The following is a 40,524-nucleotide window of genomic DNA, read 5'->3' on the forward strand; positions in this document are numbered from 1 at the left end:
GCTTGCGCCCGCGAGACGGGGCCGAGCGCAGCGCAGCGAAGCAATGGCCCGTGTGGATGTCCGCTCCCGGGGTTCCCTTCTGGATGCGCCTGGGGCGCGCAGGGCGCGGGGTGGCATGTGTGCCGAAGGACACACATGCTTCGTGAACTGACTCACCGCAGTTGTTCGAGCGAAGCGCCGCAGGCGCGCAGCGAGTTCTGCGGTGCACCCCGTGACCGAGCACCCCAGGTTGCCCCGTAGCGAAGCGAAGGGGTCGCAGACAGTAGGGTCGCCCTTTCTTTGGTGACTTTCTTTCGGCGACGCGAAAGAAAGTTACTCGCACGCCGGGCGACTCCCGGCCTCCGCCCTGAATCCAAGCATGCCTCTCAAACCAGCGCGCGCCGGCTCATACAGGATCAGCTCGAACGCTCGTAGATAACCAGAAACTACAAAAACAATAGCTACCAGCGCTTAACGGATAAGCGCCAGAGCCAAAAAAGACTTCAAAAAATCAAACCCACCCCGCATCCACCTTGAACTCCTGCGCCGTACACATCGCCGCATCATCCGACGCCAAAAACAACACCATCCGCGCAATGTCATGCGGCCGCAGCTTGTCCGGCAAACACTGGTTGCGCGCCAGCTCCTTCTCGCCCTCGGCATCCAGCCACAGCTTGATCTGCCGCTCCGTCATCACCCACCCCGGCGACACCGTGTTGATGCGGATCCGGTCCTGCCCCAGCGTCTTGGCCAGCCCGCGCGTGAGGCCGTTCACCGACGACTTGGCAATGGCATAGCAGGGGTAGCCCGTGCCCTTGCCCTGCCAGCCCGTGGAGCCCAGGTTGATCACCGAGCCCGCGCCCAGCCTGCGCATGCCGGGCACCACGGCCTGGATGGCGAAGAAGGCGGGGCGCTCGTTGATGGCCATGCGCTCGTCGTAGTACTCGGGCGTTACGGATTCGAGCGTGTGCCGGTCATCGCTGGCCACGTTGTTCACCAGCACCGCAAAGTCGCTGCCCAGCTCGGCCGCCGCTTCGGCCACGCAGGCCTGCAGGGCGTTCACATCGCGCACATCACACACACGCCACCAGGGGCGGGGCAGGCCTGCGTCGGCAATGTGCTGGGCCAGGGCTTCGCTGGCATTGCGCGCCACGTCCACAAACGCCACGCGGGCACCTTGCTCGGCAAACGCCGCCACGATGGCAGCGCCAATGCCGCTGCCGCCGCCCGTCACAAACACGGCGCGGCCTTGCAGGCTGGGGAATTTCGCCAGGCCCTGGGGGGCGCCGGTGGCGTCGGTCGAGGAAGATGAGGGGGCAAAAAGCTGTGTCATATCAATATTGCAATCAATCAATGGCAAAAAAAATCATTTCAAGCATCAATTGGCGTTGATAAGATGCCGCTCGTCAAGTGCCTGGCGGCAGGCCGATGCAAAAAAACGACCGGAGACAACCAACGTGCGCCCTTCGCTGGATACCCCCATCCCACCGTCCAGCGGCGCGTCCGCCTCTGCTCCCACAACAACCGGCGCCGTGCGCTGCGTGGTCGCACTGGGCAACGCACTGGGTGAGGGGGTGATGTGGTCCGTGCGCGAGCAGGCCGTGTACTGGGTGGACATCCTGCAGCGCGAGCTGCACCGCTGGGACCCGGCCACCAGCGCCCACCAGCGCTGGACGTTTGACGAAGAGATTTCTGCCATTGCCGAACGCGCGCACGCCCCCGGCTTCATCGTCACCCTGCGCCGGGGTTTTGCACTGTTCGACCCCGCTGCTGACATCGCCCCGCGCTACCTGCACCAACCCGAGCCAGAGCGCACAGGCAACCGATTCAACGACGGCAAGTGCGACGCCCAGGGCCGCTTTTGGGGCGGCAGCATGGACTTTGCGTGCGAGGCGCCCACGGGCGCGCTCTACACCTACACCGCCAGCGGCGACTGCGTGCGGCACGACGATGGTTTTGCCGTGACCAATGGCCCCACCTGGGCCCCTACCGCGCAAGGCACGGCCATGTTTTTCAACGACACGGTGCAGGGCACCACCTACCGCTACCGCTGCGACCCAGCCACAGGCACCGTGAGCGACAAGACCTTGTGGAAGCGCTGGCCCGCAGCCGACGGCGTGCCCGACGGCATGACCACCGATGCGCAGGGCCGCCTGTGGGTGGCGCACTGGGGCGGCGGCTGCGTCACCTGCCACGACGCCGACACGGCGGGCGAGCTGGCCCGCATCCCGCTGCCCGTGAGCCAGGTCACCAACTGCGCCTTTGGCGGTGCGGACCTGTGCACGCTGTACATCACCTCGGCCCGCACCGGCCTCACGCCCGAGCAGCTCGCGGCCGAGCCGCTGGCCGGGGCACTGTTTGCCGTGGACATCAGCACGCCCGGCCTGCCCGCGCATCTTTTCGGCGGCTGATGCCGGCCCCGCGCGCAGCAGCGAGACCCATGGCTCCGCCTCCTTTTTTCTCCATCCCGCAGAAAGCACACCGCCCATGACCGAGGCCTCTTCATCCCACCCCATCGTCTGGCTGCACCACGCGGGGCAGCACCTGGGCCTGGTGCCCACACTGGGTGGCAGCGTGGCGGCCTGGCAGATCGACGACCCGCAAGAGGCTGATGCACGCATCGACCTGTGGCGGCCGTGGGATGGCGCCACGCCCGACCTGTACCAGCTCGCGTCCTTCGCCATGGTGCCCTGGTCCAACCGCATCAGTGGCGGCGGGTTTGAGCATGCAGGGCAGTTCCACCCCATGCGTCCCAACCGTGTGGGCGAGACGTACCCCATCCACGGCGACGGGTGGCTGCAGCCCTGGCAGATCACCCAGCCCGCGCCCGACACGCTGCAGATGCAGCTGCGCTCCGAGCGCTTTGACGGCAACCCCTACGAGTACGAATGTGTACAGACCTTCCGCCTGGTGGAGGGCGGCCTGGACCAGTCGGTGCAGGTGCGGCACCTGGGCGCGCAGCCGCTGCCCTACGGCCTGGGCTTGCACCCCTGGTTTCCGCGCACGCCCGGCACGCGCATCACGGCGCCGGTGCAGGGCGTGTGGCTGTGTGGCGACGATCCCTTGCCCACAGAGCACACGCAACAGTTTCCGCCCGGCTGGGACTTGAACACCGGCGCGCCCGCCAATGGCGGCCTGATCGACAACGCCTACACCGGCTGGGGTGGCACCGCGCAGATCGACTGGCCCGAGCGCGGGCTGCGCCTCACCGCGCACATGCCGGACTTTGACAAGGACGGCGGCGCGGCCCACCACTACTGCCTGGTGTACCGCCCGCCACAGGGCCCGGCGTTCTGCTTTGAGCCCATCACCCAGCCCATCGATGCTTTCCACCAACCGGGCCAGCCCGGCCTGCGCAGCTTGGCGCAGGGCGAGGTGCTGGCGATGAACGTGTCGTGGCGGTACGGGGCGTTGTGAGCGCCCTGGGGGCGCCCCGGAGTGGGTTTTTAGAGAAATCAGCCGGTAGCGCTAGTGAATCATGCGCTGGCAGCTATTAAATCGATAGTGGATCAGATCACCCGGAACCCGTGGGTGCCGTCGCGCCCCAGTTGTTCCACCAGCCCGAACTCCCAGTCCAGGTAGGCCTGCATCGCCTCGCGCGGGCTGTCGGTGCCTTCGTACGGGCGGCGGTAGCGGTCGATGCGTGGCGAGGCCAGGCGCGTCTCGCCATGCTCCAGCGGCAGGCCTTGGGCGATCCAGGCCAGCGTGCCACCCTCCAGCACCACCACCTCGGCGCCACCCGTCAGGCGGGCCAGGTCCTGCGCGGCATAGCGTGCCAGCAGGCTGCTGCCACAGGTCAACACATAACGCTGCGCTTTGGGAATGCTGGCCACGGCCTGCGCCAGTTGCGAGCGGATCACGAACCACGCGCCCGGGATGTGGCGCTGCACATAGTTGGCGCTGGTGGTCAGGTCCAGCACGGCGGTGTGGCCGGGGCGCTCTTTGCTTTCTTCGTTCAGCCAGGCCGCCAGTTGCGCGGGCGTGACCCAGGCAATGGGGCCTTCGGGCTCGGGCACGGTGTTGGCCACGGCGCCGGTCTCGCTGAAGTCGGCGGCGGGCGCCCCGTCCAGCACCCACACGTCCCAGCCCATCTGCGCCAGCCACGATGCGCTCATGTTCGCGCGCACCCCGTCGTCATCCACCAGCACGATGCGCGCGCCACGCACGGCGGCGGTGTGGTCGGTCTCCTGCACCAGCTGGCCGCCGGGCGTGTTGCGAAAGCCGGGCAGGTGGCCTGCGGCAAATTCTTCGGGCGTGCGCACATCCAGCAGGTAGGTGGTGCGCTGCGCCTCGGCCCCAAAGCGCGCCAGGTCGGCGCGGGTGGCGCGCTGCACGCCCGCGCGGTCGGCCACGCTGCGCGCCTGCTGGGGCGCGCGCTCGCGGTCGGCATGCACGGCGGGGTCAAAGCGGCGGGTGGCGCCGCGCTCCAGCATCTGGCCGGCCAGCAGCCAGCCGATGGTGCCGTTGCGCAAGGCCGCCACCGGGTTGGGGATGCCCGCGTTCACCAGCGACTGCGTGCCGATGATGCTGCGCGTGCGGCCCGCGCAGTTCACGATGATCTGCGTGGCCGGGTTGGGCGCCAGTGCCTGCGCGCGCAGCACCAGCTCCGCGCCGGGCACGCTCACGCCGGTGGGGATGTTCATGGTGTGGTACTCGTCATACCGGCGCGCATCCAGCACCACGACATCGGCCTGGGCGTTGATGAGCGCCTGCACCTCTTCGGCCGCCAGCGAGGGCGTGTGGCGCTCTGCCTCCACCAGCTCGCCAAACGATTTGCTGGGCACGTTCACGTCGATGAACAGCTCGCCGCCCGCATCGCGCCAGCCCTGCAGGCCACCGGCCAGCAGCGTCACCTGCGTGTAGCCCAGCTGCTGCAGCTTGCGCGCGGCGGGCTCGGCCAGGCCTTCGCCGTTGTCGTACACCACGATGAAGGTGTCGCGGCGCGGAATGCGCGTCCACGCATCCAGCTCGATCTTGCCGGCGGGCAGGTTGGCGGCGAACAGCGGGTGGCTCTGGGCAAACGGGTCTTCCTCGCGCACGTCGAGCAAGGCGATTTCCTGGCGGGCGAGCAGAGCCTCGCGAACCTGGTGGAACGAAGTCTGGGGCAGGGCGGGAGCGGTCATGGTCTTGGTGTTGGGTCGGATCGGCTTCAGGCAGCCGGTGCAGGGTTTTTGGACAGGTCCCAGAGGTTGGGCAGGGTACTGTTGCTGTAGCCCGAGATGAACGGCTTGCGCGTGCCGTCCTCCAGGTACACGCTGCGCTGCACCGCGCCAATGTTGGCGCCGTACACGTGGATGCTGATGGAGGTGTGGCCCTCCCACGCGTTGCTTACGCGGTGCACATCGCCTATGGCAGGGGCGTTGGGCGAGACGGCCTCCACCTGGCCCGGCTGCAGCCGCACGGGCGCGCCCTGCGGTGCCCAGCGGCCGTCGGGCGTGCGGGCATAGGCCTGCGAATCCTCAGCGCCGCGCAGCATGCCGATCAGGCCCCACACGGTGTGGTCATGAATGGGCGTGGCCTGGCCCGGGCCCCACACAAAACTCACGACCGAAAAGCGCCCCAGCGCATCGGCATGCAGCAGGTACTGCTGGTAGCGCTCGGGGTGGGGCTGGGCATAGGTGTCGGGCAGCCAGTCGTCGTGGGCCACCAGCGTGCGCAGCAGCGTGGCGCCCTGGGCCAGGGTGTCGGGCTCGGGCAGGCGCTGCTCCACCAGCGCGGCCAGCTGCTGCACAAAGTGGCGCAGGCGGGCGGTGTGGGGGGCGGAGGGGGACGTGGGTGGGGTCGATGGGTTGGGCAATGCACTCATGCCCGGTATTGCACCAGCGCCCGGGCTGCCCGTGTGTTGCGTGTTTTGCATATGCATCCCTGTTTTTCTTCGTTCTGTTGCGAGGCGTCTTTCAGTTCAATGCCAATCCATCGTAACGGCGGTGCGGACCGGCTCGCAGGCATCCACAGGAATTCACGGGCAATCGCAGCGCCGATCAGGATTTGACAACCAAAAGGGCACAACATGAGCAAGCTTCAAAACCAAGGTGGGGTGGGAGGGCGCTGGACGCGCCGGCAGCTGTTGCAGACAGCGGGCGCGGCCAGCGTGGTGGGGGCGTCGAGTGTGGTGGGCAGCCACGTGCTGGCCGCCGGCAAGCTGCGCGAAGTAAAGCTGGCGTGGAACGCCAACGCCATCTGCCTGTCGGCCGCGCCGGTCGCCATCGAGCGCGGAATTTTTGAAAAACATGGCCTCAAGGTCGAGCTGATCAACTTTGCGGGCTCCACCGACCAGTTGCTGGAAACCATCGCCACCTCCAAGGCCGACGCGGGCCTGGGCATGGTGCACCGCTGGATCAAGCCGCTGGAGTCGGGCTTTGACGTGAAGCTGGTGGGCAGCTCGCACGGCGGCTGCTCGCGCCTGGTGGGCTACGAGGCGGCGGGCGTGACCAGCCTGCAAAAGCTCAAGGGCAAGACCATTGCGGTGTCGGACCTCAACAGCCCCGGCAAGAACTTCTTTTCGGTGCTGCTGACCAAGGCCGGGCTGAACCCTGAAAAGGACGTGACCTGGCGCCAGTTCCCCGGCGACATGCTGGGCCTGGCGGTGGAAAAAGGCGAGGCCCAGGCCATTGCCGATGGCGACCCCAACCTGCTGCTGATCCAGCGCCGCACCAAGGGCCTGGTGGACCTGGCGTCCAACCTGTCGGGCGAATACGCAGCCAAGACCTGCTGCGTGCTGGGCGTGAGCGGCGCCATGGTGCGCAACGACAAGGGCACGGCAGCCGCGCTGACCCGCGCCATCATCGAGGCCTCGGACTTCGTGGCCGACAACCCCAACGAAACGGCGCGCATCTTCAGCCCGTATTCCAAGGTGCCGCAGGAGGACCTGCGCGCCGTGCTGGGCACGCTCACGCACCGCAGCCACCCGGTGGGCACGGCGCTGCGGCAGGAGATCGAGTTCTATGCCCGCGACTTCAAGCTGGTGGGCGTGCTCAAGCCCGGCACCGACCCTGCGCGCTTCGCGGCCCACGTCCACGCTGACGTGCTGGCCTGAGCCTCCTCCCATTCCGTGCAAGGACCCTCTCCATGAGCACTGTTGCCGACAACATCCTGGGCGCCCCGCCGGGCATCAGCCCCAAGCCCTCGCAGCCCCCGCTGCGTGCGCCCAGCCCATCATCCGGTGCGCCCCGTGCTGCGGGTGCGCAGCCTGCCACCGCGCCTGACTTCAAGGCGGCCAAAGCGGCCCAGGGGGTCTGGTGGGCGGGGCTGGCCGCCGCCGTGGCTTGGGCGGGGCTGGCCTTGCTCACGGGCCTGTGGCCCAACAAGCCAGCGGGTTTCAGCGAATGGGCGTTTACCGAAGAGTTCGCCTGGGGTGCGGGTGGGGTGTCGGCACTGCTGCTGGCGCTGACCGTGCTGGCCCGTCCGCTGGCTGCCGTGGTGCGCCGCGTGCGTGCGGCCGGACCGTGGCTGGTGGCCATTGCCGTCGGCCTGGGGGTGTGGGAGGTGTTCACCGCCAAGCTGGGCACGCTGCCGCCGCCCTTCTTTGCACCGCCCCAAAGCCTGGTGGAGGTGTACGCCACCGACTGGCCGCGCCTCCTGGAGAGCGCGGGCGCCTCCATCCGCCTGTTGGCGCTGGGCATTGCGATTGGAGCAGCGGCAGGTTTTGTCACGGGCGTGCTGATCGGCTGGTCGCGCCAGGCCAGTTACTGGATCCACCCGGTGCTGCGCATCCTGGGCCCGGTGCCCACCACCGCGCTGCTGCCGGTCAGCTTCTATTTCTTTCCGTCCAGCTGGTCCACGGCGATCTTTTTGATTGCGCTGGGCACGGCCTTCCCGGTGGCCATCCTCACCTGGTCGGGCGTGGCCGGGGTGCACAAGAACTTTTATGACGTGGCCCGCACCATGGGCGCGTCGCCCTGGTTTCTGGTGCTGCGCGTGGCCATCCCGGCGGCGCTGCCGCAGGTGTTTGTGGGCCTGTTCATGGGCCTGGGCGCGGCGTTCTCCACCCTGGTGGTGGCCGAGATGCTGGGCGTGAAAGCGGGCCTGGGCTGGTACCTCACCTGGGCGCAGGGCTGGGCGGCGTATCCCAACATGTATGCGGCGCTCATCGTGATGGCGCTGTTGTTCTCGGGCGTGATCACGCTGCTGTTTGTGCTGCGCGACAGGGTGCTGTCGTGGCAGAAGGGGGTGGTGAAATGGTGAGTTCCGCGACGGTTCCGGAAATCTCCACGGCGGCCAGTGTGACCGGCGCACGCATTGACGTGCGCAATGTCAGCCACTGGTTTGACCTGCCCGCAGGCCCGCTGCACGTGATCGACGAGCTGGACTTGTCCATAGCACCCGGCGAGTTCGTGGCCCTGCTGGGCCCCAGCGGCTGCGGCAAGAGCACGCTGCTGCGCCTGGTGGCGGGGCTGGAGCCCGCCACCACCGGCGAGCTGCTTCAGGATGGCGCCCCCATCACCCAGCCCGACCCGTCGCGCATCGTGGTGTTTCAGGACCCCACGCTGTTCCCCTGGCGCACGGTGTGGGACAACGTGGCCCTGGGCCTGCAGGCGCGCGGCATCCTCAAATCCCAGCGCCACCGCGTGGACGAAGCGCTGGCCCTGGTCGGGCTGCAGGACTTTGCCAAGGCCTTCCCGCACCAGCTGTCGGGCGGCATGGCGCAGCGCGTGGCGCTGGCGCGTGCGCTGGTCAACGACCCCACCTTGCTGGTGCTGGACGAGCCGCTGGGCAAGCTCGACTCGCTCACGCGCCTGTCCATGCAGACCGAGCTGGTGCAGCTGTGGCAGCGTGCGGGTTTCTCGGCCTTGCTCGTCACGCACGATGTGGAAGAAGCGCTGTTCATGGCGCAGCGTGTGGTGGTGTTCTCTGACCGGCCTGCGCGCGTCAAGCAGGTGCTGGTCAACGACCTGCCGTACCCGCGCCACCGGGGCGACCCACGCTTGGCGGCCCTGCGCCACGAGGCGCTGGCGTTGCTGGGGCTGGACGCCAGCTGGTAGCCGCCGCCTTGGCCTGGTTGTCGGTGCCGCCCGAGTGGCTGGCCGCTCTGCTCGAAGGCCTGCAGGCCACCCAGCAGGGCCTGCGCGCGCTGCTGCATGTGGTGGGCCTGACGCCCGATGTGCACGGCCAGCCCGCCTGGCCGTTTGCGCACCGTGTGGCCGCCGAGATGCTGGTGGTGGATGCCGGCCACGCGCGGCGCGTGCTGCTGTCGCTGCTGTGTGTGGGTGTGGCGCTGCTGGCGCTGGCGGTATCTGTGGCGTGGCGGCGCGGCCGCAAGCCGCTGTGGTGGCTGGCCGCTGCACTGGTGGTGTTTGCGCCCTGGCCCCATCGCCACCTGCTGCTGACGCCCGCCGTGGCCACCAGCCTGCACCAGTCACCCACGGGCTTCACTGCGCAGGGCATCGTGCGCGGCCAGGCGGTGTACCAGCAGCATTGCGTGCGCTGCCACGGCGCCAGTGCCAACGGCGAAGGGCCCGATGCAGCCCGGCTGGCCATGTGGCCGCCCAACCTGAACGGCGCGCTGCTGTGGAAGCGGCTGGATGGCGAACTCTTCTGGCGTGTGCGCCACGGCATGCAGGGCCGCAACGGCGCGCAGACCATGCCCGGCTTTGGCACCACGCAGCTCACCGACGCCCAGGTGTGGGAGGTGCTGGACTACCTGCAAGCCCATGCCGCGGGCCAGATGCTGCGCGAATCGGGCACCTGGGACCGCCCCGTGCGCCTGCCCGACGTGGCCGTGCTGTGCCGCCAGGGGCGCCAGCACACGGCGCGCAGCCTGGTGGGGCAGCGGCTGCGCGTGGTGCTGCCAGGCAGCGGCAGCCCCTTGCCCGCCGATGACCCACGCCTTGTCTCGCTGGTGGTGGCGCACCCCGGGCCCGGCGCGCCGCACACTCCCGATGCTGCTGCCGCCGATGCGGAATGCCTGACCACCGATACCGCAGCGCCGTTGGCATTGGCCCTGGTGCTGGGCATTCCCGCCAGCGACCTGCCCGGCCACCAGCTCATCGCAGACCGCGCGGGCTGGCTGCGCGCACGGGGCCAGCCGGGCAAGGCCGCATGGTCGGAGGACGATCTGGTCTGCCGCACTGCGCCAGCGGCCCAGCAGCTGCCTTCTGCCGATGTAGCTGCCAACGCTGCGGGCGATGGCCTGCAGGCGCTGATTCGCCGCATGGACGCAGAGCCCGTGCGGCTGGTGCGGGGCGGTTTCCCGCACTGACAGCGCCCGCCACCAGCGTGTTGCCACCGGGCTGCGAGCGAACGCCTGGGTCGCGTTCAGATTGCTCTCAAAAGGATAGCGGCCAGCGCTTTATCGACTAGCGCTTGAGGCCATTTTTCCTTAGATATGCAGCGCAGGGGGCTCCCGCCCGGTGCCACCCTGCGCTACGCCTGTCCGTGCGACGCCACACACAGCTTGTTGCCGTCCGGGTCCCGAAAATACGCGCCGTAGTAGTTGGCGTGGTACTCGGGCCGCAGCCCGGGGCGGCCCTCGCACTGGCCGCCCAGGCTCAGCGCCAGCGCATGGGCCGCGTCCACCTGGCTGCGCGTGGCGGCCATGAAGGCCACCATCAGCCCGTTGCCAGGGTGGGGCACCTCGCCGTTGAACGGGCGGGCAATCACAAAAAGCGGCCGGGGGCCGGGGGTGGACTCCCAGCCCGCCCAGGGCCGCTCGGCTTCGCAAAAGCGCTCCTGAATGCCCAGCGAGGCCAGCACCGGCCGGTAGAACGCCAGGGCGCGCTCGAAATCTGTGATGCCAACAAAAACGTGCGAGAGCATGGTGGGTTGGGTCCTTTCTGGATGCGAAGTGGGCTGGCCATTGTGAGGAGTGAGGAGCGAGGAGCCAGCGGTCAGAGGCCAGAGGCCAGGGCCAGACGTGCAGGTCGGCAACGCACTGGCCGACCATGCCGACGCTGGCGGCCAGGCGGCGGAGTCTGGATGACAACCCGCCACAGCATAGCGGCGCGCACGGCGGCGGTGCACCCCATCGCCGTGCACAGCGGGGCCTATGCGCCGCACAACTTTGCAAACGCGTTTTTCTTCGTTGGCGCGCGCCAGGGGCAGGCAGATCATGGCTGCAGTCCCGCACGCGTGACGTTGCCAACCATTCACCCCACCTTGTTTCACCCCATCGCCACAGGAGCCCGCTATGCCCGTCCAGTTCATCGGCATGATCCAGCCGCACGAAGTCTCTGAAACCATCGCCCGCAAGGGCCCGGCGGTGGACCCCGCCTATGTGCGCGTGTTTGCCCAGGCGCACGAGCACGCGGGGTTTGACCGCATCCTGGTGCCTGCCAGCTCGTCCAGCCCCGACACGCTGCTGACCGTCACGTACGCGGCATCGGTCACCGACAAGATCAAGTTCCTGCTGGCGCACCGCCCCGGCTTTGTTGCGCCCACGCTGGCCGCGCGCCAGCTGGCCACGCTGGACCACTACACCAACGGCCGCCTGGCCGTGCACTACATCAGCGGCGGCTCGGACGAAGACCAGCAGCGCGATGGCGACTTCCTGAACCACGACGAGCGCTATGCGCGCACCGACGAATACCTCACCGTTCTGCGCCGCGTGTGGGCCGAAGACAAACCCTTTGACCACGAAGGCACCTACTACCGCGCCAAGGGCGTGGTGTCGGAAGTCAAGCCCCTGCAAGGCCAGCGCGTGCCCATCTACTTTGGTGGCGCCTCTGCACCCGCGCTGCAGGTGGCCGGCAAACATGCCGACGTGTACGCGCTGTGGGGCGAGTCGCTGGCCCAGGCGGGCGACCTGGTGCGCCGTGTGCGCGCCGAGGCCACCTTGCAGGGCCGGCATGTGGACTTCAGCATCTCGTTCCGCCCCATCCTGGGCAAGACCGAGGACGAAGCCTGGGCCAAGGCCGAACGCATTCTGGAAGACACGCGCCGTTTGCGTGTGAGCCAAGGCTACTCGCGCGGCGTGGGCCCGCAGCAGAGCGAAGGCGCGCAGCGCCTGCTGGCCGACGCCGCCAAGGGCGACCGCGTGGACGAACGCCTGTGGACGGCCATTGCGCGCGAGCTGGGCGGCCGGTCCAACTCCACATCGCTGGTGGGTACGCCCGAGCAGGTGGCCGACGCACTGCTCAAGTACTACGACCTGGGCATCACCACCTTCCTGATCCGTGGCTTTGACCCGCTGGTGGACGCCATCGAGTACGGCCGCGAGCTGCTGCCCCTGGTGCGCGCCAAGGTGGCAGAGCGCGACGGGCAGCAGACACCGGTTGCGCCCGCCGCGCTGCGCAAGGCCGCCTGAGCGATTGGCTGCCTGGCGCCCCGGCCTGGATCGCGCCCTGGCCTGGATCACTTCCGGGCTGGGCGTTGCCGCTAACGCAGCGGCCTCGCCCGTGCGGTTACCCCGCCACGCGCGCCAGAACGTCGCGGGCTTGCTCGGCGGTCACCACGGGGCCGCCAGCAGGCGCCATCCAGGCCACAAACTGGTCGGGCCGCACCAGCACCAGCGGTGCGCCATAGCGTGCGGGCTCGGTGCCTTCGCCCCCGTCGCCACAGTCCACCAGCCGCAGCGGAAGGCCCAGGCCCGCCGCGGCCTCGCGAAAGGCCTGCACTGAGGTCGCATGCGCGCCGTCGCCACCCACCACCAGCAGCGAAAATCCTGCGCCCAGCTCTTCAAACACGTTGCGCCCGCTGGGCAGCGTGGCGGGCGCCAGGTGGTGGCCCGGCCGCGCCGTGAACTGGTGCGAGCCCTTGGCGCTGGTGGTGCGGCCCTCGCTGCCCCACACGATGCCCGAGCCCTCGTAGTGCGGCTCAAACGCATGCACCTCGCCCACTGCGCCCTGGGCGCGCGCTTGCCACGCGGCCTCAAACGCGGCCCGGTCGCGCGCCGGGTCGTAGGTGTCCAGGAACTCCTTGTCGGTCTCGATGGACCGCGCAATGAAGTCGTTGATGGTGGACGCAAACACCGGGCGCCGCTCGGCGTCGTACGAGTCCAGAAGGCGCTCGCCGCCCCAGCCTTGCAGCGTGGCGGCCAGCTTCCAGCCCAGGTTGCGCGCGTCTTCCAGGCCCGAGTTCACGCCATAGCCGCCGTAGGGCGGGTGGCTGTGGGCGGCATCACCCGCGATGAACACCCGGCCCTTGCGATAGCTGTCGGCCAGCATGAAGCGCAGGTCCCAAAAGCCGATGTGCTCAAACTCCACTTCAAACTCCGCGCCTACCGCCTCGTGCAGGTAGGCGGCAAAGTCAAAGTTGTCCTTGGTGGTGCCTGGCGGCACCGGGGCGTGAAAGAACCAGGTGCTGCCCAGGTCCACCCGGCCCAGAAACTTCCAGTAGCCCTTCAGCTCGGGCTGCAGCACGTTGTAGTAAGACTTGCCGGGGTAGCGCTCCAGCAGCTGGTGCAGGCCTTGCGACTTGAACACCAGCAGCACCATCATGCGGTCGTGGTCGGTGCGGGTGTGGGTGATGCCCGCCTGCTCGCGCACCACCGACCGCGCCCCGTCCGACCCCACCACATAGGCGCCGCGCAGCACGCGCTGGGCCTTGCCATCGCCGCGTTGCTGGATGGTGACGGACACGCCCGCATCATCTTGCGCCACGGTGCTGGTCTCCCAGCCGTAGAGGGTCTGCACCGACGGCAGTTGCGCCACGCGCTGGCGCAGCACCGCCTCGGTGGCGTACTGCGGCAGCCGCTCGTTGGCCGTGAAGTAGTAGGGCTTGACGAGGTCGCGCTGCAGCCAGTCGTAGCTGTAGGGCCCCAGCAGCGTACCGTGTGCGGTCAGGCCGCCAATGCCGTATTCCACCGGGATGGTGCGCGCCGCGCGCAGCTGCTTTTCGGCACCCCAGAAGTGAAAGTGCTCCATGGTGCGCTGCGTGAGGTTCTGCCCCTTGGGGATGGGCTGGGGCTGCACATAGCGCTCCACCACGATCACGCTCACGCCGCGCTGGCCCAGCTCAATGGCCAGGCCCATGCCGACGGGGCCGCCGCCCACGATGATCACTTCGGCGTCTTGCTGCGGCGCCACGGTTGCTTGCTGGTTCATGTTGTTGGTTTTGTTCGATTCGGTTCGGTACGGGTCGCGATGCGGGGTTGCGCAGTGCTGTGCTGCGCTGCGCGCTGCTGTGTGGTGCGGGGCGAGTCGTAGTTACTCGGCGGTGATGCCCTGGGCCTTGATGAGATCGGCCCAGCGCTTGGCGTCCGCCGTCACCAGCTTCTGGAAGGCGTCTGGCGAGCTGTGGGCGGGCGTCATGCCCTGGGTCTCGAACGACTTGGCCACGGCGGGCGAGGCCAGCACGTCGCGCAGCTCGGTGTTGAGCCGGTCCACCATGGCGCGGGGTGTGCCTGCGGGGGCAAACACGCCGTACCACATGTCCACGTTCAGGTCGCCCAGCTTCAGCGTGCCGAGTGACGGCACCTCGGGTAGCAGCGGGTGCGGCGTGTCAGAGCTGATGGCCAGCGCCTTCAGCTTGCCCGCCTTCACATGCTGCAAGGCCACGTGGATGGGCAAGAACATCGCGTCGATCTGCCCACCCAGCAGGTCCGTTACGGCCGGGGCGGTGCCCCGGTAGCTGATGTGGGTGAGCGAAATCTTGGCCCGGTTTTTCAGCAGCTCCATCGCCAAGTGATGCGGCGTGCCCGCACCGGGCGAGCCGTAGTTGAGCGAGCCGGGCTTGGCCCGGGCGCGGTCCATCAGGTCCTTGAGCGATTCGATCTTCGACCCGGCAGACGCCACCAGCAGCAGTTGCCCCCAGCTCGTCTGGCTCACCGGCACCAGGTCCGTCAGCGGGTTAAAGCCCTGCTTGGGGTACAGCGCCATGTTCATCACCAGCGTGTTCACGCTGACCAGCAGCGTGGTGCCGTCGGGCGCAGCGCGCACCACCTCTTGGGTGCCGATGATGCCGGACGCACCCGCCTTGTTCTCCACAAAAAACGGGCGCTTGAGCCGGTCAGATAGCGGCTGCGCAATCTGCCGCGCAATCAGGTCAATGCCCGTGCCGGGCGTGAACGGCACCACCAGCCGCACCGGTGCATCAGCACCCGTCTGCGCCCAGGCCCTGGGCGTGGCGGCTGCAGCCGTGGCGGCCAGCGCGCCCAGCACCAGGCTGCGGCGTTGGGGGGAGGGCGGGTGCGCGTTGGCACGCAATGAAGGCTGATCGAACATGGGGCTTGTCTCTTTAGTCGTTGAAAGGGCGTTGCGGGTCGATTACAACGACACTCTTGACATTGATCAAACGGAAAATTCTGATGAATTCTTCATCAAAACTGATGAATGTCAGCACCCGCCAGCTCCACGCTTTTCTGGAGGTGACGCGCCTGCAAAGCTTTGCCAAGGCGGCCGAGCAGGTGCACCTGTCGCCCTCGGGCATGAGCATGCTGGTCAAGGAGCTGGAGGACCAGGTGGGCGCCCGCTTGTTTGACCGCACCACCCGGTCGATCACGCTGACCGAGGCCGGGCGCCGCCTGCAGCCCGTGGCCGAGCGCGTGGTGGGCGAGCTGCGCGCCCTGGGCGCCGTGCTGGATGGCAACGAGGCCGCCGTGCGCTCGCGCCTGCTGGTGGCGGCCACGCCCATGATCTCGGCCAGCCTGCTGCCCGAGGTGATTCGCGGTTTTGCGCAAAGCCACCCCGGTGTGCAGGTGCAGCTCAGTGATGTCGAGGTGGGCACCGTGCGCCAGCGCGTGCTCGACGGCGAGGCCGATATCGGGTTTGGCTTCTTCGTCAAACCCGCCGTGGGGTTGTCGCGCCAGCCCTTGTGCAAGTTCCGCCTCATGCGCATCAGCCCGCCCGATGCGGCGCACACCAGCGGCCAGCTGTCCGACAGCCAGCCCTGGAGCCGCCTCAAAGACGTGCCCTTGGTCAGCCTGCCGTCGGGCAACCCCATCCAGGTGGTGATTGAAAAGCAGCTCTCCCGCCTGGGCCTGGCCCACCAGGAGCGCCCCCGCATGAACCTGATCGGCACCCTCATCGGCATGGTGCGCGCAGGCCGTGGCAGCGCCATCGTGCCCTCGTTCGCGCTGGAAGAATGCCTGCGCCAGGGCCTGGGCGTGGCCATGCTGCGCGAGCCCGTGGTGCACCTGGACCTGTACCTGGCCTACCGCCGGGGCACGCAGCAGCAACCGGCGGCGATGGCGTTTGCCGAGGCGTTGCGGGAGGCTGCGGTGCGGTTGCCTGCGTAGTCGGGCGAGCCCGGAGAGTCCATTCAGCCTGCTTTATCTATTCTTTTATCTATTCAATTTTCCATTCAAACGGCGTATCCTTAGGCCATGCCCTCCGCCGCCCAGACCTACGCCAACGCCATCCGCCCCCTCCTGCGCACCGGCCCCGCCAAGGGACAGGCGCTGGCCCAGGCGCTGCAGGTCAGCCAGCCCACCGTCTCCCGCGCACTCAGCGCGCTGGGTGACGAAGTGGTGCCTTTTGGCGCCGCCAGATCTATTCAATACACGTTGCGCGATCCCCAGCGCGCCGACCTAAAGGCGACCGTGTACCGCGTCACCCCCCAGGGCGCGCTGGAAACCCTGGGCACCCTGGTCCCGGTGTGCCCGCAGGGCTTTGTGATGGTCGAGGCGGGCGGGGCCCGGCTGCACAGCGACGGCCTGCCGTGGTGGATTTTTGACATGCGCCCGCAGGGCTACCTGGGGCGCGCCTACTGCCAGCGGCACGGCCAGCGCCTGGGCTTGCCCGAGCGGCTGGGCGACTGGAGCGACACCCACGCGCTGCGCGCCATCCTGGACCAGGGCGACGACATGCCCGGCAACCTGCTCATCGGCCCCACCGCGCGCGACCAGTTCGTCAACGCGCCCGACCCCGTGCCGATTGCAGCCGCGCAAAAGCTGCACACCTACGCCCAACTGGCCGACCTGGCCGCACGCGGCGAAGTGGCGGGCTCGTCAGCCGCCGGCGAGCAGCCCAAGTTCACCGCCTACGCAGAGCAAGCCGATGGCACCGCCGCGCACGTAATGGTCAAGTTCACTGCAGAACTCGACACCCCCGTCAGCGCCCGCTGGCGCGACCTATTGCTGGCCGAACACATTGCCCTGCAAGTGCTGCGCGACCACGGCGTGGCTGCCGCGCAGTCAGTGACCTGGACGCACGGCACCCAACGGTTTCTGGAGGTGCAGCGGTTTGACCGGCTGGGTGCGCGCGGGCGAAGGGCACTGCATTCCTTCGCGGCGCTGGACGCCGAGTTTGTCGGCAGCGGCGGCAACTGGCCGGTGATCGCCAGAGCGTTGCTGAAGGAGGGTGTCATCACCCCCCAAGCCGTTGACACGGCCTGCCTGCTGTGGGCGTTTGGCACCCTGATCGGCAACACCGACATGCACAGCGGCAATCTGTCGTGCTTGTCAGAAGGGCGCAGGCCTTACGAACTGGCGCCTGCGTATGACATGACGCCCATGGCGTTTGCACCCACGGCGGGGGGAGGTTTGCCGAACCGGGCGCTGGAACTGACGGTGGGGGAGCAGGTCAGTGCGGCGGCGTGGAAAGAGGCGCTTGCGATGGCGCAGGTGTTTGTTCGGCGGTTGGAGGGCGACCAAGGATTCAGTGCGGGTTTTGACGGGTGCAGAGCCGAGTTGCTGCGCCATGTGAGGGTGGCGGCTGCGCGTATTGGGCGGCTTGCGCTTTAGGGTAACAACAGGCGGGGCGCGCAGTTGAGGCCGACGCGATGCGCTTGTGAAGGCTGAACACTTCAGGGCTGGAGCATGCTTTTGAGGCAGATTGAATGCTAAATATTGCGATGAAGTTTGATACATATGTGGTACTTGCTATGAGGTTGAGAGCGAATGCTCTTCTCTGTTCCTCTGCGTGTAGCAGCGCAAGGGCCGAAAAATAGCGCACTTCGAACCCGTCATACGCTAACTTTGAGTGCAGACCAAACGATAGACTTGTCCCCCTATGACGCATGCCCTCTACCGAGACCACCCGATTCGCGCCCTGCTTGCTCAGATTCTCGATATGGAAGGGCGTGAAGAATTCGTCGACCCTTCGGTGGCAGAGAACGAGCCGATTGCGTTCGCGCGTGACAAGGTATTTGGACTGACGCGTCTTATTGCGTCTTTGCTCGACACAGTGCCAGCCACGCTGGCAAGCAGCGTAGCAATCTCAAATATGCAGGCACAGCTTCAGCAGCCGGTCAGCGAGTTGTCCAACTTTCTAGCTAACCGCAACTCTGGGCATATCGTCAATGCTGCGGCGCAGTTTGATCAGAACGTCATGCCTCTTCTTTGGGGTTTGCCCCAGCAGATCGACTCAGTGGGGGAAGAGTCGCTGTCGGCGATTGTGGCGAAGCAAGCCCAAGCGTCGGTTGAAACAGTCCGGCAATTGAACGCTCAACGCACGGAACTCGAAAGTAGGTTCGCTGCCATCCGTGCGCAAGCAGATTCGCTCACTAATCAGTTGCAGTCTCAAACAGATGCTGCGACACGCGAGCGTGCTGAGGCCATGGCAACGGTGGCGAATCTGCAGAAGGAGTTTGCAGACAGGGAGATTGAGCGCGGAAAGAACTTTGAAGCTGCAGCGGAGAGGCAGCGGCACGAAGGTAGGGCTGAAATCGAAAAGCTGAGCAATGAGGTCAAGAGGTTATCCGATGAGCACAAGGTGGTCTTTGACTCTCTAGTAGCTGATCTTGGAACACAAACCACTGACCTTCTGAAGCAGATCGATACCAAGCGGCAAGAGGCAGCTCGTATTGTTCAGGTGGTTGGCAATATTGGCGTGACCGGAAACTATCAGCAGATCGCCAATGCCGAAGCCAAAGATGCAAACTTCTGGCGCTGGGCGACGGTCATCTTTTTTGGAGCGGGAATTTCGTTGGCCGGTATGACCTTCTATAAGTTCTGGCATGAACCGCTGAGTACAGAGAGTCTCCTTTCCGTCGCTATCAGGTTGCTATACGCAATTGCAATTACGGCACCAGCTTGGTACACGGCCCGCGAATCAGCGCGGCATCGTTCAAATTCCGACCGCGCTCGCCAGACTGAACTAGAGCTCGCCTCGATTGGCCCGTTCATCGAGTTGATGCCTGAAGAGAAGAAGGTTGAGATACGTGAGGCGTTGACGAAAAGCTACTTTGGCCGACAGGTTGAACCCCATGAGGTCAGTTCGCCCTTGGATGTCGGTGGCATCAAAGATCTTGTGATCGAAACAATTAAGGCTGTTCGCAAGTAGTGTGCGAGCACGAGAAATGTGTTTCGGTCTCGAATGGAATGCGAGCTTCTAGTGATCAGGAACTGCGTCTTGACCTTTTTGGCCGATTTGGGCCCACACTTCGCCACCTCACCCCACAGCCCTCATTCCCACCAACCCCGGCATCGCCCCCCGCATCGCCTCCAAAAACAACCGCAGCCTTGCCGGATAAAACCGCGCATACGGGTACACCAAGTACACCGGCAGCGGCGCCGCGTGCCAGTTGGGCACCAAGTGCAGCAAGTGCCCCTGCCGCACATCGTTGTCCACGATCCATGCCGATGAAATGCACGCCCCCAGTCCGGCCAGGGCGGCGCTGCGCAGGGCGTACAGGCTGTCGGTGGCCAAACGGGGCGTGATGCCGAAGGTGTGGGCTTCGCCGCCGGGCTCTTGGGTCAGCGTGACCTCGCGGCGGTAGAAGGTGCTCAGGGCCAGCCAGGGCAGCGGCTGCAGGTCTTGTGCGTGCTGGGGCGTGGGGCGCCCGGCCATCAGCGCGGGGGCGGCCAGCACGATGCGAGGCACCTCGGCCAGGCGCACAGCGACCACGCTGGGGTCGTCCACCGCGCCGACCTGGATGGCGCAGTCGATGCCTTCGGCGATGAAGTTGGGGCGGCGGTCGTGCAGCATCCATTCCACGTCCACCTCGGGGTAGCGGCGCAGGTAGGCCATCAGCGGGGCGATGAACTGGTCTTGCCCAAAGGCGTGCGGCGCCAGCACACGCAGGGTGCCGCGCGGGGTGTCGGCCGTGCCGCGCAGGTCGTCTTCCATGGCGCGCCAGTCTTCCAGCAGGGCCTTGGCGTGGGCAAAGCAGCGGTCGCCGTCTTCCGTCAACTTCATCACATGGGTGGAACGCTGCAGCAGCTTGATGCCCAGGCTGCGCTCCAGCGCCTGCAGGCGGCGGCTCACGGTGGGCTGGCTGGTGCCCAGTTGCTCGGCGGCGGCAGACAGGCTGCCGGCCTCGACGATGCGGACAAAGGTCTGCATCAGCTCGATGCGGTCGGCGCCGGGTTGCAGGGCTGGCAGGGTGTTGGTCATACGCCAAGCGTATAACGAATCTGCAATTCAGCCTACTACCCAACGCGGCGGTGGGCTAGAACAATCGCACCATTCCTTTTTAACCAATGGTGTTGTGATGCCTTCCATTCAAAACGTGCATGCAAGCGGTGCAGCGGGGCTGGCCCCGGTGGCGCCGCCTGCGGAGGGGGCGGTGAGTGCGCCGCTCTTGTTGCTGCTGGCGACTACGGCGGGGCTCAGCGTGGCGTCGCTGTACTACAGCCAGCCCATGCTGGGCGTGCTGGGGCCCGATATGCAGGCCGACAGCCGCGTGGTGGGGCTGGTGCCCACGCTCACGCAGCTGGGGTATGCGCTGGGCATCTTGCTGCTGGCGCCGCTGGGTGACCGGTTTGACCGGCGCCGCATCATCGTCATCAAGTCCATCGCGTTGATGCTGGCCCTGCTGCTGAGCGGCCTGGCGCCCGGCATGGGCGCGCTGCTGGCGGCCAGCCTGGCCGTGGGCCTGGCGGCCACGGTGGCGCAAGACGTGGTGCCCGCCGCCGCCACGCTGGCCCCGGCCTCACAGCGCGGGCGCATGGTGGGCACGGTGATGACGGGGCTGCTGCTGGGCATCTTGCTGTCGCGCGTGGTCAGCGGCTTTGTGGCGCAGCAGTGGGGCTGGCGCACGGTGTATGTGGCGGCTGCAGTGGCCATTGCGCTGCTGACGGTGGCGGTGTGGCGCGGGCTGCCGCGCTTTGCGCCCACCACGCAGATGGGCTACGGCGCGCTGATCGGGTCGATGGTGGCGCTGTGGCGCCAGCACGCAGCGCTGCGCCGCGCAGCCTGGGCGCAGGGGCTGCTGGCCGTGGGCTTCAGCGCGTTTTGGTCCACGCTGGCGGTGATGCTACACAGCCAGTTCAACCTGGGCACGGCGGCGGCAGGTGCGTTTGGCCTGGCCGGGGCGGCGGGTGCGCTGGCTGCACCGCTGGCCGGGCGCCTGGCCGACAAGCGTGGGCCTGAGGTGGTGACGCGCTATGGCGCCGGGCTGGCCGCCGTGTCGTTTGCGGTGATGGCGCTGGCGCCACTGCTGCCTGCGCAGGCCCAGCTGGGCTTGATTGTGGTCAGTGCCATCGGCTTTGACTTTGGCGTGCAGGCCACACTGGTGGCGCACCAGACCATCGTCTACGGCATCGACCCTGCAGCGCGCAGCCGGCTCAATGCGCTGCTGTTCACCGGCATGTTCATCGGCATGTCGGCCGGGGCGGCGCTGGGCAGCCTGGCGCTGGCGCAGTGGGGCTGGTTGGGGGTGGTGGGCTTGGCCACTGCGGGGTCGCTGGCGGCGCTGGCGGTGCGCATGGGGCTGCGCTGGGGCTGATTTGGGGAGAAATATGGCTTTAGCGTTAGTAAATCATGTGCTGGCAGCTATACAAATGAGAGCGAAATCCGCGCAAGGCAAGGGTTACGCTTTTTGCAGCAAGCGGTCTATCCAAACCAGGCAAGCTAGACCCAAGGGGCCAGACAGCGCCACATAGCCCAGCGAGGCGACCAGTTTGGCCCACCGCGAGTAGCGTGGCAGGTTAGTGATGACATACAGCCCGGGGATGAAGATGAACAGAGCCAGTATGGCGGCCACTGCCGGGGGAGGGGCCCCAAGCCAGATCATCACCAAAGGCGGCACCCACAAAGGGGCCAGCAGCGACGCCCAGCGAAATGAAGCGCCTTCCAGAACATAGGGAGGCAGACCCCAGCCCGCTTCCCTGGGGCTGAGGTCATCTCGCGACGCGGAAGGACTGCCGCCTGCCCACCGGCCGCATCGGAGGCACCTGGATGTACCTGGCGGGACGCTGGCGCGGCAGTTGAAGCAGGTGGGAAATGACACGCGTCCGCTCAGGCCTTCTTCACCTCAATGTGGTACAGCCCCCAGGGGCACAGGCCAAAGCGTTCCTTCACTGGCTTGTCCTTGAAGGCGGGCAGCACGTCGGCGTCGTACACGGCCCACTGCGGGCCCAGGCCGCCCAGGGCCATGGGTTGGCCGTCGATGTGGGTGGCGACGATCATGCGGTAGGCCTGGGCATCGGCCATGCTGATGTTGACGTTGTAGCCGTCCACCGCACGCAGGCCCAGTTGCACGGGGCTGCCCGCTGCCACACCGGCGGCGGCTAGCACGGTGGTGAGCAGGGGGCCCTTGAGCGTGTGGGGCTTGCTGTCGTATTCGAGCGTGGGCTTGATGGTGACGGCGGGCATGCGCGCCAGGGCGGCGGCGTCCAGCGCGAAGGCCTTGTCAAACTGGATGCCGTGTTTACCCATCATCTGGTCGATGGTGGTGTCCAGCGCGCCGCGGTTGGACTGGGTGATGGCGCCGCTGATGGTGAGCAGCGTGGGGCCGCTGGGGGCCTTGGCCGGCGTGGCGGCGTGGCTGCTGCCCGCGGCAGTCCACAGGCCTGCCAGGCCCATGCCGGCGGCGACGAAGTTGCGCTTGTTCATGCTCATGGGAGGGTGCTCCTTGATGGAAATCAGGGGCGCATGGTAAGCGCAAGCGGTGCTCCCCGCCACGCGAAAAGTGGCACGGGGTGTGGCTGCGGCGGCGGGGGGTTGTGCGTGTCAGGCCGCCTTGTCGATCGCGAAGGGGCGCAACACGTTTTTGAAGCTGCGGTCCCACAGGGGCGCCACTTGCGCGGGGCCGTCGAGCACGCCCAGCTGCAAAAAGGTGTCGGCCACCGCCTGGTGGCCTTGCACCACGGCGTCGTCCACGGGGCGCAGGTCGTAGTCGGTGCTGCGGCTGTTCCACAGCTCGATCAGGTCGCCCACGGGCACGCGGGTTTCGGCGGACTGGGCCCGGGCGTAGTCCAGGTAGTTGCCGTTGGCCCACTGGTAAGCGCGGCGCAGGCGCAGCAGGTAGTCGCTGATGGCGGCGTGGCGCGCGGGGTCGTCCACCGCGCGCGGGTTGGCATAAATGGGAAAGTTGCCCGACAGGTAGCCCACACCGGTCTTGATCACGCGGGCGCCGTAGCGCAGCCGCGCCAGCTGGCCGTTGTAGCCGTAGATGGCCCAGGCATCAAGGTCGCCCCGGTCAAAGGCCGACAGCCCATCGGCCGGCGTGAGGTTGATGGCCGTGATGTCGGCAAACGACAAGCCCGCTTCGGCCAGCTGCTTGCTCAGGTAGTAGTGCGAGGTGGTGGCGCGCACATAGCCCACGCGTTTGCCTTTCAGGTCGGCAATGCGCTGGATGGGCGCATCCTTGCGGGCCAGGGTGACCTGGTTGTTCAGGTCTTCGCGCACCACGGCAATGAAGCGCACCTGCGCCTTTTGCCGGGCGGCAAACAAGGCAGGGATCTCGCTGCCCGAGCCCAGGTCCAGCGCGTCGCCGTTCAGGGCCTCGATGTGCAGCACGCCGTTGTTCAGCTCGCGCCATTCGATGCGGTAGGGAGTGTTGCCCTGGCCCGATGCGGCAATGAGCGCGCGCCACAGGCCCTTGTAGGTGCCAACGCGCAGCGTGACCTTGGACAGGTCGGGCGTGCCGGGCGATGCCGCCAGTGCGGGTACACCCGCTGTGGCCGCCCATGCGGCGGCGCCCAGACCGGTTTGGAGGAGATGGCGGCGGTTCAGTGAAGGAGGGGTATGGGGCATGGCAGGCTGGTGTGTGGATCGGTGTGTCAAGCCACAAGGTTCCAACAAGCCCGGCGGCAGCGCAAAGACCATTGCGTAGCATCGATATGCGGCAAACGCAGCACCCACCGTGGTGCATGCGAAAACCGCATGTGGTCACGCGGATTTCTTCGTTGGCGCGGGGCGGAGGCGCTCCTATGGTGGGCGGGTTCGTTTCTCTTTCGTCCACCTCACCGATCTGGAAAGCCGCCGCCCATGTCTGCCGTCCTCAAGCCCCTGCCCGCCACCGACCTCGCCCGCAACCCCACGCCGCAGCGCAAGGACTGGTTTGATGCGCCCAGCCCGCGCCCCACGGTGCAGGCCGAGCGCCGCTACCGGCAGGAGAACCTGGCCGTGGCCTTTCGGCTGTTTGCACAGCAGGGGTTTGACTACGGGCTGGCAGGCCACATCACTGCGCGCGACCCGGAGTGGACGGACCACTTCTGGGTGAACCCGCTGGGCGTGCATTTTTCGCAGATCAAGGTGTCCGACCTGCTGCTGGTGAACGCCGCAGGCGAGATCGTCATCGGCCAGGGCCCGCTGAACCGCGCGGCGTTTGCCATCCACGCGGCGTTGCACGAGACGCGGCCCGACATCATTGCTGCGGCCCACACCCATTCCACATACGGCAAGGCGTGGTCTGCGCTGGGCCGCAAGCTCGACCCGCTGACGCAGGACTCGTGCATCTTCTATGAAGACCACGCGCTGTTCGACGACTTCACGGGGGTGGTGCTGGAGACGGACGAGGGCTTTCGCATTGGCAAGGCGCTGGGGGCGCAGAAGGCGGTGATCCTGCAGAACCACGGCATCCTGACGGCGGGGCCGTCGGTGGAGGCGGCAGCGTGGTGGTACATCGCGCTGGAGAACGCCTGCCAGGCCCAGCTGCTGGCCGAGGCGGCGGGCACGCCCCGACCCATTCGCCATGAGATCGCGCAGCACACGCATGCACAGATCGGCGGGCCCGGCGGCGCGCAGTTTGCCTTCAGGAGCCTGTTCGACATCCTTGTGCGGCAGCAGCCCGAGGTGCTGCAATGAACGCGCCGCTGACCTGGGGGCAGGTGGCGCGCACGCTGGCGGTGGAGTTTGCCGAGCGCGCCGTGGCGCACGACCGGGACGGGAGTTTTCCGCACCAGAACTTTGCCGACCTGCAGCAGGCCGGCCTGCTGGCGCTGGCCGCGCCGCGCACGCTGGGCGGGCAGGGCGCGTCGGCCGCGCAATTGGGCGAGGTGATTGGCGCGGTGGGCCAGGGCTGCCCGGCCACGGCGCTGGTGCTGACCATGCAGTACATCCAGCAGCGCGGCATGGGGCGGCCCGGCTCCCCCTGGCCGCAGGCGCTGGCCCGGCAGCTGGTGCACGAGTCGCACAACGAGGTGTCGCTCATCAACGCGCTGCGCGTGGAGCCCGAGCTGGGCTCGCCCGCACGCGGCGGCCTGCCTGCCACAGTGGCACGGCACACATCCGAGGGCTGGCGCATCAGCGGGCACAAGGTGTATTCGACCGGCGCGCCCATCCTGCGCTGGTATGTGGTGTGGGCCCGCACCGATGAAGAGGTGCCGCGCGTGGGCTCGTTCCTGGTGCGGGCCGGTTCGCCCGGCATCCGCATCGACGCCACCTGGGACCACCTGGGCCTGCGCGCCAGTGGCAGCCACGATGTGATCCTGCAGGACGTGCTGACCCCCCACGATCACGCGCTCGATGTGCGCCTGCCGCAGGACTGGGCCCGTGGCGAGCCCGCCATGCTGGCCGAGATGACGGTGATGCTGGGCGCGCTGTACACTGGCGTGGCCCGCGCAGCGCGCGACTGGGTGGTGCGCTTTCTGCGCGAGCGCACGCCCGCCAACCTGGGTGCACCCCTGTCCAGCCTGCCGCGCGCCCAGGAGGCCGTGGGCCGCATCGAGGCCCTGCTGCTCACCAACGACCGGCTGATCGCCAGCGTGGCGCATGACCTGGACACCGGCACCCTGGTGCCAGCAGTGGACAGCGGCCTGGTCAAAACCGTGGCCACGCAGAACGCCATCGAGGTGGTGCAGGCGGCGCTGCAGCTGTCCAGCAACCACGGCCTGGCACGCAAAAACCCGCTGGAGCGTCACCTGCGCGATGTGTTGTGTGGCCGTGTGCACACCCCGCAGGAGGACAGCGCCCACATTGCCGCAGGCCGCCGCGCACTGGGCTTGGGCTGAGACGATGAGAACGGTTACGCCATGAATGCCGTGCTGGCCCCACGCCCCCTGGTGGTGTTGAACCAGACCGGTGCCGAGGCCGATGCCCTGGTGGCCGCTGCGGGCTTGCCCGTGGCCCTGGCCGACGATGCCGCTGTGCCTGCCTGGGAGCGCGCCGCTGATGCGGATGTGCTGTTCACCGGCCCGCGCAATGGATGGCGCAATGCGCCCGCGCAGCCTCCGGCGGGCTGGCCGGGGCGCCTGCAGTGGGTGCATGTGGCGTCGGCGGGCATCGACTTCTTTCCGCCGTGGTTGCTGCAGGTGCCGCTGGTGACATGTTCACGCGGTGTGGCGGCTGTGCCCATTGCCGAATATGTGATCACGGCGCTGCTGGCACACCAGCGCGACTGGGACACACTGCGCGTGCAAGGGGCCGACCCATGGCGTGAGACCTTTGCGCGGGTGGACCAGCACCTGCCCGGCACCCTGCAGGGCCGCAGGCTGGGCCTTGCGGGCTATGGCGCCATTGGCCGCGCGGTGGCCTTGCGTGCACAGGCGCTGGGCATGCAAGTGGTGGCGCTGCGGCGTGGGGGCGCGCCGGTGGATGGACGGGGTGAAGGGGATAAAGGCGTGCAGGCAGTGGGCTCCATCGAGCAGCTGCTAGCGGCGTCTGACCACCTGGTGCTGGCCCTGCCCATCACCGCGCAGACCTACCACCTCATCAACGCGGCCACGCTGGCCCATGCGCGGCCGGGACTGCACCTGGTGAACATTGCGCGCGGCGCCCTGGTGGACCAGCAGGCACTGCTGCATGCGCTGGATGCGGGCCGCCTGTCGGGCGCCACGCTGGATGTGACCGACCCCGAGCCTTTGCCCGACGGCCACCCTCTGTACCACCACCCGCGTGTGCGCATCACGCCGCATGTGTCGTGGGCCGCACAAGGGGCTGCGGAGGTGACGGCGCGCAAGTTTGTGGACAACCTGCAGCGCTTTGTGGCCGGGCTGCCGCTGCACGACGTGGTGGACAGGGAGCGCGGCTACTGAGCGCCGCAGGCCAGCGGGCCACCCCCACCCACACCCCGCGCGCGCATGCGAAAACCGCATATGGATGCTTGCAAGCCTTCGTTGGCGCCGCGTGGGGTGGGTGATGCAATGAATGCCGAATCAACCTTGCCTTCATTGACCACACCATGCTGCGCCGCCAATTCCATCATCTGCTGACCGCCTCGGTCGCTGCCAGTTCGTTCCTGTCGCCCGTCCTCACCCATGCCCAAACCTCGTCGCGCGTGCTGCTGCGTGCGGGCGACCAGAAGGGTGGGCTGCAGGCGCTGCTGGACGCAGCGGGTGAGCTCAAGAACCTGCCCTACGACATCAAGTGGAGCGAGTTCCCGGCGGCTGCGCCGCTGGCCGAGGCGCTCAACGCCAACGCGGTGGACTTTGGCCCCATTGGCGATGCGCCGCTGCTGTTCACGCTGGCGGCGGGCAGCCGGGTCAAGGCGTTTGCGGCCAGCCGCTCAGATGCCTACGGCACGGCCGTGCTGGTGGCGCCCCACTCGCCGCTCAAGACGGCGGCCGACCTCAAGGGCAAGAGCATTGCCACCAACCGTGGCTCCATCGGCCATCTGGTCACCCTCAAGGCGCTGGAGTCGGCGGGCCTCAAGGCCGACGATGTGCAGCTGCGCTTCATCCCGCCGCCAGACGCCAAGCTGGCGCTGACGCAGGGCTCGGTCGATGCTTGGGCCACCTGGGAGCCCTACACCGCGCTGGCCGAAACCAGCGGCCATGCGCGCGTGCTGGTCAGCGGCCGGGGCCTGTGGTCGGGCCTGAGCTTTCTGGCCGCCACCGATGCGGCCCTGGCAGAAAAGCGCGCGGCGCTGGCGGACTTCAAGGAGCGCGTGGCGCGTGCGCAGGTGTGGTCGTACCAGAACGCCAAGCCGTTTGGCCAGTCGCTGGCGCGCATCGTGGGCATTCCGGCCGATGCGGCGCAGCTGCAGTTTGAGCGCCGCGCCACCCGCTGGCAGGACATCGACGCCCAGGTGCTGGCCGACCAGCAGAAGACGGCCGACTTTTATCTGGCGGCAGGCCTCATCAAGCAGAGGCTGGATGTGCGGGGCACGTTCGACACCAGTTTCAATGTGGGCAAGGGCTGAGGACGGCTGCTCCCGACCGTTCGGCGTTCGCCGTTTGCAGTCAGTCCGTCCCGGTGGGCGTTGGGCGGGTTGATGCGCTGGATGTCGTTCGCCAACCATCAACGGAACGCGCTGGCGTGTCCAACGCGCCCGTCCCTGACCTTGAGCCACCGGGGTGCATGCCGCCCCGCGCCAGCAACCTCGCGCTGGCCGCACCACAATCGGGTCATATGACCTCTTCTTCGACGATGCTGCGGGTGATCAGCCTGGCAGCCTTTTGCAGCATGGCTTCCATGCGTGTCTGCGACCCGATGCTGGTGTCCCTGGCTCGCGAGTTTTCTGTCACCACGGGCGATGCGTCGGCCGTCATCGCGGCGTTTGCCGTGTCTTATGGCGTGCTGCAGTTGTTCTATGGCCCCCTGGGCGACCGGCTGGGCAAGGTGCGCGTGGTGATTGGCGCCACGTTTGCCTGTGCGCTCTTCAGCGGCGTGACGGCGCTGGCGCCCACGCTGCCGGTGCTGGTGGCAGCGCGGGCTGCCATGGGGGCGTCGGCGGCAGGCATCATCCCGCTGTCGATGGCATGGATTGGCGACAACGTGCCGTACGAGCAGCGGCAGGAGACCCTGGCGCAGCTGATGGTGGCCACGGTGTCGGGGATGATGGCCGGGCAGTGGTTTGGCGGCTTTGCGGTCGAGGCGCTGGGCTGGCGGGCTGCGTTTGTGGTGCTGTCGCTGCTGTTTTTGACCGCCGCCAGCCTGCTCTGGCGGCAAGCCCGCGCCATGGCGGCCAGCACGCCGACACCTATGCCTGGCGGTGCGGTGCCGCCCGCGTTTTCGCTGTCGGCTTACCTGGCCAACACGGCCGCGCTGCTGCGCATGCCCCGGGTGCGCTGGGTGCTGACCGTGGTGGCGGTGGAGGGCGCCCTGGCCTTTGGCACGCTGGCTTTTGTGCCCGCACGCATGGTGGACGGGTTTGGGCTGTCGGCCTCGGCGGCCGGCGGGGTGATGGTGCTGTATGGCGTGGGCGGGCTCATCTACAGCCTGCTGGCGCGCCGCTGGCTGGCGCTGCTGGGCGAGCGGGGCCTGGCGCTGATGGGCGCCTCGCTGATTGCTGCCGGGCTGTTGCTGCTGGCCTGGGGGCCGGTGGCGGCCTGGGGGGTGCTGGGCTGCTTCTTTGCCGGGGTGGGGTTTTACATGCTGCACAACACGCTGCAGGTGCAGGCCACGCAGATGGCGCCCGAGGCCCGGGGCACGGCGGTTACGCTGTTTGCGTGCCTGCTGTTCCTGGGGCAGTCGCTGGGCGTGCTGCTGGTGGCGGCCAGTGTGGACCGGGGCTGGATCGCGCCCGTGTTCTCGGTGGCGGCGCTGGGGGTGCTGGTGCTGGGCGCGCTGGTGTCGCGCAAGGTGAATGGCCGGGTGGCGGTGCCCGCGGGAGCGTAGTCTGGAGTCGGCCGCACCGTGTAAATAACTTTGATGTCTTATTACTTTATTTTTTGATAGTTTGATTCTTTATGGCGCAATAGTACATTCCCTGATCTTTGTGTCTTTTGGGGCCGAACCCGCGCCGCCCGGCGTGTGGCGGCCCTTTGTGTTTCATGATCGAACTACGGGGTATCACCCAAACCTACCAGGGCTCACAAGGCCCGGTCGAGGCGCTCAAGGGCATCGACCTCACCATCCAGCTGGGCGAAGTGTTCGGCATCATCGGCAAGAGCGGCGCGGGCAAAAGCTCGCTGGTGCGGGTGATCAACTTGCTCAACCGGCCCACCACGGGCCAGGTCATCGTGGGCGGGCAGGACCTGACCCAGCTGAACGACGCGCAGCTGCGCGAGGCGCGCCGCGAGATCGGCATGGTGTTCCAGCACTTCAACCTGCTGTCGTCGCGCACCGTGTTTGACAACGCCGCGCTGCCGCTGGAGCTGGCGGGCATGGACAAGGCCGCCATCCGCGAGCGTGTGAACCCGCTGCTGGAGCTGGTGGGCCTGTCGGCCCTGGCCGACCGCTATCCGGCGCAGATCAGCGGCGGGCAAAAGCAGCGTGTGGGCATTGCGCGTGCGCTGGCCAGCCGCCCCAAGGTGCTGCTGAGCGACGAAGCCACCTCGGCGCTGGACCCGGAAACCACCCGCTCCATCCTCGACCTGCTGCGCCAGGTCAACCGCGAGCTGGGCCTGACGGTGGTGCTGATCACCCACCAGATGCAGGTCATCAAGCAGGTGGCGGACCGCGTGGCCGTGATCGAGGCCGGCCGCATCGTGGAGCAGGGCCGGGTGCTGGACGTGTTCACCCGCCCGCAGCAGGCCATCACCAAGAGCCTGATCGACGAGATCCTGCCGCAAGAGCTGCCCGCCAGCGTGCTGGACCATGTGCGCAAGCTGGCGGGCCAGCTGAGCGCAGGACGAACCGGCCAGCTGCTGCGCCTGTCGTACGCCGGGGACAGCGCCTACCAGCCCATCCTGTCGCAGCTGATCCGCCAGTTTGGCGTGGACATGAGCATCCTGCACGGGCAGGTGGATGAGATCCAGGACGAGACCTTTGGCTCGCTGGCCGTGTACGCCAGTGGCGAGGCCGAGAGCGTGCGGGGCGCCGTGGCGCACCTGCGCGCGGGCGGGGTCGAGGTGGAAGAAGTGGCCGTGGCCGGTTAAGAGGGAGCACACATCATGTTCAACAACTTCACGCCAGCCATGCTGGATCTGTTTGCTTCGTCGCTGTGGGAGACGCTCATCATGGTCGGCATCTCCGGCCTGGTGGGCGGCTTGCTGGGGGTGCCGCTGGGCGTGTTCCTGCGCCTGACCGATGACGGCGGGGTGCTGGAGAACGGCCCCGTCAACAAGCTGGTGGGCTGGCTGGTCAACGCCGTGCGGTCCACGCCCTTCATCATCCTGCTGGTGGCCATCATCCCGTTCACGCGGCTCATCACCGGCTCGTCCATCGGCACGGCCGCAGCCGTGGTGCCACTGACCATTGCCGCTGCCCCGTTTGTGGCCCGCCTGGTCGAGGCCGCGCTGCGCGAGGTGGACCACGGCCTGGTCGAAGCCGCGCAGGCCATGGGCGCCACCACCAGCCAGATCGTGTGGAAGGTGCTGTTGCCCGAGGCTCTGCCCGGCATCGTGGCGGGCCTGACTATCACGTTCGTGAGCCTGACGGGCTACTCGGCCATGGCCGGTGCCATTGGCGGCGGCGGCCTGGGCGACCTGGGCATCCGCTATGGCTACCAGCGCTTTCTGCCCGAGATCATGCTGGCCGTGGTGCTGGTGCTGATTTTCTTTGTGCAAGCCGTGCAAAGCCTGGGCGACTGGGCGGTGCGCAAGCTCAGCCACCGTTGAGCGGTGAATGGTTTGCTATTGAATCAATAGCTGCTGGCGCATGATCCACTAGCGCTTGCGGCCTGTTTGGCTTCAAGCCCACGCGGGGAGGCACTGCGCGGGCCTCTGCGCTGGTCCTGGCTCTCTCGCATCCTGTGTGAGAGGTGCAGAAGCCAATCTCAGCCCGGCACCCGGTAGTGGTAGCCGTAGGCCGTCTTGAACCCCATCGATTCATACAGCCGCAGCGCAGGCGTGTTCTGCGCCCGCACCTGCAGGTAGGCGCTGGTTGCACTGGCCTCTATGCCCCAGTGCAGCAGCGCCTGCGCCAGCGCACGCCCGCGCCCGCCGCCCCGGTGTTCAGGCGCCACAGCCAGGTCGTACAGGCCCACCGCACCGCGCTCCAGCACCGCCAGGCCAAAGCCCACGGCATGGCCCTGGGCGTCGTGTTGCAGCGCATAGCCCACCGGGTGGGCGATGGCGTCGAGGATGCTGCGGTGCAGGTTGCGGTGGTGCGGCGCCACGCCGTTGGCCGCCGCAAAACCTTCCAGCCACGCGGGCGATGGCGAGGCGCTGACCACGGTGCTGCCGTCGGGCCGGGGCACCGAGCCCGGCGCCAGCGGCCGGTGCAGGACCAGCGAGGGGTCGAAATGCTGGTAGCCCGCGTCCGCCAGCTCCTGGTCGGCCTCGGCCGGGGCCAGGGGGGAGATGCGGAACACGGCGGGCAAACCATGCCGCGCATACAGCGCCGCCGCCGCCTCGCGCACGCCGTCGAACGGTGCGCCGGGCACCAGCGCGTTGACCGAGTTGGCGCGCTTGGTATAGCCGCCCGACAGCCGGAACAACCAGCCCCGGTGAAACACCGTCTGGTGCGCAGGCCAGGCGTTGAAGGCGCGCTCTTCCAGCGCGCGGACGAGGGCAGCGGGTGCGGTGTTGGCAATGGGGGCGGTGTCGGTCATCGTTGGTTTATACCAACCCACCTTGACCATTCACCTCGCCAGCCACCTTTTGCTACCACCCTGTGCGACGACTCTGTGCAACCGCTCTTTGCCACAGGGTCAGTCAGCGGTGATCTTGTTGTCGGTCACCAGCTTGGCAAAACGTGCGGTGTCGGCCGCAATCTGCTCGGCCATCTGCGCGGGGGTGTTGCCGATGGGTTCGGCGCCAATGTCGTGCATGCGCTTTTGAAAGTCCGGCGATTGGATGACCTTGACCATTTCGGTGTTCAGCCGCGCCACCACATCGGCGGGCGTGCGGGCGGGGGCCAGCACACCAAACCAGGTGCCGATGTCAAAGCCCGCAAAGCCGCTTTCTTGCAGCGTGGGCACATCGGGCAGGGTGGACGAGCGCTTGGCCGTGGTCACCGCCAAGGCGCGCAGCTTGCCCGCCTTGATGTGCGGCAGCACGGGGGTGACGGTGTCGAACGACATCGACACCTGCCCGCCCAGCAGGTCGGTGGTGAGCGGGCCGCTGCCCTTGTAGGGCACATGCAGCAGGGGCTGGCCGACGGACGTGGCGAACTGCGTGCCGATCAGGTGCTGCGCCGTGCCCGCGCCGTTGGAGCCGTAGGAGAACTTGTTGGGCGTGGCCTTGATCAGCGCCACCAGCTCCTTCACGTCCTTGGCGGGCGTGGCCGCACTCACGGCCAGCACGTTGGGCACCAGCGCCACGGTGGTGATGGGTGCAAAACTCTTTTGAAAGTCGTAGTTGAGCTTTTTGTACACGCTCGTTGCAATGGTGTGGTGCACCGCGCCCATCAGCAGCGTGTAGCCGTCGGCAGGGGCCTTGGCTACGTAGTCGGCCCCGATGGTGGCGCCCGCGCCGCCCCGGTTTTCCACGATCACGGGCTGGCCCAGGGCTGTGCCCAGTTTTTCGCCCAGCGCGCGTGCCAGCACATCGGTAGTGCCGCCTGCTGCAAAGGGCACAACGATGGTGACGGGCTTGGCCGGCCAGGCCTGCGCGTGCACGGGTGCGCCGGGCAGGGCACAGGCAGCGCCAGCCAGGGCGGCCAGCGCCAGCAGGTGGTGCCGGCGTGTGGAGGGCGTTGACGGTGGGTGGTGCGGGGTTGCAATGCGTGTCATGGTTGTCTCCGTTGGGTTGTGTTTCTTGTGGTTGCTGGGCTAGGGACGTCGATGCATGGCGTCAGCCCGTGGCTGCGATCAGGATCGCGCGGAAGTCGTTGACGTTGGTGCCCGTGGGCCCGGTGACCACGGCGTCGCCCAGCGCGCCAAAAAAGGAGTGGGCGTCGTGTGCGTCCAGTGCGGCGGTGGCGTGTTGGCCCCGCACGGCAGCGCGCTCCAGCGTGTCGGGCGTGGCGATGGCGCCTGCCACGGGCTCCAGGCCATCGATTCCATCGGTGTCTCCGGCCAATGCGTACACGCCGGGCAAGCCCTTGAGCGACAGGGCCAGGGACAGCAGGCATTCCACATTGCGCCCGCCGCGCCCCGGGGTTGGCAGGGGTTGCCCTGGTGCCGGTGGGCGCAGGGTGACAGTGCTCTCGCCGCCACTCAGCAGCACGCGGTGCCGTGGTGACGGGGCCTTGGCGGCGTAGCGGGCGACACCGGCCAGCACGGTGCCCATGTCGCGGGCTTCGCCCTCCAGTGCATCGCCGAGCAGCGTGGGCTCGATGCCCGCCTGGCGCGCCACCTGGGCGGCTGCCTGCAGTGCCAGGTCTGGCGTAGCAATGACGTGGGTGGTGATGGGGCCCAGCCGGGTGTTGCCGGGCTTGATGCTTTCGCTGGCGGCAGTGTCCAGTGCGGCCAGCACGGCGGGCGGCAGCGCAATGCGGTAGCGCTGCAATATGGCCAGCGCCTGTGCGCGGGTGGTCGGGTCGGCCACGGTGGGGCCCGAGGCCACGTCCAGCGGGTCGTCGCCCGGCACGTCGGACATCACCAGGTTGACCACGCGCGCAGGGCTGCAGGCCAGGGCCAGCCGCCCGCCCTTGATGGCCGAGAGGTGGCGCCGCACACAGTTCATCTCGCCAATGCTGGCGCCGCTGCGCAGCAGGGCCTGGTTGAGCGCCTGCTTGTCGGCCAGCGTGACCCCAGGCAGCGGCAAGGGCAGCAGTGCCGAGCCGCCGCCCGACCAAAGACCAATCACCAGGTCATCTGCCGTAAGACCCGCCACTGCAGCCAGCATCTGCTGCGCGGCGGCCAGGCCTGCTGCATCGGGCACGGGGTGGGAAGCCTCCAGCACGCGGATGTGCTGGCAGGCGGCAGCATGCCCGTAGCGTGTGACCACCACGCCAGACAGCGGCGCGGGCCAGTGGGCTTCCAGCACCTGCGCCATCTGCGCCGATGCCTTGCCCGCGCCGATCACCACCGTGCGGCCCCGGGGCGGGGCAGGCAGGTGCGGCGGCAGGCATATCGCGGGTTGCGCGGACGCGATGGCGGCATCGAACATGCTGCGCAGCCAGTGGCGGGCCTGGGTGTCGATGTGTGTGCTCATCGGGTCGTGGGGCAGGGCGCAGTGCGTTGGGGCCACGCAGCTCAGGCGGCCTTTTGCAACTGCGTGCTGCCGATCAGCGCGCGCACGGCGTCGGTCACCTGCGCCGTGGTGGCCGTGCCGCCCAGGTCGCGGGTGTGCAGGGCGGCGTTGGCGGTGACCTGTTCGATGGCCTGCATCACGGCGCGGGCAGCGTCGGCCTCGCCCAGGTGCTCCAGCAGCATCACTACCGACCAGAAGGTACCGATGGGGTTGGCCAGGCCCTTGCCCATGATGTCGAAGGCCGAGCCGTGGATGGGCTCGAACATGCTGGGGTAGCGGCGCTCGGGGTCGATGTTGCCGGTGGGCGCAATGCCCAGGCTGCCCGCCAGCGCGGCGGCCAGGTCGCTGAGGATGTCGGCATGCAGGTTGGTGGCCACGATGGTGTCGAGCGTGGCGGGGCGGTTGACCATGCGGGCCGTGGCAGCGTCCACCAGCTCCTTGTCCCATTTCACGTCGGGGAACTCGGTGGCCACCTGCGCGGCAATCTCGTCCCACATCACCATGGCATGGCGCTGGGCGTTGCTCTTGGTGATGACGGTGAGCAGCTTGCGGGGGCGGGATTGGGCCAGGCGGAAGGCGTAGCGCAGGATGCGTTCCACCCCCACACGGGTCATGATGGACACATCGGTCGCCGCCTCGATGGGATGGCCCTGGTGCACGCGGCCGCCGACGCCCGAGTATTCGCCCTCGGAGTTTTCGCGCACGATGACCCAGTCCAGGTCCTTGGGCGTGCAGCGCTTCAGGGGCGCATCAATGCCCGGCAGGATGCGCGTGGGCCGCACGTTGGCGTACTGATCAAACCCCTGGCAGATCTTCAGGCGCAGGCCCCACAGCGTGATGTGGTCGGGGATGTCCGGGTCGCCCGCCGAGCCGAACAGGATCGCATCCTTGCCGCGCAGCGCATCGAGCCCGTCGGCCGGCATCATCACACCGTGGGCGCGATACCAGTCGCCGCCCCAGCCAAAGTTTTCGAACTGGAACTGCAGGCCCGCATGGCGTGCGGCCAGGGCTTCGAGCACGCGCTGGCCGGCGGGAATCACTTCCTTGCCGATGCCGTCTCCGGGGATGGTGGCGATTTGGTAGGTTTTCATGAAGGTCTTTGGTCTTGGTGTGTGAAAGCGTTGGGGAAGGCCTGCAGGGATGTCGGGCCGCGAAAAACGGGTGGAACAAAAACAGTGAGAGCGACTGTAGGCATCCGCTCGTTGTAAAAATGGCGCTCAAGTGAATCCATCGTTAACCTGCAGTTGATAATGCGGCGATGAGCTCTACCATCCAGCCCGCAGAACTGGGTTTCTTCTCGGCACTGGCGGCCAGCCCCAGCCTGAGCGCCGCCGGGCGCGAAATGGGTGTCTCCACCGCCGCCGTGAGCAAACACCTGGCGCAGATGGAAAAGCGCCTGGGTGTGGTGCTCATCAACCGCACCACCCGGCGCATGAGCCTCACGCCCGAGGGCGAGCTGCTGCTGGAGCACGCGCGCCGCATCCTGCGCGAGATCGATGCGCTGGATGAGCTCATCGTGCAGTCCAAGGCCAGCCCCAAGGGCCTGCTGCGCGTGAATGCCACGCTGGGCTTTGGCCGCATGCACATCGCCCCCGTGATCTCGGACTTTGTGCGCCAGTACCCCGAGGTGGATGTGCAGCTGCAGCTGTCGGTGCACCCGCCACCGATCACCGACGATGCCTACGACGTGTGCGTGCGTTTTGGCGAGCCACCCGACGGCCGCGTGATTGCCCGCCGCATGGCGCCCAACCGGCGCGTGCTGTGCGCCGCACCCGCCTACCTGGAGCAGCATGGCAGGCCGCGCGTGCCGCGCGACCTGATGGAGCACCAGTGCATCGGCATCCGCCAGGGCGACGAGGCCTACGGCCTGTGGCGCCTGACCACCGGGCGTGGCAGCAAGGCGCACACCGAGTCGATCAAGATCACCGGCAACCTCACCACCAACGACGGAGAGATCGCTGTGCTGTGGGCGCTGCAGGGCCACGGCATCGTGATGCGCGCCGAGTGGGACGTGAACCGCCATCTGGCCCAGGGCCTGCTGGAGCCCGTGCTGCCGCAGTACCACACGCCTGCGGCCGACATCTATGCGGTGTACCCCCAGCGGCACCAGTTCTCCACGCGGGTGCAGGCGTTTGTGGGGTTCCTGGCCGAGGCATTGGCCGCGTCAGGCACGCTGGCAGGAGTGGGCGTGGGTGGCCGCATGGACAAGCGGAGGGCCGTGCGGGTTTCTTGATCTGGTGGGTGGCGCGCAGGCCGTTGCCGGGTTAGGGTGTCGCCAAGGCATTCTGTGATGCCTCTCTGCCCCCCGGACCTGTACCTGGCTTTCATTGCCCCTGCTTTGCCCATGAAAACGTTGTTGCCGCTCATCCCCCCGCTGTTGGTTGCCCTGTTTGCCGGACCTGCGCAGGCCGCCGATTCGCAGGTGGCCGCCGATTGGTCCCTGTCCGCCGATGGCGCTTATGTGTTGGACCAGCGTGCCGGCCTGGCCTGGCCACGCTGTGTGGAGGGCATGCAATGGACCGGTAAAACCTGCACGGGCCAGCCCCTGCTGCTGGACCGTGCCGAGGCCACGGCCCTGGCCTCTGACCGCTGGAAGGCCGAGGGTGTGGGCTGGCGCCTGCCCCGTGCGACAGAGCTGCAGCGGTTGGTGGACAAGGCGCTGTCGCCCCCGGGCCTCAACCCCCTCCTGTTCCCTGCGGCGCCGGGCCAGTGGCACTGGACGTCCACCGCCAACGTGAGCGCGCCCAGCGTCAACCAGTACACCTACGGCAACATCGCCCAGAGCCGGGCGGGTGATGGCGCGCGGCAGGCGGCCATGATCAACGGCTGGGCGGTGAACCTGTCCACCGGCGAGGCGCGCGGCGATGCCGCGCGGGCCAGCAAGCTGCCGGTGCGGCTGGTGCGGCCAATGCCGGTGGGGGCCGCCAAATAGGCGGTCGCCCCGCTGCAGTCGCATCCGGCAGGACAGGGCGGGGCGGCAGGGCGCTTCAAGCGGTCTCTGGTTGCGCGTCGGCCGCTGCAAACACCTCGCGTGCCGCGGCCAGTCCGTTGAGCGCGGCCGGAAAGCCTGCGTACACCGCCATTTGCATCAGCACCTCCACGACCTCTTCGCGGGTGACGCCCACATTCAGCGCCGCCTGCAAATGCACCTTGAGCTGTGGCGTGGCGTTGCCCAGCGCGGTCAGTGCGGCGATGACTGCAATCTCGCGGCTGCGCAGATCGAGTCCGGGGCGCGAATAAATGTCGCCAAACGGAAACTCGATCAGGTAGCGCGCAAAGTCGGGGGCGATGTCGGCCAGGCTGGCGACGACACGCTCACCCGCGTGGCCGTCGATTTCGCGCAGCTTGGCGAGGCCCTGGAGATAGCGGGGTTGGGTTTCGGGGGACATGGGAGCTTCCTTGGTGGGTGGACGACGGGGTGGACCGAAGGGAAGCTTCCAGGCCCTGGTAGTGCGCGATCTTGGCTTGCAGCGCCTGTGCGGCTTGCTGCATCGTGGTGATCGTTGCCAGCACCTGCGCCAGGTGCTGTTCCAGCAACTGGCGCCGCTCAGGGGCGGTGGCGTTCCCTTCGCTGCGCAGCCGCGCAAAGGCCTGCATCTGCCCAATGGGCATCTGGGTCTCGCGCAGGCGCAGCAGGAATCCGATCCATTCCATGTCCGACGCCGCATAGCGGCGCTGGCCACCGGGTGCACGGGCTACCGGCGCAATCAAACCGGCGCGCTCGTAGTAGCGCAGGGTGTGTGCGGTCAGGCCAGTGCGTCTGGCGACTTCGGCAATGGTGAGGAGGGATGCCATGGGAACGATTCTGAAAGTTGGAGTGCACTCTAAGTCAAGCGCCACGTGGATGACTGGGGACGGGGCGTGTGAGAGCATGGGGTAGCCCCGTGGCTGGAGCCTCTTTTTGGCATCGTTCTTCCCGGCGCATGGTGGCCTGCCGCCGTGAACCGAGGGGACAGCGTGGTGGCGCAGCTTGGTCAAGAATGCGGGTTGGTGGTGCTGCGGCGCCGTGGAGTGCAGCACCGTTTCACCACACTGCGCAGTCCAGCGCATAGGCCCTTTGTCCCATCTTTTACCTGCGAGTCCTCCATGAACCCCTCCATCCCTACCACCGCGCTGCAGTTGCGCTCGCTTGTGCAAGCCGATGGCACCTTGCAGATCAGCCTGGAGCCGACACCCGTGCCCACACCAGGGCCCGACGAAGTGCTGATCCAGGTGCAGGCCACGCCCATCAACCCGTCGGACATCGGCCTGCTGCTGGGCCCCGCCGACTTGTCCACCGTGCAGGTCACGGGCACGGCCGAGCGGCCGGTGGCCACGGCCCGCATCCCTGAGCGCGCCATGCCGGGCATGGCGGCACGCCTGGGCCAGAGCATGCCGGTGGGCAACGAGGGCGCGGGCCTGGTGGTGGCCGCAGGCAGCTCGCCTGCCGCGCAGGCGCTGCTGGGCCGCACGGTGGCGGTGATTGGCGGCGCCATGTATTCGCAATACCGCGCCATGCCTGCGTCGCAGTGCCTGCCGCTGCCGCCCGGGACCACGGCGGCTGAAGGCGCATCGTGCTTCGTCAATCCGCTGACGGCGCTGAGCATGGTGGAGACCATGAAGCGCGAGGGCCACACTGCGCTGGTGCACACCGCGGCAGCCAGCAACCTGGGCCAGATGCTGCTCAAGATTTGCCAGAAAGACGGTGTCGGCCTGGTCAACATCGTGCGCAAGCCCGAGCAGGCGGCGCTGCTGCGCGAGCTGGGCGCCCAGTATGTGTGTGACAGCAGCGCGCCCAATTTCATGGCCGAGCTCACCGATGCGCTGGCCACCACGGGCGCCACCATCGCGTTTGATGCCACGGGCGGCGGCACGCTGGCCGGGCAGATCCTGCAGTGCATGGAGGCCGCCATCAACCGCAAAGCCAAGGAATACAGCCGTTACGGCTCGGCAGTGCACAAGCAGGTGTACCTGTACGGCCACCTGGACACGCGCCCGACCGAAGTGCACCGCACCTTTGGCATGGCCTGGGGCATGGGTGGATGGCTGCTGTTTCCGTTCTTGCAGAAGATCGGCGAAGAGGCCACCCAGGCGTTGCGCCAGCGCGTGGCGGCTGAGCTGAAGACCACGTTCGCCAGCCACTACGCGCGCACCGTGTCGCTGGCGGGGGCGCTGAGCGCCGAGTCCATCGCGTTCTACGGCCCGCGCAACACCGGCGCCAAGGTGTTGATCGACCCGTCGCTGTAAGCGACGTTGCGGGCGCGCGCCTGGTGCCCTTGGGGGGCGCGGCTACACGGCAGGCACCAACAAAAAGGGCTCCCAAAGGGAGCCCTTTTTGCCTGCCCGCCCCTGCGGTTCAGTTAACACTCCCCATGGCTGCAGCACCCGCACCGCGCGAAGTGCCACCACCATGGGAAGTCCCGCAACTGCTTCAATCCAACCCAAGCAGTTGGTCTGCCAAATTACATGGCGCTGAATTCGCCCGAAGGGATTTGGCCGGTGCGCACGGCTTCGGCAGCCTGTGCACGCACGGCAGCGCGGTCAGCGGTGGATTGGTAGGTCACCACACGCGAGCCTGCGGGTTCCATGTTGTGGGTGCGGGCTTCGACAACAGCTTCTGCAGCCACTTCAGCGCGGGTGCGGTTGGTGTCGAACTTCAGGGCAAATTGCGAGCCATCGGCTTCATCGGCATGGGCGCCAAAAGCGGCGAAAGCGGCAACAGCGGCGACGGAGAGGAAACG

General features: G+C 67.6%; 37 protein-coding genes. 21 read left to right on the forward strand and 16 right to left on the reverse strand.

What is annotated here, in order from left to right; genetic code table 11:
- Positions 1-490: 490 nt before the first annotated feature.
- Positions 491-1,312, reverse strand: coding sequence for an SDR family NAD(P)-dependent oxidoreductase (locus ACTJKQ_RS17690; protein ID WP_440597593.1), 822 nt, complete (start codon positions 1,310-1,312; stop codon positions 491-493).
- A 124-nt stretch (positions 1,313-1,436) separates the two neighbouring features.
- On the opposite strand from ACTJKQ_RS17690, the gene ACTJKQ_RS17695 reads away from it, so the two are divergent.
- On the forward strand, positions 1,437-2,390 hold the full coding sequence (locus tag ACTJKQ_RS17695) for an SMP-30/gluconolactonase/LRE family protein (protein WP_440597594.1): 954 nt from the start codon (positions 1,437-1,439) through the stop codon (positions 2,388-2,390).
- Positions 2,391-2,466: 76 nt separating this feature from the next.
- Entirely contained in the window at positions 2,467-3,396 is a 930-nt protein-coding gene (locus ACTJKQ_RS17700) for an aldose 1-epimerase (protein WP_440597595.1), read from the forward strand.
- A gap of 92 nt (positions 3,397-3,488) precedes the next feature.
- Here the strand turns inward: ACTJKQ_RS17700 and ACTJKQ_RS17705 are convergent, their stop codons facing one another.
- Together ACTJKQ_RS17705 and ACTJKQ_RS17710 are read right to left on the reverse strand one after the other, a co-directional pair.
- Complete coding sequence (locus tag ACTJKQ_RS17705; protein WP_440597596.1) at positions 3,489-5,102, reverse strand: rhodanese-related sulfurtransferase; 1,614 nt, start codon at positions 5,100-5,102, stop codon at positions 3,489-3,491.
- Positions 5,103-5,128: 26 nt separating this feature from the next.
- Positions 5,129-5,785: a cysteine dioxygenase gene (locus ACTJKQ_RS17710; RefSeq protein WP_440597597.1), complete on the reverse strand. Its 657-nt coding sequence runs from the start codon at positions 5,783-5,785 to the stop codon at positions 5,129-5,131.
- 204 nt (positions 5,786-5,989) lie between these two features.
- Here ACTJKQ_RS17710 and ACTJKQ_RS17715 point away from each other — a divergent pair, with 204 nt between their 5' ends.
- From ACTJKQ_RS17715 to ACTJKQ_RS17730, 4 genes are read left to right on the forward strand one after another with little or no spacing between them, the layout of a single operon-like run.
- A complete protein-coding gene (locus tag ACTJKQ_RS17715; protein WP_192421283.1) occupies positions 5,990-7,015 on the forward strand; it encodes an ABC transporter substrate-binding protein in 1,026 nt (341 codons plus the stop codon).
- A gap of 32 nt (positions 7,016-7,047) precedes the next feature.
- The gene (locus tag ACTJKQ_RS17720) at positions 7,048-8,163 is read left to right on the forward strand and encodes an ABC transporter permease (protein WP_440597598.1); all 1,116 of its coding nucleotides are present in this window, start codon (positions 7,048-7,050) and stop codon (positions 8,161-8,163) included.
- Positions 8,157-8,960 carry an ABC transporter ATP-binding protein gene (locus tag ACTJKQ_RS17725; RefSeq protein ID WP_440597599.1) on the forward strand — a complete coding sequence of 268 codons (804 nt, stop codon included), beginning with the start codon at positions 8,157-8,159 and terminating at the stop codon, positions 8,958-8,960. Before ACTJKQ_RS17720 ends, ACTJKQ_RS17725 begins: the two co-directional genes overlap by 7 nt.
- Positions 8,961-8,968: 8 nt before the next feature.
- Positions 8,969-10,177: a c-type cytochrome gene (locus ACTJKQ_RS17730; RefSeq protein WP_440597600.1), complete on the forward strand. Its 1,209-nt coding sequence runs from the start codon at positions 8,969-8,971 to the stop codon at positions 10,175-10,177.
- 164 nt (positions 10,178-10,341) lie between these two features.
- Here the strand turns inward: ACTJKQ_RS17730 and ACTJKQ_RS17735 are convergent, their stop codons facing one another.
- Entirely contained in the window at positions 10,342-10,734 is a 393-nt protein-coding gene (locus ACTJKQ_RS17735; RefSeq protein WP_056067560.1) for a VOC family protein, read from the reverse strand.
- Between the two features lie 370 nt (positions 10,735-11,104).
- Here ACTJKQ_RS17735 and ACTJKQ_RS17740 point away from each other — a divergent pair, with 370 nt between their 5' ends.
- On the forward strand, positions 11,105-12,220 hold the full coding sequence (locus ACTJKQ_RS17740; RefSeq protein WP_056744351.1) for an LLM class flavin-dependent oxidoreductase: 1,116 nt from the start codon (positions 11,105-11,107) through the stop codon (positions 12,218-12,220).
- A 97-nt stretch (positions 12,221-12,317) separates the two neighbouring features.
- Here ACTJKQ_RS17740 and ACTJKQ_RS17745 read toward each other — a convergent pair whose 3' ends face one another.
- Both ACTJKQ_RS17745 and ACTJKQ_RS17750 read right to left on the reverse strand, forming a co-directional pair.
- Positions 12,318-13,958 (reverse strand): FAD-dependent monooxygenase, encoded by a 1,641-nt coding sequence (locus ACTJKQ_RS17745; RefSeq protein WP_440597601.1) that lies wholly within the window; start codon positions 13,956-13,958, stop codon positions 12,318-12,320.
- 102 nt (positions 13,959-14,060) lie between these two features.
- Positions 14,061-15,077: a tripartite tricarboxylate transporter substrate binding protein gene (locus tag ACTJKQ_RS17750; RefSeq protein WP_440597602.1), complete on the reverse strand. Its 1,017-nt coding sequence runs from the start codon at positions 15,075-15,077 to the stop codon at positions 14,061-14,063.
- Between the two features lie 83 nt (positions 15,078-15,160).
- Between ACTJKQ_RS17750 and ACTJKQ_RS17755 the strand changes: the two genes are divergently transcribed.
- From ACTJKQ_RS17755 to ACTJKQ_RS17765, 3 genes are all read left to right on the forward strand, one after another.
- Positions 15,161-16,090, forward strand: a complete 930-nt coding sequence (locus ACTJKQ_RS17755; RefSeq protein ID WP_243415726.1) for a LysR family transcriptional regulator — start codon at positions 15,161-15,163, stop codon at positions 16,088-16,090.
- A gap of 87 nt (positions 16,091-16,177) precedes the next feature.
- On the forward strand, positions 16,178-17,536 hold the full coding sequence (gene yjjJ / locus ACTJKQ_RS17760) for a type II toxin-antitoxin system HipA family toxin YjjJ (RefSeq protein ID WP_440597603.1): 1,359 nt from the start codon (positions 16,178-16,180) through the stop codon (positions 17,534-17,536).
- A gap of 268 nt (positions 17,537-17,804) precedes the next feature.
- Complete coding sequence (locus ACTJKQ_RS17765; protein WP_440597604.1) at positions 17,805-19,076, forward strand: hypothetical protein; 1,272 nt, start codon at positions 17,805-17,807, stop codon at positions 19,074-19,076.
- Between the two features lie 108 nt (positions 19,077-19,184).
- Here ACTJKQ_RS17765 and ACTJKQ_RS17770 read toward each other — a convergent pair whose 3' ends face one another.
- Positions 19,185-20,129, reverse strand: coding sequence for a LysR family transcriptional regulator (locus tag ACTJKQ_RS17770; protein WP_440597605.1), 945 nt, complete (start codon positions 20,127-20,129; stop codon positions 19,185-19,187).
- 97 nt (positions 20,130-20,226) lie between these two features.
- Here ACTJKQ_RS17770 and ACTJKQ_RS17775 point away from each other — a divergent pair, with 97 nt between their 5' ends.
- On the forward strand, positions 20,227-21,462 hold the full coding sequence (locus ACTJKQ_RS17775; protein WP_440597606.1) for an MFS transporter: 1,236 nt from the start codon (positions 20,227-20,229) through the stop codon (positions 21,460-21,462).
- A gap of 512 nt (positions 21,463-21,974) precedes the next feature.
- Here ACTJKQ_RS17775 and ACTJKQ_RS17780 read toward each other — a convergent pair.
- Positions 21,975-22,571 carry a molybdopterin-dependent oxidoreductase gene (locus ACTJKQ_RS17780; RefSeq protein ID WP_440597621.1) on the reverse strand — a complete coding sequence of 199 codons (597 nt, stop codon included), beginning with the start codon at positions 22,569-22,571 and terminating at the stop codon, positions 21,975-21,977.
- Positions 22,572-22,688: 117 nt separating this feature from the next.
- Positions 22,689-23,714 (reverse strand): ABC transporter substrate-binding protein, encoded by a 1,026-nt coding sequence (locus ACTJKQ_RS17785; protein WP_440597607.1) that lies wholly within the window; start codon positions 23,712-23,714, stop codon positions 22,689-22,691.
- Between the two features lie 234 nt (positions 23,715-23,948).
- Here ACTJKQ_RS17785 and ACTJKQ_RS17790 point away from each other — a divergent pair, with 234 nt between their 5' ends.
- The 7 genes from ACTJKQ_RS17790 to ACTJKQ_RS17820 all read left to right on the forward strand — a co-directional run bounded on the left by ACTJKQ_RS17790 (position 23,949) and on the right by ACTJKQ_RS17820 (position 31,342).
- Complete coding sequence (locus ACTJKQ_RS17790; protein WP_260667787.1) at positions 23,949-24,767, forward strand: class II aldolase/adducin family protein; 819 nt, start codon at positions 23,949-23,951, stop codon at positions 24,765-24,767.
- Positions 24,764-25,912: an acyl-CoA dehydrogenase family protein gene (locus ACTJKQ_RS17795; RefSeq protein ID WP_440597608.1), complete on the forward strand. Its 1,149-nt coding sequence runs from the start codon at positions 24,764-24,766 to the stop codon at positions 25,910-25,912. Before ACTJKQ_RS17790 ends, ACTJKQ_RS17795 begins: the two co-directional genes overlap by 4 nt.
- A 21-nt stretch (positions 25,913-25,933) precedes the next feature.
- Positions 25,934-26,935, forward strand: a complete 1,002-nt coding sequence (locus ACTJKQ_RS17800) for an NAD(P)-dependent oxidoreductase (RefSeq protein WP_440597609.1) — start codon at positions 25,934-25,936, stop codon at positions 26,933-26,935.
- 146 nt (positions 26,936-27,081) lie between these two features.
- Positions 27,082-28,041: an ABC transporter substrate-binding protein gene (locus tag ACTJKQ_RS17805; RefSeq protein WP_260667784.1), complete on the forward strand. Its 960-nt coding sequence runs from the start codon at positions 27,082-27,084 to the stop codon at positions 28,039-28,041.
- A gap of 209 nt (positions 28,042-28,250) precedes the next feature.
- Entirely contained in the window at positions 28,251-29,459 is a 1,209-nt protein-coding gene (locus ACTJKQ_RS17810) for an MFS transporter (RefSeq protein WP_440597610.1), read from the forward strand.
- 155 nt (positions 29,460-29,614) lie between these two features.
- On the forward strand, positions 29,615-30,661 hold the full coding sequence (locus ACTJKQ_RS17815; RefSeq protein ID WP_440597611.1) for a methionine ABC transporter ATP-binding protein: 1,047 nt from the start codon (positions 29,615-29,617) through the stop codon (positions 30,659-30,661).
- 15 nt (positions 30,662-30,676) lie between these two features.
- The gene (locus tag ACTJKQ_RS17820; protein ID WP_056067588.1) at positions 30,677-31,342 is read left to right on the forward strand and encodes a methionine ABC transporter permease; all 666 of its coding nucleotides are present in this window, start codon (positions 30,677-30,679) and stop codon (positions 31,340-31,342) included.
- Between the two features lie 158 nt (positions 31,343-31,500).
- Here ACTJKQ_RS17820 and ACTJKQ_RS17825 read toward each other — a convergent pair whose 3' ends face one another.
- The 4 genes from ACTJKQ_RS17825 to ACTJKQ_RS17840 all read right to left on the reverse strand — a co-directional run bounded on the left by ACTJKQ_RS17825 (position 31,501) and on the right by ACTJKQ_RS17840 (position 35,895).
- Complete coding sequence (locus ACTJKQ_RS17825; protein ID WP_440597612.1) at positions 31,501-32,277, reverse strand: GNAT family N-acetyltransferase; 777 nt, start codon at positions 32,275-32,277, stop codon at positions 31,501-31,503.
- A 99-nt stretch (positions 32,278-32,376) separates the two neighbouring features.
- The gene (locus ACTJKQ_RS17830; protein WP_440597613.1) at positions 32,377-33,399 is read right to left on the reverse strand and encodes a Bug family tripartite tricarboxylate transporter substrate binding protein; all 1,023 of its coding nucleotides are present in this window, start codon (positions 33,397-33,399) and stop codon (positions 32,377-32,379) included.
- Positions 33,400-33,460: 61 nt separating this feature from the next.
- Complete coding sequence (locus ACTJKQ_RS17835) at positions 33,461-34,765, reverse strand: glycerate kinase type-2 family protein (RefSeq protein ID WP_440597614.1); 1,305 nt, start codon at positions 34,763-34,765, stop codon at positions 33,461-33,463.
- 41 nt (positions 34,766-34,806) lie between these two features.
- A complete protein-coding gene (locus ACTJKQ_RS17840) occupies positions 34,807-35,895 on the reverse strand; it encodes a tartrate dehydrogenase (RefSeq protein ID WP_440597615.1) in 1,089 nt (362 codons plus the stop codon).
- A 167-nt stretch (positions 35,896-36,062) separates the two neighbouring features.
- On the opposite strand from ACTJKQ_RS17840, the gene ACTJKQ_RS17845 reads away from it, so the two are divergent.
- Both ACTJKQ_RS17845 and ACTJKQ_RS17850 read left to right on the forward strand, forming a co-directional pair.
- A complete protein-coding gene (locus ACTJKQ_RS17845) occupies positions 36,063-37,037 on the forward strand; it encodes a LysR substrate-binding domain-containing protein (RefSeq protein WP_440597616.1) in 975 nt (324 codons plus the stop codon).
- 111 nt (positions 37,038-37,148) lie between these two features.
- Positions 37,149-37,736, forward strand: coding sequence for a DUF1566 domain-containing protein (locus ACTJKQ_RS17850; protein ID WP_056067596.1), 588 nt, complete (start codon positions 37,149-37,151; stop codon positions 37,734-37,736).
- 55 nt (positions 37,737-37,791) lie between these two features.
- Here the strand turns inward: ACTJKQ_RS17850 and ACTJKQ_RS17855 are convergent, their stop codons facing one another.
- The gene (locus tag ACTJKQ_RS17855) at positions 37,792-38,193 is read right to left on the reverse strand and encodes a carboxymuconolactone decarboxylase family protein (RefSeq protein WP_056744406.1); all 402 of its coding nucleotides are present in this window, start codon (positions 38,191-38,193) and stop codon (positions 37,792-37,794) included.
- The gene (locus ACTJKQ_RS17860; RefSeq protein WP_436078632.1) at positions 38,120-38,599 is read right to left on the reverse strand and encodes a MerR family transcriptional regulator; all 480 of its coding nucleotides are present in this window, start codon (positions 38,597-38,599) and stop codon (positions 38,120-38,122) included. The genes ACTJKQ_RS17855 and ACTJKQ_RS17860 overlap by 74 nt, the downstream gene beginning before the upstream one ends.
- 291 nt (positions 38,600-38,890) lie before the next feature.
- Between ACTJKQ_RS17860 and ACTJKQ_RS17865 the strand changes: the two genes are divergently transcribed.
- Positions 38,891-40,030, forward strand: coding sequence for a zinc-binding dehydrogenase (locus ACTJKQ_RS17865; protein WP_436078633.1), 1,140 nt, complete (start codon positions 38,891-38,893; stop codon positions 40,028-40,030).
- A gap of 215 nt (positions 40,031-40,245) precedes the next feature.
- Here ACTJKQ_RS17865 and ACTJKQ_RS17870 read toward each other — a convergent pair.
- Positions 40,246-40,524: DUF4148 domain-containing protein (locus tag ACTJKQ_RS17870; protein WP_440597617.1), on the reverse strand; the 279-nt coding region annotated here is incomplete at its 5' end.

This window comes from Acidovorax sp. 22279 (genome assembly GCF_052045435.1).
GTDB lineage: Bacteria > Pseudomonadota > Gammaproteobacteria > Burkholderiales > Burkholderiaceae_C > Acidovorax > Acidovorax delafieldii.

Excerpts from the sequence above, each read along its gene's own strand:
- ACTJKQ_RS17690 (WP_440597593.1), bottom strand. The coding sequence starts at position 1,312 with ATGACACAGCTTTTTGCCCCCTCATCTTCCTCGACCGACGCCACCGGC.
- ACTJKQ_RS17700 (WP_440597595.1), top strand. The coding sequence starts at position 2,467 with ATGACCGAGGCCTCTTCATCCCACCCCATCGTCTGGCTGCACCACGCG.
- ACTJKQ_RS17705 (WP_440597596.1), bottom strand. The coding sequence starts at position 5,102 with ATGACCGCTCCCGCCCTGCCCCAGACTTCGTTCCACCAGGTTCGCGAG.
- ACTJKQ_RS17710 (WP_440597597.1), bottom strand. The coding sequence starts at position 5,785 with ATGAGTGCATTGCCCAACCCATCGACCCCACCCACGTCCCCCTCCGCC.
- ACTJKQ_RS17715 (WP_192421283.1), top strand. The coding sequence starts at position 5,990 with ATGAGCAAGCTTCAAAACCAAGGTGGGGTGGGAGGGCGCTGGACGCGC.
- ACTJKQ_RS17720 (WP_440597598.1), top strand. The coding sequence starts at position 7,048 with ATGAGCACTGTTGCCGACAACATCCTGGGCGCCCCGCCGGGCATCAGC.
- ACTJKQ_RS17725 (WP_440597599.1), top strand. The coding sequence starts at position 8,157 with ATGGTGAGTTCCGCGACGGTTCCGGAAATCTCCACGGCGGCCAGTGTG.
- ACTJKQ_RS17735 (WP_056067560.1), bottom strand. The coding sequence starts at position 10,734 with ATGCTCTCGCACGTTTTTGTTGGCATCACAGATTTCGAGCGCGCCCTG.
- ACTJKQ_RS17740 (WP_056744351.1), top strand. The coding sequence starts at position 11,105 with ATGCCCGTCCAGTTCATCGGCATGATCCAGCCGCACGAAGTCTCTGAA.
- ACTJKQ_RS17745 (WP_440597601.1), bottom strand. The coding sequence starts at position 13,958 with ATGAACCAGCAAGCAACCGTGGCGCCGCAGCAAGACGCCGAAGTGATC.
- ACTJKQ_RS17750 (WP_440597602.1), bottom strand. The coding sequence starts at position 15,077 with ATGTTCGATCAGCCTTCATTGCGTGCCAACGCGCACCCGCCCTCCCCC.
- ACTJKQ_RS17755 (WP_243415726.1), top strand. The coding sequence starts at position 15,161 with ATGAATTCTTCATCAAAACTGATGAATGTCAGCACCCGCCAGCTCCAC.
- yjjJ (WP_440597603.1), top strand. The coding sequence starts at position 16,178 with ATGCCCTCCGCCGCCCAGACCTACGCCAACGCCATCCGCCCCCTCCTG.
- ACTJKQ_RS17765 (WP_440597604.1), top strand. The coding sequence starts at position 17,805 with ATGACGCATGCCCTCTACCGAGACCACCCGATTCGCGCCCTGCTTGCT.
- ACTJKQ_RS17770 (WP_440597605.1), bottom strand. The coding sequence starts at position 20,129 with ATGACCAACACCCTGCCAGCCCTGCAACCCGGCGCCGACCGCATCGAG.
- ACTJKQ_RS17775 (WP_440597606.1), top strand. The coding sequence starts at position 20,227 with ATGCCTTCCATTCAAAACGTGCATGCAAGCGGTGCAGCGGGGCTGGCC.
- ACTJKQ_RS17780 (WP_440597621.1), bottom strand. The coding sequence starts at position 22,571 with ATGAACAAGCGCAACTTCGTCGCCGCCGGCATGGGCCTGGCAGGCCTG.
- ACTJKQ_RS17785 (WP_440597607.1), bottom strand. The coding sequence starts at position 23,714 with ATGCCCCATACCCCTCCTTCACTGAACCGCCGCCATCTCCTCCAAACC.
- ACTJKQ_RS17790 (WP_260667787.1), top strand. The coding sequence starts at position 23,949 with ATGTCTGCCGTCCTCAAGCCCCTGCCCGCCACCGACCTCGCCCGCAAC.
- ACTJKQ_RS17795 (WP_440597608.1), top strand. The coding sequence starts at position 24,764 with ATGAACGCGCCGCTGACCTGGGGGCAGGTGGCGCGCACGCTGGCGGTG.
- ACTJKQ_RS17800 (WP_440597609.1), top strand. The coding sequence starts at position 25,934 with ATGAATGCCGTGCTGGCCCCACGCCCCCTGGTGGTGTTGAACCAGACC.
- ACTJKQ_RS17805 (WP_260667784.1), top strand. The coding sequence starts at position 27,082 with ATGCTGCGCCGCCAATTCCATCATCTGCTGACCGCCTCGGTCGCTGCC.
- ACTJKQ_RS17810 (WP_440597610.1), top strand. The coding sequence starts at position 28,251 with ATGACCTCTTCTTCGACGATGCTGCGGGTGATCAGCCTGGCAGCCTTT.
- ACTJKQ_RS17815 (WP_440597611.1), top strand. The coding sequence starts at position 29,615 with ATGATCGAACTACGGGGTATCACCCAAACCTACCAGGGCTCACAAGGC.
- ACTJKQ_RS17820 (WP_056067588.1), top strand. The coding sequence starts at position 30,677 with ATGTTCAACAACTTCACGCCAGCCATGCTGGATCTGTTTGCTTCGTCG.
- ACTJKQ_RS17825 (WP_440597612.1), bottom strand. The coding sequence starts at position 32,277 with ATGACCGACACCGCCCCCATTGCCAACACCGCACCCGCTGCCCTCGTC.
- ACTJKQ_RS17830 (WP_440597613.1), bottom strand. The coding sequence starts at position 33,399 with ATGACACGCATTGCAACCCCGCACCACCCACCGTCAACGCCCTCCACA.
- ACTJKQ_RS17835 (WP_440597614.1), bottom strand. The coding sequence starts at position 34,765 with ATGAGCACACACATCGACACCCAGGCCCGCCACTGGCTGCGCAGCATG.
- ACTJKQ_RS17840 (WP_440597615.1), bottom strand. The coding sequence starts at position 35,895 with ATGAAAACCTACCAAATCGCCACCATCCCCGGAGACGGCATCGGCAAG.
- ACTJKQ_RS17845 (WP_440597616.1), top strand. The coding sequence starts at position 36,063 with ATGAGCTCTACCATCCAGCCCGCAGAACTGGGTTTCTTCTCGGCACTG.
- ACTJKQ_RS17850 (WP_056067596.1), top strand. The coding sequence starts at position 37,149 with ATGAAAACGTTGTTGCCGCTCATCCCCCCGCTGTTGGTTGCCCTGTTT.
- ACTJKQ_RS17855 (WP_056744406.1), bottom strand. The coding sequence starts at position 38,193 with ATGTCCCCCGAAACCCAACCCCGCTATCTCCAGGGCCTCGCCAAGCTG.
- ACTJKQ_RS17860 (WP_436078632.1), bottom strand. The coding sequence starts at position 38,599 with ATGGCATCCCTCCTCACCATTGCCGAAGTCGCCAGACGCACTGGCCTG.
- ACTJKQ_RS17865 (WP_436078633.1), top strand. The coding sequence starts at position 38,891 with ATGAACCCCTCCATCCCTACCACCGCGCTGCAGTTGCGCTCGCTTGTG.